We start from the raw sequence: 56,100 nt of genomic DNA, 5'->3' as shown, positions 1-56,100 counted from the left end.
CCAGATCGATCCAGGCCTGCGCCTGGTACTCCGCGGAGTGCTCCTTGGTATAGGTGTCCAGGATCGCGCGCTTGGACTCTCCGCGCTCGGGCAGCGGGACCTCGTAGGAGGCCTCCGGGCCGTCGAGCAGCCAGGCGATGACTCCGTCTTCGCCTTCGTAGATCGGTACCGGGGAGGTCTGCCCGCGCATCGCGCGGTCCACGGATTCCACGGCCATCTTCGCCGCAAAGGCCGGCGCGTGGGCCTTCCAGGTGGAGATCTCGCCCTTGCGGGACTGCCGGGTCGCGGTGGTGGTGTGCAGCGCCTGGCCCACGGCCTGGAAGATCGTCTCGGCGTCGAGATCGAGCAGGGTGCCGATGCCGGCCGCGGCGGAGGGTCCGAGGTGCGCCACATGGTCGATCTTGTGCTTGTGCAGCGAGATCGCCTTGACTAGGTCCACCTGGATCTCGTAGCCGGTGGCGATGCCGCGGATCAGCTCCGGACCGGAGGCTCCGGTGTGCTGGGCCGCGGCCAGCACGGCGGGGATGTTGTCCCCGGGGTGGGAGTACTCGGCGGCCAGGAAGGTGTCGTGATAATCCAGCTCGCGGACCGCGACACCGTTGGCCCAGGCGGCCCACTCGGGGCTGGTCTTCGTCTCGATGCCGAAGATGGAGGCACCGGAACCGTTGGCGGAGACCGAATGGTCCAGCGCCTGGGCGCGCGCGGCGATGATCGGGGCCCGGTTCAGCGAGGCCACCGCCACCGAGGCATTGTCGATGATCCGGTTGATCACCATCTCGGTGACCTCCGCATCCACCTCCACAGGGTCGACGGCGACCTGGGCGATCTTCCAGGCGAGCTGGTCGGCCCGGGGAAGGTTCTCGTCGCTGCGGTAGACCCGTACGTTATGCGTGATCATGCTGGTGGTTCCTCTCGATTCGGTGTCAGGCGTCGGTGCTGCTGTGTTGTGCGGTGGCGTGTTGGGCGGTCTGGTGCTGGGGTGTCTCGTGCTGAGCGGTCTCGTGCTGGGCGGTGATGTAGGCGAGGCTGCGGCGCAGATGGATCAGCATCGCGGCGCCAGCGGTCTCGGGGTCCCCGGAGGCGATGGCGGCGCACACCTCGCGGTGCTCCCGGGCCGAGGCCGCCAGCCGTTCCGGTGCGTGCTGAGACAGCCTGCGGGCCCGGACCAGGTGAGCGCGCATGCTGCGCAGGGCCAGACTCAGGTAGGGATTGGCCACCGCCTCGGAGACCGCCTCGTCCAGCTCTTCGGTGAGCGCGTAGTAGCGCTCGTCAGCCTGGGCCGGATCCCGCTCGCGCTGCCGCGCGCGAAGCGTCTGCTCCGCGGCGGTGAAGCGGTCCGCGAGCGCGGTGAACCGAGCCGGGTCTCCGCGTTCTGCCGCGAGCCGCGCCGACTGGACCTCCAGCGGAAGCCGGAGCTCGAAGAGCAGGTCCACGTCTGCCACCGAGATCGAGCTGACCACCGTGCCGCGCCCTCGGGTCTGGCTGGCGAGGCCGTCGGCGATCAGCCGGGACAGCGCCTCACGCAGCGGGGTGCGAGAGAGGCCGAGCCGCTCGGCCTGCTCGACCTCGCCGAGCAGGGACCCCGGGGTCAGCACCCCGTCGAGGATCTCCTGACGCAGGGTGTCGTAGGCACGATCACTGGCACGCATCCCTTCATTGTATACAGCGATGCGGACTCCAGACAGTGATCCGGGTGAAAATCCGGTGAACGCGAGAGAACTGTATACATAGGTCTTTACCTTCTGTGAGGCAGGTCATACCCTTGGAGGTGTCACGCCTCCCCGTCGATGAGCAGGAGCATTCCCATGACCGGTCCGTCCTATCGCGAGCTGCACGCCCGATCGCTGGCCGAGCGCGAGGAGTTCTGGCTCGACGCCGCCGACCAGATCCACTGGGACCGCGCCCCGGAGCGCGCGCTGGATGACTCCGCGGCGCCGATCTACCGCTGGTTCCCCGACGCGAGGCTGAATCTGAGCTACAACTGCCTGGACCGCCACGTGGAGGCCGGACGCGGGGACCAGACCGCGCTGATCTATGACTCCGCCGTGACCGGGACCGTGCACCGCTACAGCTACGCGGAGCTCACCGCCGAGGTGGCCCAGTGTGCCGGGATGCTCACCGAGCTCGGCGTGGGCGCCGGGGACCGAGTCATCATCTACCTGCCGATGATCCCGCAGGCCCCCATCGCGATGCTCGCCTGTGCCCGGATCGGCGCGGTGCACTCGGTGGTCTTCGGCGGGTTCGCCGCCAAGGAACTCGCCTCCCGCATCGACGACGCCTCGCCGGATGTGCTGCTCACCGCCACCGGAGGCATCGAGCCCACCCGGAAGGTCGAGTACCTGCCCACCGTGGCCGAGGCGCTGCGCCTGGCCACACACCGGGTCCGCCACGTGGTGGTCCAGGAGCGCGAGGGCTTCGTCCACGGCCTGCAGGAGTTCGCCTCGGGTTCCGCTGATGCCTCAGATGCCCCAGGTTCCGCAGCTCCCGCAGATTCAGCGGCAGACCAGGCGAGCGCGGCGAGCACGGAGAGTGCGGATCGTACCGCGGCATGGCACGACTGGGCCGCGCGCTCCGCCCAGGCGCAGCCCGCCGCCCCCGTCACGGTGCGCGCCACGGACCCGCTCTACATCCTCTACACCTCCGGGACCACCGGCCGACCCAAGGGTGTGGTCCGGGACCAGGGCGGCACCGCCGTCGCGCTGAGCTGGTCGATGCAGGCGATCTACGACGTCGGCCCGGGGGAGACCATGTTCACCGCCTCCGACGTCGGGTGGGTGGTCGGGCATTCCTTCATCGTCTACGGGCCGCTGCTGGTCGGGGCGACCACGGTGCTCTACGAGGGCAAACCGGTGGGCACCCCGGACGCCGGCGCGTTCTGGAGGATGATCCAGCAGCACCGGGTCACCGCGCTGTTCACCGCTCCCACGGCGCTGCGCGCGATCCGCAAGACCGACCCGGAGGCCGCGCTGGTCGCCGACTACGACATCTCCTCGCTGCGGCACCTCTACGCCGCCGGGGAACGGTTGGACCCGGTCACCCAGCGCTGGATCACCGAGGCCCTGCAGGTCCCGGTGATCGACAACTGGTGGCAGACCGAGACCGGCTGGCCGATCGCGGCCAACCCGGTGGGGATCGAGGCGCTCGCGGTCAAGGAGGGCTCGGCCACCCTGCCGATGGCCGGCTACGACGTGGTGATCCTCGACGCCACCGGCGAGGAGCTGCCACCGGGGGAGGAGGGCAACATCGCGCTGCGGCTGCCGATGCCCCCGGGCACCCTGCCCACGCTCTGGGGTGATGACCAGCGCTATATCGACTCCTACCTGGCGGCGTTCCCCGGGTTCTACGCCACCGGGGACTCCGGCTACCTGGATTCCGAGGGCTACCTCTTCGTGATGGGGCGCACCGATGACGTGATCAACGTGGCCGGGCATCGGCTCTCGGCCGGAGCGATAGAAGCCGTGGTCGCCTCCCACCCGGCGGTCGCCGAATGCGCCGTGATCGGGCTGCAGGATGAGCTCAAGGGCCAGCGCGCCTCTGGCTTCGTGGTGCTCAAGTCCGGACGCACCGATGATCCGAAGACGCTGCAGGCCGAGCTGACCGCCCTGGTGCGCCGGGACATCGGTCCGGTGGCCGATTTCAAGACGGTCGCGGTGGTCGCCGCGCTGCCGAAGACCCGCTCCGGCAAGATTCTGCGCAAGACCATGCGACAGATCGCCGACGGCGAGCAGGCCCGGGTGCCCTCCACCATCGAGGACGCCTCGGTGCTCGATGATCTGATCCCGGTGCTGCGGCCCCGGCGGTAGGCTTGTCGGCGGCGCGTGACCGCGCGCCGGGAGAGTCTCCGCAGCCTGGGCGCCGTGGAGGTGTCACGCGCAGCTGTTCACCGGCTGACGCAGAGGGAGAGCGATGGACCTGGCGCTGTTGGCGGTGGAGCTGCTGGGCACCTTCGCCTTCGCGGTCTCCGGGGCGCTGCTCGCCGCCCGCAAGGGCTTCGACGTCGTGGGTTCGCTGCTGCTGGCCTCCATGGCCGGACTCGGCGGCGGGGTCACCCGGGACATCATCATCGGCCAGGGACCCCCGGCCGCCTTCCTGCAGCCGATCTACCTGGCCCCGGTGCTCCTCGCGGTGATCCTGGTGCTCACCGGGCTGCTCCACGAGACCCGGCTGCGCCGGACGCTGCTGGTCTTCGACGCCGTCGGCCTCTCGCTGTTCTGCCTCACCGGAACGGTGATCGCGTTCAACGCCGGGCTCAACGAGATCGCCTGCGTGCTGCTGGGGGTGACCACCGCGGTCGGCGGCGGCGCGATGCGCGACGTGGTGGCCAATGAGACCCCGCAGATCTTCAACCCGCGCGGGGTCTACGCCGTGCCGGCCATGTTCGGAGCCGGGCTCATGGTGATCGTGCTCAGCTACGAGCTGCCGCTGATCTGGGCCGGACTGGTGGTCTCCAGCCTGGTCTTCACGCTGCGGATGATCTCGCTCAGGCGCGGCTGGCGGGTGCCGCTGGCCGGACGCCGCTCCGGAGGCGGCGCGGCCTGAGCGCCTGACCCGGCGTCTGCCCGAAGGCCTGTCCCGCGGCGTGTCCCGACGCCTGAGCCGGCCGTGCGGTGAACCTTCGAGTGCTACTTCGCCCGCGCATCTTGCCTGGCTCAGGACACGGGGTAACCTGGATAAGTTGTTGTCCGCAGGAGGAAGATGAGGGATCACGTGAGCGAGCCGGGTGCCCGGATGGGCGAAACGCCTGACCGGGAGGTCAACGCGTCGCAGGCCGACCAGCCGACCGAACTCTTCACCATCTACGGCGACGCGATCATGGGCCCCACCGGTCGGCCGAAGCATGACTTCGCCGAGCCCGCCCCGCTGAGCAGCCATGGGCCCGCGCGCGTCATCGCGATGGTCAACCAGAAGGGCGGAGTCGGCAAGACCACCTCCGCGATCAACCTGGGCGCCGCGCTGGCCGAATACGGCCGCCGCGTGCTGATGGTGGACTTCGACCCGCAGGGCGCACTCTCCGCCGGCTTCGGCACCAGCCCGCATGAGCTGGAGACGACGGTCTACAACGTGCTCATGGAGCGCGAGGTCAAGACCCGCGACGCGATCGTGTCCACCCACGTGGAGAACATCGACCTGCTCCCGGCCAACATTGACCTCTCCGCCGCCGAGGTGCAGCTGGTCAACGAGGTGGCCCGCGAACAGGTCCTGGATCGTGCGCTGCGCCAGGTCCGCAACGACTACGACGTCATCATCATCGACTGCCAGCCCTCGCTGGGTCTGCTCACCGTCAACGCGCTGACCGCCGCCCACGGCGTGGTCATCCCGCTGGAGGCCGAGTACTTCGCGCTGCGCGCCGTGGCGCTGCTGGTGGACACCATCGAGAAGGTCCAGGACCGGCTGAACCCGGACCTGGAGATCGACGGCGTGGTGGTCACCATGGTGGACCTGCGCACCCTGCATGCCCGGGAGGTCATCGCCAGGATCGTCGAGGCCTTCGGCGAGAAGGTCTTCGAGACCGTCATCAAACGCTCGGTGAAGTTCCCCGACGCCACCGTGGCCGCGGAGCCGATCACCGCCTACGCGCATAAGCACGAGGGCGCCAAGGCCTACCGGCAGCTGGCCCGCGAGCTGATCCTTCGAGGTGGATCGCCCTAGTGGCGCAGCCGGCAGCGGGCGCCGCGGCGCGTCCAGATGCCGACGCAGCCGGGGGCCTGGAGCAGCTCGGGACCGATTCCCGGCGCGATTCCCCCGGATTCACCGTCTCCCTGACGAACTTCGACGGCCCCTTCGATTTGCTGCTGGGCCTGATCGCCAAGCGCGAGATGGACGTCACCGCGGTGGCGCTCGCCGCGGTGACCGACGAGTTCATCGGCTATGTGCGCGGTCTCTCACACCATCAGGCGCTGGATGAGTCCTCGAACTTCATCCTGATCGCCGCCACGCTGCTGGACCTCAAGGCGGCCCAGCTGCTGCCCGGCGGGGAGGTCGAGTCCCAGGAGGACATCGCCGCCCTGGAGGCCCGCGACCTGCTCTTCGCCCGCCTGCTGCAGTACCGGGCGTTCAAACACATCGCCGGACACATCGCCGAGCAGATCCGGGCGCACTCGGACCGCTTCCCACGCCGGCCCGGGACCCACCCCGAGCTGGCCCAGCTGCTCCCGGAGCTGGTCTTCAAGACCACCCCGGAGGACCTGAAGACCATCGCCGAGCGCGCCTTCGCCCGTCCGGCCCTGGAGCCGGACCATATCCGGTTCGAGCACCTGCACTCCCAGACGGTGGACATCCGGGCCGAGATGGCGGTGATGACCGCGCTGCTGCGCGAGGCCGGGGCGGCCAGCTTCACCGAGCTGATCCGCGAGTCCGAGAGCCGGCTCGTCGTCGTCGTGCGGTTCCTGGGGCTGCTGGAGCTCTACCGCGACCGCGACGTCGAGTTCGAACAGGACGCGCCGCTGGGCGAGCTGCGCGTCCTGTGGTCCGGGCCCGCCAGCGGTGAGATCGCCGCGCTGGACCGGGCGGCCGCAGAATGGGCCGAGCCGGAGCCCGCGACGCCCCCGAGACCAGCCCCCGAGACGGAGGACGCCGATCATGGCTGAGCCGATCAGCGAGGACCTGCTCGCCGCCGCGGAGGCGGTGCTGATGATCACCGAGGACCCGGTCACCGCCGGGGAGCTGGCCCAGGTGCTCGAGATCCCCGAACACCAGGTCGTCGCGGTGCTCGACGCGCTCCGACTGGACCTCGACGGGATCAGCGAGGGCTCCCGGCGGCGCGGCTATGAGCTGCGCGAGATCGCCGGGGGATACCGGTACTACTCCCGCGCCGAGCACGCCGATCAGGTCTCCGCCTTCGTCCTCGGCGGAGCCACCACCCGGCTCTCCCAGGCCGCGCTCGAGACCCTGGCCGTGATCGCCTACCGGCAGCCGGTGGCCCGCTCCCAGGTCGCCGCGATCCGCGGGGTCAATGTCGACGGGGTGGTGCGCACTCTGGTCACCCGCGGCCTGGTGGACACCGCCGGGACCGATCCGCTCACCGGAGCGACCCTGTATATCACCACCGCTGACCTGCTGGAACGCCTCGGGATCAACTCCGTGCAGGAGCTTCCCCAGCTCTCCCCACACCTGCCCGGCATCGAAGCCGCCGAGGAGCTGGGCCCGCAGGGCTGAGTGGCCGAACCGATTGGACACTCCCCATAGAATGGAGACCATGAATTCTTCGGGCCCAGACCGCCGCGCGCGCGAGGCGCAGCGGCGGGAGCCACGCGCTGCCACGGCAGCCCGCACCCCGAAGGCCGGTCAGTCCGGGGGACCGTTCTCCTCCGAGGACCCGCAGCGGATGATCTCCACCGGTCCCAGCCGGGCCAAGCCCCGCCGCGACGAGGCCGAGGAGAACTTCACCGCGGTCCACGACCCCGAAGGCGTCCGGCTGCAGAAGGTCCTGGCCCAGGCCGGCGTCGCCTCCCGGCGGGTCTGCGAGGCCCTGATCTCCGAGGGTCGGGTCGCGGTGGACGGCAAGGTCATCATCGAACCGGGCATCCGCGTGCAGCCCGAGGACGTGACCATCCACGTCGACGGCGTGCGGATCCAGCTCAGCGTCGAACACCAGTACGTGATGTTCAACAAGCCCACCGGCGTGGTCACCACCATGTCCGACCCGCACGGCCGCCCCTGCATCAACGACTACCTCACCGAGGAGATGCAGGCCGCCCGGCTCTTCCACGTCGGACGGCTCGACGCCGAGACCGAGGGCCTGCTGCTGCTGACCAACGACGGCGAGCTGGCCAATAGGCTCACCCACCCCTCCTACGAGGTGCCCAAGACCTACGTAGTCGAGGTCGCCGGACCGGTGTACAAGGAGGTCGGCAAGAAGCTGCGCGCCGGGATCGAGCTGGAGGACGGGCCCATCGCGGTGGACGACTACCGGCAGCTGGGCAGCGACGGCCGACGCACCATGATCCAGGTGACCCTGCACTCCGGACGCAACCGGATCGTGCGCCGGATCTTCGATCACGTCGGGCACCCGGTGCTGCGCCTGGTGCGCACCGCGCTGGGCGAGATCACGATCGGCAACCAGCAGCAGGGCACCGTGCGCCCGCTGGGCCGGCTCGAGCTCGGCCACCTGCTCGAGCTGACCAGCCGCGACACCGGCGGCAGCGATGGCAGCAATGACTCCAGCAGCAGCGACACCGGGGACGGCCCGCGATGAACCTGCTCACCGCCACACCGGCCAGTGTGCGCCAGACTCCCACGGTGCTGATCCGTGGCACCGGTCTGCTCGGCACCAGCATCGGGCTCGGCCTGCGCGCGGACGGGCATCAGGTGCTGCTCTCGGACCCCTCGGCCACCGCCCAGGCCATCGCTGCCGACATCGGCGCCGGGATCATCCAGGAGCAGGCCCCTGAGGGGAGCGACCCGGAGATCGTCATCGTCGCCGCGCCCCCGGAGGCCACCGCTGCCGAGGTCGCCGCCGCCCTGATCCGGTTCCCCGAGGCCGTCGTGCTCGACATCGCCTCCACCAAGTCCGAGATCCTCAGCCTGCTGCTGGACCGCACCCGGGAGGATTCCGGCTCGCTGACCCGGGCCGATCTGAGCCGTTATGTCGGCACCCACCCGATGGCGGGCCGGGAGAAGTCCGGACCCGTGGCCGCCCGCGGCGAGCTCTTCACCTCCATGCCCTGGGTGATCTGCCCCGCGGTGGACCCGGATACCGGAGACCAGCTCTCCGCCCCCGAGGCCGTGGAATGGGCCGGTGAGGTCGGACGCCGGCTCGGCGCCACGGTGCACCAGATGGACCCTGCCCGGCATGACGAATCCGTGGCCCTGATCTCTCACCTGCCGCAGATCGCCGCCTCCCTGGTGGCCTCCCGGCTGCAGGATGCGCCGGTCTCGGCGCTCGCACTGGCCGGCAACGGGCTGCGCGACGTCACCCGGATCGCGGCCTCCGACCCAGGGCTGTGGGTGCAGATCCTCTCCTCCAACGCCCGGCCGGTGGTGGAGATCCTCTACGGACTCCGCGCCGACATGGAACGCCTGATCAACACCCTGGAAGCTCCGCGGGCCCCAGGCGGGCAGGCCGACATCGCCCAGCTGATCGCCGAGGGCAACTCCGGGGTCACCCGGGTGCCCGGCAAGCACGGCGCCCCGCCGCAGTCCTTCGCGGTGCTCACCGTGATCGTCGACGACAAGCCCGGACAGATCGCCGCGGTGCTCAATGATGTGGCCACCGTCGGGGTCAACGTCGAAGACCTGCGCATGGAGCACTCCGCCGGCCACCAGGTCGGCATGGTCGAGCTCTCCGTGCTGCCTGGCCGGCGCGATGAGCTCGCCGAGGCCATGACGGAATTTGGATGGAAGGTAGTGCTCTCGTGAATTCAAGACAGCGCCTGATCATTGCAGTGGACGGACCCTCGGGGTCCGGGAAGTCCAGCGTCTGCCGTGCGGTGGCCAGCCAGCTCGGTGCGGCCTACCTGGACACCGGGGCGATGTACCGCGCCGCCACCTGGTACGCCCTGTCCCAGGGGATCGACCTGGCCGACGAGCGAGCGGTGGCCGTGGCCGTGGGGGAGCTGCCGCTGACCATCTCCACCGACCCCGAGCACCAGACCATCACCGTCGGGCAGAGCGACGTCACCGCGGCGATCCGCGAGACCCGGATCTCCGAGCGGGTCTCCGAGATCGCGACCAACCGCGCGGCCCGTGCGCTGCTGATCGCGGCCCAGCGCCGGATCATCGACGACTCCGGCTTCATCGTGGCCGAGGGTCGTGACATCACCACCGTGGTGGCCCCCGACGCGCAGGTGCGCGTGCTGCTCACCGCCTCCGCCGAGGCCCGGCTGCGTCGCCGCGGCCTGCAGCTGGGCGGCACCGAGACCGCCGAGGCGCTGCACCGCCAGGTGATCGCCCGCGACGCCCGGGATTCCACCGCATCGAACTTCACCGAGGCGGCCGACGGCGTCGCCGTGCTGGACTCCTCGGACCTGACCTTTCAGGAGACCATCGACGCGCTGATCCAGCGCGTGGAACAGGCCTCCGCCGAACCACTCTCGATCCCATCTGCAGGAGCATCCCGTGGCGAATCACGCTGAGAACAACACCTCCGAGTCCCCGGAATACATTCCGGCCGTCGAGGACGACCGGTTGGCCGAACGGCTGGCCTCCATCACCGAGGAGGAGGCCGAGGCGCGCGCCGTCGCGCTGCGCGCCGGACTCTCCGACTATGAGCTGGCCGAGGAAGACGCCGCGGTCCTGGACTACGACGAGGACGACGAGGACTACGAGCCCTACGTCGCGGCCCCGCCGGCCCTGGCCGTGATCGGGCGCCCCAACGTGGGCAAGTCCACGCTGGTCAACCGGATCACCCGCTCCAAGGAGGCCGTGGTCGAAGACGTGCCCGGCGTGACCCGCGACCGGGTCTCCTATGACGCGGAGTGGAACGGCAAGGACTTCACCCTGGTCGACACCGGCGGCTGGGAGCAGGACGCCCGCGGAATGCACAAGCGAGTCGCCGAACAGGCCGAGATGGCCGTGGACGAGGCCGACGCCGTGATCTTCGTGGTCGACGGGCTCGTCGGGGCCACCGCCGTGGACGAAGCCGTGGTGCGGATGCTGCGGCGCAAGAAGAAGCCGGTGCTTCTGGTCGCCAATAAGGTCGACGCTCCCTCACACATGAGCGAGGTCTACGCGCTCTGGAACCTCGGACTCGGCGAGCCCTACCCGGTCTCGGCGCTGCACGGCACCGGCACCGGTGACCTGCTCGACGCCGCCGTGAAGGCCCTGCCGGAGTTCGCCGAGCATGGCGGGATGATCCCCACCGGCGGTCCGCGCCGCGTGGCGCTGGTGGGACGGCCCAATGTGGGCAAGTCCTCGCTGTTGAACAAGCTGGCAGGCTCCGAGCGCGTGGTCGTGGACTCCGTGGCCGGCACCACCATGGACCCGGTGGATGAGTTCATCGAACTCGGCGGAGAGACCTGGCGCTTCGTGGACACCGCCGGCATCCGGCGTCGTCAGCACATGGCCTCAGGCTCCGAGTACTACGCGATGCTGCGCACCCAGCGCGCGCTGGACAAGGCCGAGGTCGCGGTGGTGCTGCTCTCGGTGGAGGAGCCGGTCTCCGAGCAGGATGTGCGCATCATCCAGATGGCCGTGGACTCCGGCCGCGCCCTGGTGGTGGCCTACAACAAATGGGACCTGATGGACGAGGAGCGCCGCTACTACCTCGAACGTGAGGTCACCCGAGACCTGGCGCATATCGCCTGGGCCCCGCGGGTCAACGTGTCCGCGCTGACCGGATGGCATAAGGACAAGCTCGCCCCGGCGCTGGACACCGCGCTGACCAGCTGGGGCCGACGCATCTCCACCGGACGGCTCAACGCCTTCCTCGGTGAACTGGTCGCGGCCCATCCGCACCCGGTCCGCGGCGGCAAGCAGCCCCGGATCCTCTTCGCCACCCAGCCCTCCACGAAGCCCCCGCGCTTCGTGCTCTTCACCACCGGCTTCCTGGATCCGGGCTACCGGCGCTACATCACCCGTCGGCTGCGTGAGACCTTCGACTTCACCGGCTCACCGATCGAGGTGTCCATGCGCGTGCGCGAGAAGCGCAAGCGCAAGTAGGCCACAGGGTTTCGCAAGCCTAGCCTGCGGGACGCATCGGTCCTAGGACGAGGTCGCCCGCTGCTGGATCATTCAGTGTTGCTGGAGCAGTCAGTAGAGGGCGGCCTCGATGTCACGGGTGATGCTGGCGATCGCGTTCCAGTCCGATCCCTCGGACATGATGCTCATGACGTAGCGGCCCTGTGGGTGTCGCACGATCGCGGTGTCGTTGAAGTAGCCATCGATGAAGCCCACCTTGTTCAGCACCGCTCCGGTGCTGCCGGCGGCGATGCCCTCGCGGAAGATGTTGGACTCCAGCGCGCCCAGCAGGCGCGACCGGCTGGCTTCGCTGATGCCCAGCGCACCGGACTCCAGCCGGGTCATGAACGCGGTGAGGTCGTTGACGGAGGTGCGAGCATAGGCCGGGATGAAGTCCGTGGCCGGGCCGCCGGTCTCCGCGGCGATGTCACGCAGCGCTTCCCAGCCGAGCTCCTCGCGGAAGACATCCGCGCAGGGATTGTCGCTGACCGAGATCATATCGGCGAAGCAGGTGGCGCGATCGCGACCGCCGTCGATCGGGTCATCCCAGTCCATCTCGCCTGATTCGACCCGATCAAGGATCCCGTACGCGACGAAGACCTTATAGGTGCTGGCGCTGACCCGGGATTCTCCGCCTGCGGTGGAACCGGTGCGGCCCTCGCCGCCGAGCTCTGCCACGCTGATCGAGATGTCGCCAGGGTAGTGGGCGGCGAGCTGCTCCAGGTAGTCGTCGAGATCACCGGTGAAGCTGGGGGCATCGGTGGGAGCCTCGGGCCGGACCGGCTCGGACTCATCGGGGGAGGGTTCTTCGGCGGAGGGCGTGCTCGGGCTGGAACCCTCTTCGCCAGCATCCTCCTCGGCGGTGTCTGCTTCTTCGGTATCGTCAGGGGCGGGCTCGGCGGGCGTGCTCCCATCCGTCGGTGCCTCAGCCTCGGCGTCGTCCTCGGGCTCCTCGCTCGACCCGTCCTGATCCTGAGATTCCTCCTGAGCGGCCTGATCCTGCAGGCGCTGCCGCTCGATCTCCGCCTCGGCCTCGGCCTGTTCCGCTGCAAGCCGCGCCTCTTCGGCGGCAAGCTCCGCCTGGTGCTGCTGGTGCGCGGCCTCCAGGGCAGACGCGCCCTCGGCCGCCGCTTCGCGCTGGGACTCCCTGGCGCTCTGCACCTCTGCGGCGAGCGCCGGCAGCGGGGCCGCATCCTCCGTATCCTCCCCGTGCTGGTCTGCATGCTTGGTCGGCTCAGGCTGCTCGGTCTGCTGGGTCTGTTCGGCCTGCCCGGCGGTCTCATGAGCCGGCGCAGGGTGGAAGACGGCAGGGCTGCAGGCGGTCATCAGGAGCGTGGCAGTGACAAGCCCGAGGGCTCGGTGCCCGAGGCGGCGTCGAGTGGGACTGCCTCCCTGGGCACGGCGGGGAAGGTGTTCGCGGGGAAGCATGAGGCCGATCGTATCCACGCATCATCGTCTGATCTGGGATTTCCGTGGTGGTCCTCGGGTCACGGTTCGGCAACCGGCGCAGCGAGCCCGGGCCGTGACCGAGTCCGTGACCGAGTCCGTGACCCAGTTCAGGTCGCGCGGAACGGCGATGCTGCGCGGTGTGCCGAGGCTTGTTCTCGCTGGTGCGCCGTCAGTCGCAGCAGCCTCTTCGTGCCGGTGTCGAAGAAGGCCAGCTGGGTCTCTGCGATCACGCACCGGCTGCCGTCCACCCCGTCGCGGATCTCATAAGCCAGGGTCAGCCCGGCACCCTTGAGCTGGGTCACCCAGACATCGATCTGTGCGGGGACATCTCGATACTCCAGGCTGGCCAGGTAGCGCACCCGGTGTTCGACGACGAGCGCCTGGGCCTCGCGGGGGAGCTCGTTGAACAGCGGCGCCAGCGGTTCCCCCACGGGGCTGCCGGTATGCGCCGGTGCTCCGAAGGCGCGGATGCGCGCCTCTTCGAGGAGCCGCAGCACCTCGACATTGTTGATGTGGCCATAGGCGTCCATATCGCCCCAGCGCAGCGGCACCTGGGTGCGCAGCCGCGGGCCGGTGTCATCGAGAGCAGGCGCGGTCATGCCCGCCAGCCTAACCCGAGCGTGTCACCGGGGGAGCGGCGTGCGTCTCATCCGCGGGAGACTCGGCCGCGCAGCGCCCCGAATGCCATCGTGAAGCTCACCGAGCCCACGATGAGGATCGCCAGGAGCCCTGGCCATAGGTCCTCCCAGACCCAGCCCTCGGAGAGCAGCGAACGCAGCGTTGCCAGCAGATAGGTGATCGGGTTGTAGTCCGCGATGGTCGCGAGCCAGCCGGTCAGCGCCTCCTGGGGCAGGAAGGAGGTGGTCAGGAAGGCGAAGGGGAAGAACAGCAGGAAGGAGGAGTTTACCGCGGCCGGACTTCCGGTGCGCAGTGCGATGGCGTAGGGGAACCCGGTGAATGCCAGGCCCCAGAGACCTCCGATGAGCACGAAGGCCAGGACGCCGGAGACTCCCGTGGCGAACTCGACGCCGACGAAGAAGCCCAGGATCAGCACCGGCACACACAGGGCCATCACCAGCACCAGGTCCGCGACCATCAGGCCCAGCAGCAGGGCGGTGCGGCTCATCGGTGTCAGCAGCAGCCGGTCGAAGTAGCCGCTGCTGATATCGGTCACCAGGTCACTGGCCCGGGAGACGCCGGTGACGGCGAAGACGATGGCCACCGGGAGCTGGAACGCTCGGAAGTCGGCCACGCCGATGCCTTCCGCCACCGATTCCAGGGCGCCGATGTTCACCACGAAGAAGAACAGCGGGATGATCAGCGCCGGGATCACCGCGGCGGGGTCCCGGGGGATGGCGCGCAGCGCTCTGTAGGAGACGGAGCTGAGGTCTCGCAGGAACCCGGCACTCTTGGTTTCGATCCGGGTGGCTGGGGGCGTGATCGTGCTGGTGGACGAGTTCACTGGGGCTCCTGGGGATTCTGTGCTGCCGAGGCGCTGGCCATGAACGCGCTGGGGTCGGTGATGTGCTCCCCGGTCACGGAGAGGAAGACGTCATCGAGCGAGGGTCGACGCAGGGACAGCTCGATGACCTGCGTGTCGGGGACCTGGGCCAGCGCGACGGCGATCGGGCTGATCGCCGAGGGGCCGTCGGAGACGCTCAGTGTGAGCGTCGGCCCGTTGACCTCAACGCGTTCAACGAGTTCCAGCGTCTCCAGGGCCCGTGCGGCGTCGGTCGCGTCCCCGGTGACGGTGACGATCACGACATCGGTGCCGATGGTGCGTTTGAGCTGGGCCGGGGTGCCTTCGGCGACCAGCTTGCCCTTATTGATGATCCCCACCCGGTCCGCCAGCTCGTCGGCCTCTTCCAGGTACTGGGTGGTGAGGAAGACGGTCATGCCCAGCTCCTGGTTGAGTCTGCGCACCTCCTGCCACACCTTCGCCCGGCTCACCGGGTCCAGACCGGTGGTGGGTTCGTCCAGGAACAGGACCTCCGGGTCATGGACCAGGGCGAGCGCGAGATCCAGCCGTCGCTTCATGCCCCCGGAGTAGGTGCCGATTCGGCGGTCGAGTGCGGAGCCGATGTCGACGAGCTTGGTGAGCTGATCCACGCGAGCCTTGGTGGCCTTGGCAGTGAGGCCATAGAACCGGCCCTGCAGCGCGAGCATCTCGGAGCCGGTCTGCTTATCGTCCAGGGCGGCCTCCTGCAGGGCCACCCCGGCGCGGAGCCGCACCTCGCCGGGCTGGGCGGCGACGTCGTAGCCGGCCACGGTGGCGCGACCGGCCGAGGGGGTGAGCAGGGTGCACAGGATCCGGGTCAGCGTGGACTTGCCTGCCCCGTTCGGTCCGAGGAACCCGTAGATCTCGCCGGTCTTGACCTCGAGGCTGACGCCATCGACGGCACGCAGGTCTCCGAACCGGCGCTCCACACCCTCCGCGCTGATAGCGATCTGACTCTGCGACATGGCGGCTCCCTAGGAGGGTGTGAAGCAAATCGTGCCAGCGGTGGCTCACACCCGCGCCAGGCGCCCAGATCTCCGGGTGGACTCAGAATAGGAGCGTGAGCAGGGCACGGCAAGGCCCGTGGATCTGGAGGTCTGGCCGGCGTGGGGAACCGGTGAAAATCGCCGGTGTGAAGATGGCCCTTGAAATAGTTGCATGGTGTGACCCTATACTGAGTGTGATCTGTATCACGAAGATACAAAATCATGTGAGCTGTATGAGGGAAAAGGCGTGCAGACTATGACAGCTAAAAATCGAAACCGTAGGTCCCGGACCGGTGTGGTGGGGCTGATCGCGGCCGGCTCGCTGCTGGCCACCAGCTGCGGCGGGGGTGACGCCGGCGATGATGCGGGCGTAGATGCCGGCGAGCGTGACCTGGCGGCCATGGCCGACTTCGGGGCCGGAGACAGCTTTGTGGCCACCGAGCCCCTGGAGCTTTCGGTGCTCTACCGCAACAACCCCGACCATGGGTTGGACGACGAGTGGATGTTCTTCGAACACCTCGAAGAGAACCACAATGTGTCGCTTTCGATCGTGGATGCGCCGCTGAGCGACTTCGAGCAGCGGCGGTCCCTGGTGATCGGCGCAGGAGACATGCCCGATTTCGTTCCGGTGACCTATCCCGGTCAGGAGGTGCCCTATATCTCTGGCGGGGCGCTGCTGCCGGTCAGTGACTATCTGGAGCACATGCCGAACTTCACCGAGAAGCTCGACGCCTGGGATCTGCGTGAGGACTATGAGGCGCTCTACCAGGAGGACGGAAACGCCTACATCCTTCCCGGTCTGCTGGAGGATCCCTTCCAGCACTTCTCGCTGGTGGTCCGCGGCGACATCTGGGACGAGATGGGCTTCGAAGATCCCGAGACCTGGGAGGAGTTTGCGGATCAGCTGCGCGAGGTCAAGGAGGAGTACCCGGATTCGGTCCCGTATTCCGATCGCTGGGAGCTGCAGAGCACGCTGAACTTCGCCTCGGCCAACTTCAACACCGTTGCCGGCTGGGGCTACGGGGATGGCATTTACTTCGATCATGAGGCCGATGAGTTCATCTACGCCGGAGCCTCCGATGAGTACCGCGAACTCCTGGAGTTCTTCGCCGGCCTCCTCGAGGAGGGCCTGATGGACTCAGAGACACTGACTCAGGATGATCGCATGGCCGAGCAGAAGTTCTCCTCGGGCAGCTCGCTGGCCATTGCGGGCAATGACGAGTCCACCCAGATCTACACCCGTGGATTCGAGGAGCTCGGCACCGAGGGTGCCGAGGCGCGGCTCATCCCGATCCCCGGCGGCGAGGACGGGGACTTCGTACACAGCGGGGCACGCTTCGACAGCGGGCTCGCCATCTCTTCCTCCATCGCCGAGGATGACGACTTCCTCGCCAAGCTGCAGTTCATCGACTGGCTGTACTACTCGGACGAGGGCCTGGAGTACGCCACCTGGGGCGTGGAGGGAGAGACCTACACGCTCAACGCCGATGGCGAGCGCGAGCTGGACTCGAACATCGACCTCAACAGCCTGAACCCCGAGGCCGACGAGCACCTGGTGCGGGACTACGGCTTCTCCAACCAGCCGTTCCTCCACGCGGTGGGTTCCACCACCGAGCTGGTGCACTCAACCTTCCGCCCGCACGTGGTCGAGTGGCAGGAGAAGATGCATGACAAGGAGGAGCTCCCGGTGACCCCGCCGTATCCGTTCACCGATCTCGAGCTGGAGCAGGCTGGCCTGCTGCAGACGACGCTGACGGATCATGTGCAGACCGCCTCCTCGCAGTTCATCCTGGGTCAGCGGTCCTTCGATGACTGGGATGCGTATCTCGCCGAGCTGGAGAACCTGAACATGCAGCAGCTCGTGGACCTGGCCAATGAGGCCCATGAGCGGGCTCAGTGATAGCGGGGCGTAGCTAAGCAGGCGAAAAGGGAAAGCCTCAAACCATCAGAGGGTTTGAGGCTTTCCTTGTGTTCGGTCGGCTAGCGTGACTTGAACCCACGACCTTCCGTCCCCGGGCGGGGCGTTCAAGCAAACAGTCAAGGAGAAGCGCGCAGCCCCAGAGCGGATCGTCCAGGGGCCAAGGCCTATTCGGGGCCCAATCTCCCGGGGGAGGCGGTTCATCCCGCACCCGGCCACCTGGTTGAACAACGAGCTTTCAATTCATGATCCATCTCGCCGTTTCGACCCTGACGGGGGCCATCAACCACTTGACCGCTGCAACACCCGGGAGACTGTCGCACGTGCAAGAGGGCCGGTGGCATACTGTCTGAGTGCCTGAGACTTTTCGTGAGGACTCCATGCTCGATGACCTCGTAATTCGACAAGCCCTCGATTCCCGACTTCGCCGAAGCAATCGAGATGTTCCTGGAGCTGTTGTCCGTCACGAACTAGGCGTTGACAACGGGGCAAGACGGGTGGATGTCGCGGTACTCAACGGTCACTTCGCCGGGTGGGAGATCAAGAGTGACCGCGACACGCTAGCGCGCCTTGGCGACCAAGCGGAAGCATTCGGGAAGGTGATGGACTACCTCACTATCGTCACTACCGCAAAGTTCCTAGCTCGGGTGGAACAGCTGCTACCCAAAGAATGGGGAGTGGTCGAGGCGGCAATGGTCACGAGCTCGGATTCCGTCAAGCTAACCCAAAGACGACGCCCACGAGTCAACCGCAACACTGATCCACTCGCCATCGCTCAGCTGCTTTGGAGAGATGAGACATGGCAGGAGCTTAAGCTGCGCGGCCTGGAAGCCGGCCTGAGTTCCAAACCGCGCTATCGCTTGTGGGCCGAACTCTCGCGTGAGCTCCCGAAGAACGAGCTTCGCAGCGTCGTGCTCAACCGCCTCAAGCAGCGCCCGTCGTGGTCAGGCGGTTTGATACGAACTCCAGGTGATGACTAGTTCCGTAGGCGATCCACTGGACAGCAGTGCCCTGGCCGCCGCTCCCGCCGCGGCGGGCGTAAATCTGCTCGTCGCCCCAGGAGTAGTTTCGGCCTGAGAACTCCGGTAGGGCCACTACGTTGGCGCATACAGTGTAGAAGGATTCATTCGGCCCTTGCGTCTCGGAGCCGGTAATCTTGGCTTCGCGCCACACCATCCACTCATTTTCTGCGGTGTATCGAAGGTTCGGCAACGGTCCCCGTGTGAAGGGACTACTCACTGGCAGTTCTGGATGGCGAATTCCGTAGTCCCCAAATCTTAAGTCCAGAGAACCGTACGCGCCATGTACTTGATTCCACACTAGAGCGTCTGCTCTATCGATAGGGTTGACCTGCCCTTTCGGAACATCCGTTATCTGTTGAGGGAACGCGCCCAAAGCCAGCGTCGCGGACGCCCACGAACCGTGTTCCATTGCGCGAGTTAAGTGGGCTCGAGTTATAGCGCGCACGGGGGCCACGGGAGTGCCATGGATAGCTCCAAGGTCGATCAGTAGATGGACGTTCCGTGGGTCCAATTCCACACCCTCAAGAACGGCCTGGATCTCATCTTCATCAGATTCGGGGTCAGAGTCGTTGCCTCCGATCCGAAGAATTGGCTGTCCATCCTGCGATGACTCCGTCAGGGATCTGGCGAGGTCACGATCCTGACCGGGACGAATCACGAACCGAACCGATACGCCCGCAGCATTCAAAGACTCGGCTGCGCTGGAAATTTTGGGGTCGGAATACAAGCTGGTGTCCAACCCGACTATGTCGCCTGGTCGACTGGCGTCCATTAGATTGCGCACGAACTTGGTCAGGCTCTCTTCGGGTCCGGCGTCCGTCAGCGGCACCTCGAAGAGAGGCCCCGTAACTTCGCGGCAGGAAAGAGATGCGTTCTTCCAGGCCAAGAGTTCCCCGGATTTTCCGTTCATTATTGGGTGATACAGCAAGGGATTTATCCTTTCGATGAGAATGAATCCCTACGTTACGGGTGATATGGCGCAAGATAAATAGATTCGAAGGCTCTCCATAGATTTCAGGCCGACGTTTCGCTTGGATTCCACGTCGTCCATCATCGCGGATGCCCCGGGTGCGGCGGATCATTCGCACCGGATATGGGCCCCACTGGGTAGATCGAAGTGGTCCAAGAAGCGCAGGCCAATCCAGTCCGGTACCCCTAGAAGACCGCCATTGGTCTACACCGACAGGAAGGCGGAACTGTGGCGGACTGCCCGCCAGTACCACCCCACAGACAGTGAGCGCTTCACCTGTGCCACAGGCGGCGAATGTTACGAATGCTTCATGCTCAACGATGGACGGCTCGGTGAATCTGCTGAACCTTACTGACGACGAGACCGTTAACCAGCCGGACGGCTACACATCCGGGCCCGAGCTCGTCGGCTGACACCACCGCACCACACAGAACTGCCCCATCCTCAACTGAGGGTGGGGCGGTTCACGTGTGCTCTAAAGATTGGGGTGCTAGGCGTGCGAGCGACGGGCAGACATTCGTTGCAAGCGTGCGGCGTCTCTACGTTTCTGCTCCGCTTTTAGCTGCTCACGAATACGCTTCTGCTGCTCGCTGGCCTTCTTGAGCTCAGTGGTCGAGAGCTTCCTCGGAGGGGTCATCGAGTTCACCTATTTCTTTTTGAGATAGGACTTTTGGTGTTGGCAGGCAGTGCGTCAGGCCGCTGGATGGTGAACGCGGTTGCGAGTTCACCAGCGAATGCCTGTATGAGGTGCTTATCTTCCTCATCGATAGACGCCGGAGCTGCAGCGTCTACGCTCAGCATGCCATAGATGCCGAGGCTGTTGTAGATCAACGCGCTCACATAGGTCCTGTATCGACCACCCTGGTGCTTGTCCGGATGCCCACCGCTTAGTTCGGTATCGGACTCGAACCGCGGGCTCTTGTCGTTTCCTAGCGCCCACTCATAAAACGCTTCGCTTCGAGCGTCCGTGTTGTTCAGAAAAGGCCGCGGTTGGTCTGCGCGTCCTCTCGAGACGAGGGGTTCGGTTCTCCAGTGGTTCTCTTCCATCAGGAAAACCGTCACTCGAGCGCCGCTTAGGTCCTTGTAAGTGCCGAGGATCGTACCCACAACCAGGTTTGCTACCTCGACGCTGAACTCCGGCCTCTTGGCGGGAGTCTTCTGAGAGAGTTCGGCCACTTTCGACTGGACTTGTCTCAAGTTTTCGGAGAGCGACCGTGATGCAACACGCACTACGCGCTCATCCGCCTCAGTTTCAATCTCGTAGAAAGCTTCACAGGCTTCTCGGAGTGCGGCCCATATCTGGGCGATGAACGCCCCGACCGCGAACAACCACCAATAACTCCAGACGAACTGAGTCGCGGCCATGCCCGTTACGCATCCCGCGGTGACCACGAGCACGATGAGAGTGCCGGTGACTTTCCGGCGGGGATCCACTTGAAGGCTTTGTCCATAACGGATGGCAATGTCGTAGAGGAGGCGTCGATTGCGGAGCCAGCGCGCACCGAATGCGGCGAGAGACCATTGCGGCAAGAGGTTGACCCTTCATCTACTAATTGGAGATCAATACTACAGCGGTGTCGTTTGAATCACATGCTGATTCAAGATGCTTCTCAAGTAGTAGGCAGCCCTGCTCCGTGTGTGAGCGCTACTCCAGATCATGCGGATCCTGCCATCGCGACTCGCTCCGGTCGATCCGCTTGACCCAGTCGGCCGGCACCCATGCGGACTGATTGTCGTGGTCCGCATTCACCCACAGGATTAGCACGCGGGTCTCCGTTCAACGGGTGGCCTTCGCGTCGACCGCGCCCAGGTCCAGGAGCTCCCCACGGATATAGGTTTCGCGGCGGTGCGGGGTGGACTGCGCCTCGTCGGGGTGATGTAGTGCTCACCGTAGATCAGAAGTTCCGGGAGCGGGCGGTCATGGGACCAGGATGTCAGTTGCTTAGGATATGCCCCGGACTGTGTCTAAATTCCGCAGGTATGCGCGCCATAGGTAGCCGTATGTGGCCTCTGACACTTCGGACCTAAGTCGCTTGTAAAGTCACTAGTAAGTGTCTGCGAGTCGCCAAGATCGAGCTCATTGGACGATGAGAAAAGCCCCGGTCCCTTGTGGTTAGAAGGAAGCCGAGGCTCTTCGTGTTGGTCGGGCTAGCGGGATTTGAACCCACGACCTTCCGTCCCCCAGACGGACGCGCTACCAAGCTGCGCTATAGCCCGAAATGTTTCCTGCAAACTCGCCGGAAGCACCAGGAAAGTCTACCGCATGATCCGGCTCAAGCGCGCATCGGGCTCAGCAGCCGATGCTGCATCAGGTCCGAGAACAGGTGCGGGACCTGCGACGCCGGATTCTGGCGGGTGGGGCGCGGACGCATCTGCGCCCCACCTGCCAGGTTCACTCTTATGGAGCGATCAGCCCTTCGTGCTCTTCCGAGCCGAGCCCCAGATGTCGATGCCGCCGTCGACGGCGTGCTCATCGATCGCCTTCAGCTCTTCGGCGCTGAACGAGCGCTTCTCCAGCGCCGCCAGGTTGGACTTGAGCTGCTCGGGCCGGCTGGCGCCGATCACCAGGGAGCTCACCCGGTCATCGCGCAGCGCCCAGGCCAGCGCCATCTGCGCCAGGCTCTGGTCACGGTTCGAGGCGATCTCGTTGAGCGCCCGGATGTGTCCGAGGTTCTCTTCGGTGAGGAAGTCATCGCGGAACGAGCCCTTGGTCGCGGCGCGCGAGTCCGAGGGCACTCCGTCGAGGTACTTATCGGTCAGCATGCCCTGGGCCAGTGCACTGAAGCCGATGACGCCTGCCCCGACTTCTTCCACGGCGTCGAGCAGGCCCTCGGTCTCGATCCAGCGGTTGAGCATCGAGTAGGAGGGCTGGTGGATCAGCAGCGGGGTGCCCAGATCCTTCAGGATCGCGGCGGCCTTGATGGTGTCTTCCGCGGAGTAGGAGGAGATCCCGGCGTAGAGCGCCTTACCGGAACGCACCGCCGCATCCAGGGCGGACATCGTCTCCTCCAGCGGAGTGTCGGCGTCGGGACGGTGGGAGTAGAAGATGTCCACGTAGTCCAGGCCCATCCGGCTCAGCGACTGGTCCAGGCTGGTGAGCAGGTGCTTGCGGCTGCCGGTGGGGCCGCCGTAGGGGCCGGGCCACATGGTCCAGCCGGCCTTGGTGGAGATCACCAGTTCATCGCGCAGACCGGCGAAGTCCTCGCGCAGGATCCGTCCGAAGTTGATCTCCGCCGATCCTGGGGGAGGCCCGTAGTTGTTGGCCAGGTCGAAGTGGGTGATCCCATGGTCGAAGGCCAGGTGGATGATCTCGCGCTGGTTCTCCAGGGCGAAGTCATCGCCGAAGTTGTGCCAGAGCCCCAGTGAGAGCGGCGGCAGCACCAGGCCGGAGCGGCCCACGCGGCGGTACTCCGCGTTCTCGTAACGGTCTTCTGCGGGAACGTACATGGTGGCTCCTGGAGATCAAAGTGTCAGTGGCTAGAACATCTGGGGCTGAAACATCTGGCAGGCCCGCCGGTGAAGACAGCAGGTCGGCCCTTGATCACCTTACGCCTGCGCGGGGGCTCTTCAATTCGGCAGCGCCGCTGCGGCGTGGGCCAGGTCCTCGGAGGTCACAGAACCCCCGAAGCTGAACCGCACGGCGGTCTGGGCGATCTCCTTCGAGTACCCCATCGCCCTCAAGGCGGGGCTGGGCTCACTGGAGCCCGCGGCGCAGGCCGAGCCGGAGGAGCAGAAGATCCCCTGCCTCTCCAGGTCCAGCAGCACCGACTCTCCGCTGCGTCCGGGCAGCACGAAGGACGCGTGTCCGGCCAGGCGCTGGGTGCGGTGACCGGTCAGCTGCGCGCCGGGCACCCGGGTGAGGACCTCGTCGATGAACCCATCGCGACGTCGCGCGATCTCCGCCACGTCGGTCTCGGCGGCCAGCCGCAGCGCCGTGGCCATCCCGACGGCTCCGGCGACGTTCTCGGTGCCCGAGCGCAGGTCCCGCTGCTGGCCACCGCCGTGGATCAGTGGTTCGAACGGCGTCCGACGGCGCAGGTAGAGCACCCCGGTGCCCTTCGGTGTGCCGAGCTTGTGCCCGGCAAGGCTCATCGCACTGACACCGAGGGCCTGCACATCCAGTGGCAGGGTCCCGGCCGCCTGGACCGCGTCGGTGTGGAACGGCACGCGATGGTCGGCGCAGACCGCGGCGAGGGCGGCGATGTCTTGGACGGTGCCGACCTCATTATTCGCGTAATGGATGGACACCAGGGTCGTGTCGGGGCGCAGCCTCGCGGCCAGTGCGGCCGGGGTGACCACGCCGTCGGTGTCCACCGGAACCGTCTCCACCTCGTAGCCCAGCCGGCCCAGCCAGGCGGCCGATTCGCTCACCGCCGGGTGCTCCAGCGCGGAGATCAGCACGTGGCGTCCCCGGGGATCGGCGAGCGCGATGCCCTTGATCGCCGCATTGTCGGATTCGGTGCCGCCGGAGGTGAAGATGATCTCAGCCGGTCGCGCGTTCAGGTGCCGGGCGACCTCGGCGCGCGCGGCCTCCAGCGCCCTCGACGCCGCGGCCCCTGGCTCGTGGACGCTGGAGGGGTTCGCATAACCGGTCAGGTGTGGCCACATCGCTTCGAGCACCTCGCGCCGGACCGGCGCGGCCGCGGACTCGTCCAGGTAGAGCATCAGCCCGAGGTCTCCGGCCCATCCAGTGCCGTGTCGAGAGCCGTGTCCAGACCCTTGGTCAGATCCATGTCCAGTCCCAGGTCCAGAGCGCGAGCGCCATGCGTGAGCGCTCCGACGCTGATCAGGTCCACCCCGGTGGTCGCGATCGCCGCGATGCTCTCCAGGTTCACCCCGCCGGAGGCCTCCACCAGAGCGGCGCCGTCGATGAGCCCCACGCCGCGGCGCAGGTCCTCCAGGGTGAAGTTGTCCAACATGATCGTGTCGGCCCCACCCGCCAGCACCGGAGCGATCTGTTCGATCCGGTCCACCTCCACCTCGATATGGGTGGTGTGGGGCAGGCGCTCGCGGGCGCTCAGGATCGCCTGGCGCAGCGCCTCAGGGGAGTCGCCCAGCAGCGCCAGGTGGTTGTCCTTGGCCATCACTGCGTCGGAGAGCGAGAACCGGTGGTTGTGCCCACCTCCGCAGCGCACGGCATAGCGCTCCAGCGCGCGCAGCCCCGGGGTGGTCTTGCGGGTATCGGTGACCCGCACCCCGGTCCCCGCCACGGCAGCCACATACTGACTGGTCAGGGTGGCCACCCCGGAGAGCCGCTGGATCAGGTTCAGCGCCACCCGCTCGGCGCCGAGGATCCCCCGGGCAGGGCCCTGCACGCTGGCCAGGACATCCCCCGGGGCGAACCGTGCGCCGTCGTCGGCGTTGAGATGCACGAGGATGTCGGGATCCAGCGCGGCGAAGCTGCGGGCGAAGATCTCACCGCCCGCCAGCACGCCGGGCTCCCGCGCCACCAGCTGGGCCCGCGCGGTGGCCTCGGCCGGGACGAAGGCGGTGCTGGTGAGATCCCCGAACGGGAGGTCTTCAGCCAGGGCCAGGGTGATGACCGCGTCGATCTCACGGGTGGAGAGCTGGGTGTCCACAGGGTCCTTTCAAGCTTTCGGCTTCGCGGCGAGCATCCGGTCCAGCGCGATCTTCGCGGGCACGGCGACCTCGGGCTCGACGCTGATCTGGTTGTTCACCCGTCCGGCCACCAGTTCCTCCAGCACCCAGGCCAGGTAGCCCGGGTGGATCCGGTACATGGTGGAGCAGGGGCAGATCACCGGGTCCAGGCAGAAGATGGTCCGGTCCGGGAACTGTGCGGCGAGCCGGTTGACCATGTTGATCTCGGTGCCGATCCCGATCGTGTCCCCGGGAGCGGAGGCGGCGATGAACTTCTGGATCGCATCGGTGGAGCCTGCCGCGTCGGCGGCGTCGACCACCTCCATCGGGCACTCGGGGTGCACGATGATCTTCACCTTCGGGTCCGCGGCGCGGGCCGCGGTGATCTGGTCCACGGTGAATCGCCGGTGCACCGAGCAGAAGCCGTGCCAGAGCAGGACCTTGGCCTCGCGCAGCTGCTCTGCGGTGTTCCCGCCGAGGGCCTTGCGCGGGTTCCACAGCGGCATCTGCTCCAGCGGCACCCCCATGGCCTTGGCGGTGTTGCGGCCCAGGTGCTGGTCCGGGAAGAACAACACCCGGTGCGCGCGCTCGAACGCCCATTCCAGGACGGTCGCGGCGTTGGACGAGGTGCAGACGATCCCGCTGTGCCGGCCGCAGAAGGCCTTCAGTGCGGCGGAGGAGTTCATATAGGTCACCGGGATGATCGGGACCTTGCCCGCGGCGTCGGGGATGGTGCCCTCCGGGTCCACACCATAGGTCTCGCAGATCTCCTCCCAGGCGGTCTCCACCGAGGACTCATCAGCCATGTCGGCCATCGAACAGCCGGCGGCTAGGTTGGGCAGGATCACCGACTGCTCGGGGGCGGAGAGGATGTCCGCGGTCTCCGCCATGAAGTGGACCCCGCAGAAGACGATGGTCTTCGCCTCCGGCTTGCTCAGCGCGGCATTGGCCAGCTGGAAGGAGTCCCCGACGAAATCGGCATGCTGGATGACCTCGTCGCGCTGGTAGAAGTGCCCCAGGATGACCAGCTCCTCACCCAGCGTCGCCTTCGCGGCGAGGATCCGCTCATGCAGCTCGGGCTCCGGCATCAGCTGGTAGCGCTCGGGCAGCTGCCCGGGGCGCGAGACCGGGTCCGGCAGCCGGTCGGCCTGTGAGGAGCCGGGCCCGTAGCCCGGCACGTTGTCGAAGTCCCAGGGCCCGTCGGCCAGCTTCGTGTTGCAGCTGTCCTTCGGGGTCAGGCTGATCAGATCATGGACCGAGGCGGTCATGGTGTCTCCTGGATGGTGAGGGTGTAGCGGGTGCGGTGGGGGTTGGAGCGGTAGAGCCGCGGCGGGCGGTGCGCGGTGCCGGTCATGCGCTCGCCGGTGTCTTCCACGGTGTCCTGCGCGAGGATCTGGCGGCGGAAGTTCGAAGGGTCCAGCGCCCGGTTCAGGATCGCCTCGTAGACCCGGCGCAACTCGGCGAGCGGGAACTTCTCGGGCAGGAAGGCATGGGCGATGGGGGAGTAGGCGACCTTCGCGCGCAGCCGGTCCAGCGCGTAGGCCAGGATCACGCCGTGATCGAAGGCCAGCACCCCGGCCTCCTCGGCGATGTCATCGGCGGGGAACCATTCCAGGTTCTCGCCCTCCACGGCGTCGGTGTCCTCGTCCTGGCGCACCAGGGCCCAGTAGACGATGGAAACCACCCGGGTGCTGGCGGGGGAGCGGTCGACATTGCCGAAGGCGTAGAGCTGCTCCAGGTGCCGCGGTGCCAGCCCGGTGGTCTCCAGCAGGGTGGCCCGGGCCGAGCTGACCAGGTCCTGCTCGGGTTCCAGGGGGCCGCCGGGCAGCGCCCACTGGCCGAGGAAGGGTTCACGGATCCGGCGCACCAGCGGCAGCCAGAGCGTGAGCTCCCCGGTCTCCGGGTGCGGGCGCAGCGCGAAGACCACCGTGCTCACGGCGAGCTCGGTCTGCAGGTTCGACGGCGCGGCCATGGTACGGCCTCCTTAAGGTGACTCTGACACTATGGTGCAGGTCATATGGTCACGTCAACCTGAAGGGGCCTGGGTGTCCTGTGGCAGGGTCGCCACGGTTCTGTACAGGAGGTTGCTGGGCTGGAACGATGGCGTCTATGCGTCAGTATGTGGTGGTTGCCTGCAGTGCGGTCGTGGCCCTGGCCGTCAATATCGTCATCGACCTCTCTACCGATATGCCGATGCTTCTGCGCTGGGCGGTGGCCATCGGGGTCGCGATGGTCGTGACCGTGGTGCTCTCGCGCTGGACGGCGGCGCGCACACAAGGGGCCTCTGCCGCGCCTGGAGAGTCTCCGGAGTCGCTCAGATAGGTCCGTTTCTCGCACTGATCCTTCAGTCGGCGAGTCCGGCTTCCACCTCTTCGAGAAACCCTGGGGCCTCCGTGAGCTGGCGCGCGAACTTCATCGCCCCCTGAGGGGCCAGATGGATGGCGTCTCGGCTGTCGCCGTCTCCCCACCAGTCGCCGAACTCGTCGACGGGGAACAGCCGGACATCGTGCGGGGCGATCAGCGCCTGCGCCGCCTCCTGCCTACGAGCGTCGTAGTCTCGCCCTGCCTCTTCCAGGTTCGCCTGGTGGACCGGCGTGTATGGAATCTCGAAGGCCAGGACCGTCACGCCATGGCTGCGCAACAGATCAGCGGCCTCGCCGAAGTCGGCGACAGCCTCATCGTGCACGGTCGGGAAGCCCGGGAAGCCCCGCTCCATCCGGGTGTCGCTGATCTCTTCGGCCTCGGCCGCGCTGACCCCTGGATGGACCATGAATCCGTCGGAACGAAGCCGGCTGTCCTCGTCGATGCGAAGGCTGGTCTGCGCCGCCTGACCGTCCTGAGCCCGCGCGATCTGGCCGCCGCCGGTGCGGAATCGGAACAGTGGATCAGCCACGTCGCGCTCGCACCTCGCGGCGTCGGCGTCACCCCAGGAGTCGCTGCGGGGCCGGTCGCATCCCTCCACCATCGAGGAGAACGGCGACTTCGCGCCCTCTGTGGTGTAGAAGTCGTCTCGCTCGGCCGCGCGGGTCGAGATGCCCATCAGCGCCACCGAGGGTGGGTCCTCGAGGCCGACCACGTAGTGCGCGAACAGCAGGTTCATGCCCCAACGAGCCCTGCTGCTCGCCCCGTTGAACACCGAGACTTCATCGCCAGTCGCGTCAGAGAGCAGATGCCCCAGTTTGGTCGGATCGAGACCCTGTTGAGTCATGGAGTCCCCGAAGATGACCACGTCGGGCGCCGGGTCGGCGGCACGCAGGGCGCTGGTCATCGTTTCGAAGGCGCCGCCATGGGCCGGCGCCACGGGCAGTCGGCCCTGCGCCGTCCAGTCCTCCAGCTGCGCCGCCGTGACATCAGCGGTCAAGGGCTGGTGGAACCGGACGGTGGGGAAGGTGTCCTCCTGCGGTGCCTCGCTGGTGCAGGCTGAGAGCACCAACAACAGGGCAACGCCCACGAGGACGGCTCGACGACCGGGCATGGGCTCAGGCTAGCAAGCACCTGACACCGCCGTCGCGGCTCCGGCTCGTGATCCTGTCGGGAGGCAGCCTGTTCAACCCCCGGTGTGCCGTGCTTGACTGAGGGCATGGGTCCCTTTGAATTCGCCGTGGACGGCGAGGTCTTCCGCGTGAGCGAGAGGTTTCAGCCTGACGGGCGGATGAGCTACGACTTCGCCTGGCTCAACGGTCCCGCCGATGGCACCTACGGGTTCACCGTGGGATGTTCCCCTCTCGGTGCGCGAATGACGCGGGAGGAACTGGTGGAGGCAGGACGCGGGTTCGCCGCCTCGTTCTACGAGCCCGGAGGCATAGGCGAGGAGGACTTCCCGGAGCACCTCGCCAAGCGCGCACGCTGACCTGGGGTGGCGAGGTCTACCCGGTCGTATGCCTCCGGTGAGTCTCGGTCTAACGTTTGGTGACGAAGACGTTGTGCGAGACCTGGATGGCTCCTTCGGGAAGTTCGGCGCTGTCCGGGCGGACGCGGTAGTCCCATCCGTCGCCGTTGCTGAGACTGACCTCATTGCCCGAGGAGCAGCCGGTCACCCACCGCTCGTCATCCGGATAGACGACCAGGCACGTGCCCGCACCCTCGAGTTCCACGCCCAGCCATAACTCGGTGCCCTCGTGCTCTCCCACCCACCGGGTGGACTCGGGATCGAGGGTGTCGACGGCTTGGCCACGGATCGTGTCAGGAAGGGGTTTATTGCTGTCGCGATCTTCGGTCAGATCTGAATACTGATCCGCTGGGCTGGAACAGCCAGATATGCCGATGAGTGCGGTGATGGCAATGATCAGAACAGGCAACTGGTGACGGATATTCACCGTGCAACTATCGCATATAAGAAACGGTTTTCGTCAGGACCTGAGGCCTTGCGGCGTGCAGGGAGGTGCTTGAGGGTCCAGGGCCAATGACTTTGGAGCCGCTCGATTCAGACAGATGAGGGCGTCGCGCTGCGGGGGCCGGCGCGCACGTGCGCGCGCTCCCCCTGCTTGCCGACGAGGCTGAGGAACTCGACGGGTCCTGAGCTGGTGGCGCCGAACCAGTGTGGGGTGCGGGTGTCGAATTCGGCAGCTTCTCCAGGTTTCAGAATCAGATCGTGCTCACCGAGGACGAGTCTGAGCTTGCCGTTGAGGACGAAGGCCCAGTCGTACCCCTCGTGGACGCGCAGGTCGGGCTCGGCGTCGTCGCGTCCGGTCGGGAGGATGAACTTATAGGCCTGGATGCCCCCGGGTCTGCGGCTGAGCGGCAGGATGACTCGACCGTCGCTCGTGGGTATCGGGCGCAGGTTGATCCGTGGGTCCCCGGTCGGTGGGGCGTCAACAAGCTCATCGAGGGTGACGGCGTATGCCCGAGCAAGCGGCAGCAGCTGTTCCAGCGTGGGTCGCCGGAGTCCTGCCTCGAGCCTGGACAGTGTGCTGGTCGAGACCCCGGTCTCCTCTGCGAGCTCGCTCAGGGTGATATCACGCCGTTGTCGCAGCTGCTTCAGCCGGGGCCCGACGGCGTCGAGGGTTCGATCAACAGGGCTGTCCATGACTCGAGATTGCCATTCAGCAACGCCGCTTGCAACTCAGCGCGCTGGGAGTCACTGTCAAAGCACGTTGCTGCCGTCTCGGCGGCAGCCACGGGATCAAGCCCTGAAGGAGAAGCTTCAATGGAGCACACGTTCGACCACGAGTACTGGGACCAGATCTGGGGCGGCGACCGCGCGGCAGCCATGGGATCAAGTCCGCCCAATCCTCACCTGGTGCGCGAGACAAAAGGCCTGAAGCCTGGGACGGCACTCGACGCTGGGTGCGGCGCGGGAGCGGAGGCAATCTGGCTCGCGCTGCGCGGCTGGCAGGTCACCGGGGCCGACGTCGCCGTCGCGGCACTCGACCGCGCCGCTGAGCGCGCCATCGTCGCCGGCGTGGCCGAGCAGGTGCGGTGGGTGCCGGCCGATCTGTCGACCTGGGAGCCACAGATGCGCTACGACCTCGTCACCACCCACTACGCTCACCCCGCGATGCCGCAGCTGGAGTTCTACGACCGCCTCGCGGAATGGGTGGCCCCCAGGGGCACTCTCCTGATAGTCGGACACCTGCATCGCGAGGAATCCGCCGATGATCGGAAGCGGGGAGGCGCCCACGGACATGAGTCTGACCAGCCGCCCGCCTCCGCCAGCGCCACGGCAGCCACCATGACCGCACGCCTCGATCCGGCGCTTTGGGAGATCCTGACCGCCGAAGAGTCACGCCGCACCATGGAAGGCCTCGGAGGCGCCCAGATCACCATCCACGACGTCGTCCTCAGGGCCGCCCGCCGCAACTAGCCCCAGTCTTCGGGGACCGAGTGAGGGTGTCCGCGCCGCTCTGGGCCGCCCCCGTCAGAGAGACATGCTGTACACGGTGCGCACAGGGATGGGCCCGGCGAGGTCGTCCGCCACCCGGTGCATCCCGAGCTTCTGGGCGACCCGCTCCGAAGCGCGATTCTCCGGGTGCAGGATCGCCACCAGCTCGGTCTCCTCGGTGCGCTCGCGGGCGAAGTTCAGACAGGCGATCGCGGCCTCGGTGGCGTAGCCACGGTTCTGCTGCTGCGCCCGCACTCGGAAGCCGACCTCGAGCTTGGGGGTCCCGTTCACGGACTGCCAGGTCAGCCCACAATCTCCGAGGAACTCACCGTCGAGCGTCTCGATGATCCAGAGGCCGTAGCCGTGCTCGGCGCAGCGGAGTTTGTTCCGCTCGATCCACTGTGCAGCCTCCGCCCGCGATTTCGGCGCCGCGTAGTAGTGCATCACCACCGGGTCGCCGAGCAGCGCGGCCATCTCATCGAGGTCAGCGTCGGTCATGACCCGGAACCTGAGTCGGGCGGTGTGCGGAGGAACAGGCATAGGGGCAAGAATAGGCGGAGAACTGTCAAAGGAGAGACTGCAGATGGTGTTACCCGGATGGCTCGCCGACGGCGTCGCCAAGTTGCTTCAGCGAGCGCCCCGCGGTGCTCGTCTGCCCCCAGAGGTCGCGTTCGCCGAGCTTCCCTCCACCACCGAGGAGATCGACGTCCCGACCCGGCATGGAACGTTGCGCGCGATCCGATACTCCCCACCGTCCGGTGCAGCCGGGCGCGGGGTCTACCTGAACCTGCATGGCGGAGGGTTCGTGATCCGCCACCCCGAGCAGGATGACGCCCTCTGCCGGTTCATCGCCTTTCATGCAGGCGTCACGGTGATCAACCTCGACTACGTCCCCGCGCCGCAGTCGCGGTTCCCCGGCCCGGTGGAGCAGGTGTACGACGTCGCCACCTGGGTGGCCTCACCGGAGCGGCCCTGGGACGGAAGCAGGCTTGCTCTCGGAGGTCAGTCTGCGGGCGGCGCACTGGCCGCGGCGGCGGTCCGGCTGGCGTTCGAAGAGGGAGGACGCCCGGAGGTCTTGCTGCAGGTCTTGATGTACCCGGCTCTGGACCTGAGCATCCCCGCAGCGCGGAAATGGTCTCCGGGCCAGGAGAAGTTCCTGGTGCGGATGGGACCGGTGTTCAACTCTGCCTACTGCCCCGATGTCAGGCTGCGAGCCGACCGGCTCGCGTCTCCGGCCGGGGCCAAGGACACCGCGCCGCTGGCGGGCATTGCGCCCGCGCTCGTGATCTCAGCCGAGCACGACATCCTTCGCGACGAGGCCGCCAGATACGCGCAGCGCCTGCGCACGGAGGGCGCCTTGATCGACCATCTCGATCTCCACGGGGTGGGCCACGCGTTCAACATGGGCGGCGCCGGGCGCGACGTCGTCGAGCCGGTGTACGAAAAGATCGTTGAATCGGTCAGGACGGCGTTCGCCTAGCGGTCCCAGTTCGGGTCAGCTGCTTCGCTTCCTCTCGATGATCGGGCTCCCTGCGCGGTCCTAGAACACCACGATCGGCTTCAGCGTGGTCCCAGCGGCAGAGTCGGCGAAGGCCGTGTTGATCTCCGCAAAGGGGTAGCTCTTGGTGAGCTTGTCGAAGGGGAACGTGCCGTCTTGGTACAGCGCGATCAGGCGCGGGATGAACTCTTTGGGCACGGCGTCGCCCTCGATCACCATGCTGATGGTGATCCCTGAGACCAGCAGCGTGCCGATGTCGAAGGCAGCCTCGGTGCCCAGCTTCGCAGCACCGACGAGAGCGCCATGGCCCTGCACGCCGAGGGACTTGGTCATCTGAGAGAAGACCGGTGGCACTCCCGTGGTGTCCAGGGCGTACTCGGCGCCTCCGGCGGTGATCTCCTGGACCGCCTCCACGGGATCGGTCTCCTTGGAGTTCACCGTGTGGGTGGCGCCAAGCTCCTTGGCGAACTCGAGCCGCTCGGCGACGATGTCGACCATGATGATCGTCGTGGCACCGGCGGCCTTGGCGGCGAGCATCCCGGCCATGCCGACCGCGCCGGTCCCGAAGATCACGATCGAGGAGCCTGGCTTGGGGCGCAGCACGTTGAGCACCGCGCCGGCGCCGGTCATGATCCCGCAGCCCAGCGGACCGAGCAGCTCCAGCGGCGCATCGTCCTGGACCTTGACGACGCCTTGGGCCGGCACATTGGTGTGCTGAGCGAAGGAGGACTGGCCGAAGAAGTGCGAGCCGACGGCCTCGCCGGACTCGGTGTTGAAGGCCGTGGAACCGTCATTGCGCCGGGCCCCGAAGTTCCTGTCGTAGAAGACCTCGCAGTACATCGGATGCCCGGACAGGCACTGCTTGCACTCGCTGCAGAAGGACGGGCCCAGGACGACCTTGTCACCGACGGAGAATCCAGTCACCGCAGCGCCGACCTGCTCGACGATTCCGGCCCCCTCGTGACCCAGGACCACTGGCTGGGGCACCGGGTACCACTGGTCGCGGATGATTGCGTCGGTGTGGCACACGCCGGAGGCGACCACCTTGATCCGCAGCTCATCGGCTCGGGGCTCATCGAGGGCGAGCTCCTGGAACTCCAGGTCTGTCTCGGGGGCGACGGCGACTGCTGCGTGGGTCTTCACAGGGTTCTCCTTCTTCGAGGGACGTCATAACGACGACGTACTGGTCATCACGCTACTCCCACGCTGATCGGCACGTGGGCCTGTGACGGGGCCCTCATGGTCCGGGGAGAATTCAACTCTCTCCCCGCGGAAGCGTAGAGTCAGAGGTGTGAAGGAAGCAGATACCAAGCAGATCCTGGAGGAGGCCTTGTCTCGCCGCACCATCGCGGTGATCTCGCATCCCGATGCGGGCAAGTCCACATTGAGTGAGGCCCTGCTGCTTCACTCCAATGCCATCACCGAGGCAGGCGCGATCCACGGCAAGGCCGGACGCCGCGGCACCGTCTCGGACTGGATGGAGATGGAGAAGGCCCGCGGAATCTCGGTGAGCTCCGCGGTGCTGCAGTTCTCCGTCGGCGAGGCGATCGTGAACCTGGTGGACACCCCCGGGCACGCCGACTTCTCCGAGGACACCTTCCGTGTGCTGGCAGCCGTGGACGCGGTGATCATGCTCATCGACGCGGCCAAGGGCATGGAAGCCCAGACCATGAAGCTCTTCGAGGTCTGCAAGGCGCGCGGCCTGCCGGTGATCACCGTGATCAACAAATGGGACCGCCCGGGCCAGGACGCCCTGGAGCTGGTCGATGAGATCCTCACCCGCACCGGGATGCGCTCGATGCCGCGCAACTGGCCCGTCGGCGACTCCGGACACATGCTCGGGCTGCTGCACCCCGATGCCATGACCATGAACCGCTACACCCGCGCCCCCGGCGGCGCGAAGAAGGTCCTCGCCGAGAAGCTCTCCGCAGAGACCGCCGAGGCCGAGTACCCCGACGAGTTCCAGACCGCGGTGGAAGAGTCCTCGCTGCTGGAGCTCGACGACCAGTTCTACGACCGCGAGGCCTTCCTCGCCCAGGAGGCCACCCCGCTGTTCTTCGCCTCGGCCGTGCAGAACATCGGCGTCGAAGAGCTGCTGCAGTTCATCATGGAGCAGGGCCCGCCGCCGCAGGCCCGCCCGGACGCCGAAGGCACCCCCTACGAGCTGACCTCTGACTTCAGCGGCTACGTCTTCAAGGTCCAGACCGGCATGGACAAGGCCCACCGCGACCGGATCGCGTTCATGCGCATCTGCTCCGGGGTCTTCGAACGCGGCATGGTCGCCACCCACGCCCAGTCCGGGAAGCCCTTCCCGACCAAGTACTCCCAGCAGGTCTTCGGCCGAGACCGCACCACCGTGGACACCGCCTGGCCCGGCGACGTCGTCGGCCTGGTCAACGCCTCCACGCTGCGCCCCGGGGACACGCTCTTCGCCGGTCAGTCCGTGATGTTCCCGCCGTTCAAACCCTTCGCCCCGGAGCACTTCCGGGTCGGCAAGACCGGGGACGCCTCCAAGCACAAGCAGTTCCGCAAGGGCATCGAGCAGCTGGACCGCGAGGGCGTCATCCAGGTCTTCTACTCCGAGCGCCGCGGCCAGCAGCGCCCGGTCCTGGGCGCCGTGGGTCCGATGCAGTTCGAGGTCGTCTCGGCCCGGATGGAGTCAGACTTCGGCGCCTCGGTGTCCTTCGACGCGCTGGACTACTCGGTCGCCCGCGACATCGACGCCGCGGCCGCCGAGATCCTCAACGGTCGCCAGGACTGCGAAGTCCTCTACCGCAGCGACGGCGCCCCCGTGGCGCTGTTCAGAGACCCGTGGAGGTTGCGCACCGTCCAGCGCGACCATCCGAACCTGCTCCCGGATCCTCCGGGAAGCATCAACGCATCGGTCTCCGCACGGATGTGACCGATCGCCGAGGGCTGCGGGCAACCCATGCAGAACCCTCTTGGAAGGAACACCATGCACGCTGTCACCCGAGTAGAAGTCGTCGAAGCTGTCAAGACCGCATTCACGCTCACCGCTCAGCCCACCGTCCCCAGGGACCTCGTGCAAGCCGCCACCGCGTCCGGAGCGCGGCCCGCGGTGGTCACCGTGCTTGCAGGCCTCGATGAAGACCTGCAGTTCCGCAGACTCCGCGAGCTCTGGGAGTACTTCCCCCACATGCCGGTCAACGCGATCGACGCCAGCTGAGGACCCAGGCCGAGGTGCCTGAGCCGCCGGGGCAGGTTCGATGGCGGCCAGGGGCTGGCAGGCCGGCACCAGCGGCGTAGGCTCGATTCCATGGTCCGGAGTCACAGCACCGCAGCCATCGAACGCACCACCCGACGCGCCTGGGCGCAGTGGGTCACCGACCTCGACGACGCCGGAGCCGCGGCCCTGCCGCACCGCGAGATCGTCGGGATCGTCTATGACCATATGCCCGAGGACGTGGAGAATCGCGGCTGGTGGGCCCAGAGCGTGGCGGTCGCCTACGAACAGCACCATGCGCTGCGCCGGCCGGGGGAGTCCCGGGCCGGGGAGTTCCAGGCTTCGGTCTCCAAGACCTATCCAGGGGACATGGATGCCGCGCTCGAGGCCTGGGTCGCTCTGGTCGAGGGACGCGACTCCTTCGGCGGCGTCACGGTCCAGGGCGAGCCCGGCACCTCAGTCACGGAGCGCTGGCGATACTGGCGCGCCGGGCTGGCCGATGGCTCCCGGGTCGCGGTGACCATCTCGCAGAAGTCTGTGACGAAGTCCTCGGTGGGGGTCGGGCACACCAAACTGGGTTCGCCCGAGGAGGTCGAGCGCTGGAAGGCGGTCTGGCGGGAGCTGCTGGCGCAGCTCTAGATCTGGCGCTTCACCAGTCCCCGATCCTCGAACACCAGCGGCGGAGGACGCCGGCAGCCTCAGCGAGGCGACATGTTCTGTGTGGTGGAGCGTGCGGTCTGGGCGCCCCAGAGCTGGGTCCTCGTGTAGGTCGCTGTCGGCGACTCGGCGAGCAGTACCGCGCCGGCGAAGACCCCCAGGGTGACCAGGAAGAGCGCCAGTCCGATCAGGCCATAGGTGCTGAGCCATGCTGAGATGTTCACGGTGAACACGGCCGCGGCGGCCGTGGCCAGCAGCACCAGAACGCCGTTCCTGCGCCGCGCGCCATGGAGGGTCAGGCGCCAACCGCCCTGGGCGAGGGTGACCAGCACGATGCCGCCCAGGTTGGCGATCATTGCGACCCAGACCGGGTGGGTGCCGAGGAAGAAGTCTGTGGCGCTGAACCCTGATAGGGCGTACCAGCCGAGTCCCGCGCTGAAGCCGGCGAGCAGCGCGGTCAGGGCCGCAGATCGGGTGGCGAGCGGCCAGAAGAACGCCGCGAGCACCGGAGCGAAGGTGGCGCCGTTGCGCAGCGTCCAGGCCATCACGTTCCACCAAGCAGACTCCTCGGCACGCATGAGCGCGAAGAGCACCATGACGACGGTTAGCCCCACCAGCGCGATCCGGGTGTAGCGCACCAGCTCCACCTGGGTCGCTGCGGGACGCAGCGCGCTGCCGAGGTCCCGGCCCAGCGACGTCGCTCCGGAGAACTGGCAGGGCCCCGCCCAGCCCAGGGCGCAGGCCCACAGGCCCACGAAGAAGACGGCTGCTGCCCACGCGGGCAGCGCCCCGGAGATGTACTCCGCGATGGCGACCAGCGGCAGCGCAGCATCCGGGACCACGATCGAGGCGGCGACGCCGACGACGATTCCGAGCAGGATCAGGGGCAGACCGATGATCGCCGCGAGGAACAGGCCCTTCTGGCCATCCTCCGGGGTGCGGGCCGACATGGACATCTGGAAGGCGGCCTGGGCGAGCGGGACATTGACGATGAAGGTGCCGAACCAGGCGACGATCAGCGAGACTCCCGCGTTGGAGATGTCGAACATCTGGGGCCGTTCCTCTGCCAGGGTCTCGAGGCCGCTGGGACCTGGTGAGACCAAGAAGGCCCAGATTCCGACGAGGAACATCACGAAGATCATCGCGACGTTCATGGTCTGGCTGAACGCCACGGAGCGCATCCCGCCGAAGGTGAGGAACGCCAGCAGGATGATCGCGGTGAGCGCGATGCACTGCCACAGAGGGATCTCGGTGACCGCGAAGAGGGCGGAGGCGAAGGCGATGCTGGTCGCCACCGAATACATCGGGAAGGTCAATCCGGTGATCACCGAGCTGATGGCCTGGGCGCCCCGGCCGAAACGGTCCCCGATGATCCCGGTGACCGTCACCACGAGCTTCTCGCGCAGCGGCTTGACCAGCAGAAGGGCGATCAGCAACACCTGTACCGTCTCGGCCACGCCGTACCAGACCGCAGAAATTCCTGTCCGGTAGCTCAGTTCCACGATGGCGATGTAGGAGGAGCCGGAGAACAGTCCTGTGATGCAGAAGGCCACGGTCCACGGGGTGAAGCTGCGACCGCTGACGAAGAATCCTCCGCGCCCTGAGCGGCCCACCGCCATGCGGCTGCCCAGTATGAGCCATGCCGTGTAGGCGAGTGCCAGGCCGATGGTCCAGAGTCCGACCGTCGTCACGCGCTCACCCCGATCTGCGCCGCCGGGGCATCGGCGTTGATGACCTCAAGGACCAGGTCCCCGGGATCGAGGTGTCCGTGGACCTCGTATCCCCAGGCCCGGTTGGCCAGTGCTTCCGCCATGTCAGGGGAGTTTCTGCGGACGAACGCCCACGCCACGTCAAGGTCGATGTGAGCGTCGCGCAGCAGGTTGATCGCGGGGCAGATGTGTTCGGCGCGGCGGGCGAAATCCGTCAGGACGGCGGGATCCTTCTCGGCGGTCTCCACGACGACCTGGAGTCGGTACACGTAGAAGTAGGGCTGGACGTCCGCCTGGCCGGCCAGACCTCGGGTGTCCTGGCGTGCGAGGGTATAGGTGGAGATGTCGGTGAGGGGAAGGTCGAGCCTGCGGGCCAGCTGTTCCACCGCCACAGCGATGCAGCTGTTCACACCTGCGACGAGGTACTCCATCGGCGAGGGGCCCTGATCGCTGCCGCCTCGCACCTCGGGCTGGTCTGAGACGAAGCCGAAGCTGCGGACGGTCAGTTCGGTCTGCACCGGGCCTGACCATCTGCCGGCGACCCGCAGCGTCTTGGACGAGGTGCGCAACGGTGCCTCGGTGTACCGCGGATTCTGTCGGATCTGTGGTTCACGAGAGGACGCTTCGGGCATGGGACATCTCACCTTTCATCGATCCTGGCGGTAGCACCTGCTCATCCCGAAGGATGGGGTTGCTGCGACGTCATGGAGCCAGGTCTCTCAGTCGCTCTGGATGATGCGTTCTGTGCTGCAACTTAGGGGTTGGCCCAGGAAGATGCAAACCGAGGAGGCGGAGCAGAGATGCAGTCCGGCGGAGGACGACGAGGGTGTGCGCGACTCAGAACAGGTGTGGCATCTCCTGACGGAGCTTCTCCTCCAGCAGCGGCGCCATGGATTCCACGTAGTGGTTTGAAAGGTGACTCTTGTCGTAGTAGACCGCGATGTTGCCGATCACCGCGGGGCAGATCTGCTCGAAACACAGGTGCTCGGTCATGTCCACGGTGAACAAGTCCTCGGGCAGGTTGGTTTCGGTGAGCGGGTTGGTGTCCCGGTAGCTGATCGGGTCCATCCCGCAGGCCTCGGCGTCCGCCTCCTGGGCGAGACACTCCGCCACCGAGTCCTCACGCCGTGGGGTCCCGCGCATCACCAGCACCTCGGAGCCGCGGTCCATGATCTGTTGCCATTTCTGCGGGGCCCCCGGCGGGATGCTCTCCGGGCTGTCGTCGTTGGGCACCCGGGTGCCGGCGGTGAACACCAGGTCCGGTTCACGTTCGGAGACCACGTCGAGCAGGTTGAGGTTCCATTCGTGGCACTGGTCGTTCTCGGGGTCCGAGGCCTCCGTGAAGATGCAGGCCGACTTATCGGCGATCAGCAGCTCCCAGTTGTTCTGCGCCGCCAACATCCTCCAGGCGTGGTGCCACTGCCCCGCATGTGAGCCTCCGGTGACCATCACGGTCAGGTCCGGGTCAGCGGGTCTGTCGGGGTCTTCGCAGACCAGAACCTCACCGCGGCCGGGCCCGTCGCCGATTTCCTGTCGGCATCCCCAGCCGTAGTAGTCCGGCCGGCTCTGCGCCAGTGTCTGCGGATCGGGGACGAAGTCCACGTTCCTCGGGGCTTCGGTGCCGGCCAGCGTGGCCAGTGCTCCCGGATAGTCCCGATGATCAAGCTCGGCCAGGGAGGGGGCCTCGCTGCGCTGGAGGTCGATCTGGTGGATGGCGTAGCTGCTCGCGGAGCCGCCGATCAGCAGCACCGTCGCCGCCATCGCCAGGGGCACTCGCGGGGAGATGCGGGCGGAGACGCGGGTCACCGGGCGCTCGACCCACCGGTGGGTCAGCACCGCCAGCATCAGAGAGGCGGCCAGAACGATCAGAGCCCCACGGACCCCGAGTGCAGGCCGGTCCCTGATCTCGAGGTAGAAGATCAGCAGCGGCCAGTGCCAGAGGTAGAGGGCGTACGCGCGATCCCCGAGCCAGGTGAAGAGGGGCGCCGAGAGCGCTCGGGTCGCCGTCGTGGCGGAGTCCTTCGCTCCGCCCTCGGGACCTGCGGCGGCCAGGACCAGCGACAGGCCCAGCAGCGGCCATAGCGCCCACGGGCCGGGGAACAGCGCCGCGCCGTCGAGCACGAATCCGGTGGTGATGATGAGGGCGACGCCGCCCCAGCCGGCCGGTCGGCGCCAGCGGCGCGGCAGCGTCAGGGTGGAGCCCAGCAGCGCCAGCAGCCCGCCGAAGCCGAGTTCCCAGAAGCGGGTCCGCGTCATCAGATACGCGTCGTCCTGACTGGCCCCGCCCATGTAGACGGCGTAGCCGAACGAGGCCAGGACGATGAGACCGGTCATCACCCCCATGACCAGGATCGGACTGCGTCCAGCCCGTCTGGCCAGGAGCACTGCTGCCAGCGCGACCAGGGGCCAGAGGAGGTAGAACTGGCCCTGCACGGAGAGCGACCAGAAGTGCTGGAAGGGACTCGTCTCTGGACCGGCGGCCCCGTAGGTCAGCTGCGAGCGGATCAGCTCGAGGTTCTCGAAGTAGAGCAGGGAGGCTCGGGCCTCGGCCAGAAGCTGAGCATGCCGAGTCTCTGGGAAGAGGAGCAGCCCGGCCAGGGTGGTGACCAGGATGACCAGCGCCGCCGGCGGAAGCAGCCGTCTCGCGAGCCGTGCCAGGTACCGGCCCACGCGGATCGTGCCGCCGCTCTCGACTGCTTCGCGCAGCAGCATGGCGGTGAACAGGAACCCGGAGATCGCCAGGAAGATATCGATGCCGCCGGAGACTCTGCCCGCGCCGAAGAGGTGGAAGAGCACCACTCCGAGGATCGCGAGGCCGCGCAGACCGTGGATCTCGGGTCGGTAGCGGCGTTCCGGACCCGCCCAGGCGGAGTGGCGGTCAGCGGTCGGAGCGTGACCGCTCGCGGGTGGGGGTTGGCGCACAATGGTCCTGCCTGGATCGATCCTGAGGTGCTGAGGCATTGGCCGCAAGGGTCACCAGGCCCAAGAGCTGTGACTTAGTGCACCTCAAGTGGTTCGATTGTGCAACTTCAGGCCGATGGTCGCATGACGCGCTGAGCAGGAATGAGTGACTCCTCCTCAGCGCTCAGCCAGACCAGAGAACTGACCTGGCCCGCAGGGTGCCGAGTCTGTCTGTCGGCCCGCTGGTTACGGCGTGGCCCCCGCTTGATACCGACCCAGGGTGGCGTCGCGGAACTCGTAGAACCGGCCCTGTTCGATGCTGGCCCGGATGTCGTCGACCATCTTGATCGTGTAGTGCTCGTTGTGGATCGTGCACAGCGTGTTGTAGAGCATCTCCTTGGCCTTGAACAGGTGATGCAGGTAGGCCCGGGTGTAGTTCGCGCAGGTGTAGCAGCTGCATTCCGCATCGATGGGCGAGAAGTCCCGTTTGAAGCGGGCCTGCGGAATGTTGTAGCGCCCGTCGGGGTGATAGACCCGCCCGGTGCGCGCCACCCGGGAGGGCGAGACGCAGTCGAAGGTATCCGCGCCGTTCTCGATCGCGGTGAAGAAGTCCTCGGGCTCGGAGATGCCCAGCAGGTGGCGTGGCTTGTTCTCCGGGAGCTCCTCGGCCATCCAGCCCACGATGGTCCCGAGGTTCTCCTTGTCCAGGGCCCCGCCGATTCCGAAGCCGTCGAAGCTCTGCCCCTCGATCTCCATGGCGCCCAGATCCTTGGCGGCCTTGCGGCGCAGATCCTCATACTGGGCCCCCTGCAGCACCCCGAAGAGCGCCTGGTAGGGGCGGTGGCTGCGCTCGGAGGTGAGGCTGCGATGCGCCGAGAGGCAGCGCTCGGCCCACAGCCGGGTGCGCTCCAGGGAGGTCTCCTGGTACTCGCGGGTGTTGAACAGGGTGGTCAGCTCGTCGAAGGCGAAGATGATGTCCGCGCCGATCTCGTGCTGCAGACGCATCGAGATCTCGGGGGTGAATCGGTGGGTGGAGCCGTCGATATGGGACTTGAAGGTCACGCCGTCATCGTCCACCAGCGCCAGACGCACCTTCTTCGGGGCCACGGCCGCGTCGTCGGGGACCACTGAGGAGTCCATGGTGATGACCTTCTTGAATCCCGCGCCCAGGCTCATCACCTGGAACCCGCCGGAGTCGGTGAAGGTGGGCAGCGGCCAGTTCATGAATCGGCCGAGTCCGCCGGCGGCGTCGATCACGTCGGTGCCCGGCTGCAGGTTCAGGTGATACGCATTGGCCAGGGCCGCCTGGGCCCCGATCTCGAGCATCTCCTCGGGGCGCACGGTCTTGATCGTGGCCTTGGTCGCCACCGGGATAAACGCCGGGGTCTTGATCTCCCCGTGGGGCGTGCGGATGGTGCCGGTGCGGCCCAGTGCCCCCTCGATCCGGGACTCGACCTCGAAGCTGAAGGACTCGCGGTTCGCCTGCGGGTGGACGGCGTCCTGGTGTGGGGCCTTTTCCTGCGGAGCTTTCTCCTGTGGAGCTTTTTCCTGCGGAGCGGCGGAGGGGGTCTCGGTGTTCAGCTGATTCGGCACCCGCCCAGTCTAGGCCAGGGTCCTATGCTTATCCGGTGCCTGCTCTCTCCGCCCTGACCACCGCCCTGACCTCGAGGCTCGCGCGCGTCTGGCGCGAAGCCGCGCTGATCCTCCCCGGGATCGCGCTGGCGCTGATCATCGCGATCGCCGCCCATCGGCTGATCGCCGAGCTGATCCCAGTGGTCTCCGGACTGCTGATCGCCGTCCTGGCCGGGATCGCGCTGCGCAGCCTGGGCTGGGTGCCGGCCTGGGCGGAGCGGGGCCTCGGCTGGGGAGCCAAGAAGCTGCTCCGCGCGGGCATCGTGCTGCTCGGGCTCCAGCTCGCGCTGGGAGACCTGCTCGGCCTGGGCTGGCAGGTGCTCGCCGTCGTCGTGGTCACCGTCGGGGTGACCTTCTTCGGCATGCTCGGTCTGGGGCGGCTGCTGGGCGCCCCGCGGGGAATGACCACGCTGCTGGCCACCGGCACGGCGATCTGCGGCGCCTCGGCGGTGGCCGCCGCCGCAGCCGCGATCGACCGCGGCGACGGCAAGGACGACGACGGCGCCCCGGTGCAGTCCGCGGCCGCGGCCGCGGTCGCCGTGGTCACCCTCTACGGCACCCTGGCGCTGCTCGCCCTGCCCGCGCTGGGAGCTCTGCTGGGCCTCGGTGAGGAACAGCTCGGTGTCTGGATCGGCGCCAGCATCCACGAGGTGGGGCAGGTGGTCGCCGCCGGGGGAGTCGTCGGTGCCGCGGCCCTGGCCACCGCGACCCTGGTCAAGCTGGCCCGGGTGGTGCTGCTGGCGCCGGTGGTGGCCGGGATCAGCCTGGCCGGGCGTCGTCGTCGCATCACCGCCGACCATCAGGGCGCCGGGAACCGGCCACCGCTGATCCCGCTCTTCGTGCTCGGATTCCTGGCGATGATGCTGCTGCGCTCGGTGACCGAGCTGCCCGCACCCACCCTGGACTTCGCAGCGGACGTGACCACGATGCTGCTGACCACCGCAATGGTCGGCGTCGGGGCCTCGGTGGACCTGCGACGACTGCTGCGTGAGGGTGGTCCCGCGCTGCTGCTCGGCGCCGGCGGCACGGTCCTGGCGGTGGGGACCGGGCTGGGTTCGGTGCTGCTGCTGGTGAGCTGATCTCGACACTCATTCGAAACTATGTTCGAATAGCTTCATGAGGTGGCAGGGACAGGCAGTGCAAGAGGGTGAGGGCGCGGCTCTCATCCCGCTCAAGGGGCTGATGCGCTCGGTGCGCACCCCGGAGTTCGAAGGCGTGACCTTCCACGAGGTGGCAGCGAAGACCGCGCTCAACAAGGTGCCTGGTCAGTCGAACATGCCGTTCTCCTGGACCGTGAACCCCACCCGGGGATGCCTCCACCAGTGCGTCTACTGCCTGAGCCCAGAGACTCTGATTCTCATGGCGGACGGCCGTCAGAAGCTGCTGCGCAACGTCCTGGTGGGCGACACCGTCGTCGGCACCGAGTTTGACGGCAAGTACCGCCGGTTCGTCCGCTCTGAGGTGTCTGCGAAATGGGGGACGGAGAAGCCTGCGTTCCGCGTCACGCTCCGTGATGGGACGGAGATCGTGGCCAGCGGGGATCATCGGTTCCTGACAGAGCGTGGGTGGAAGTACGTGGCTCGGCCAGAGGATGGGTCGCAGCGCCCCACTCTGACTGTCAACAACCGACTTATGGGATTCGGCCTTGGCATGTCTCCCGAGCTGTATTCAGCGCCGGAGCCGACAGCGGTCGAGGCGAGGCTGTGGGGAAGTCTCGTGGAAACCAGTGAGGCCCTGGGCATCACTGGGATCGAAGCATTGGGCCGAAGTGAGCCTCTGATCGACATGACGACCAGCACCGGCGACTTCATCGCCAACGGGGTGATCAGTCACAACTGCTTCGCGCGGAAGACCCACGAGTATCTCGACCTCGACGCGGGCCGGGACTTCGACACGCAGATCATCGTGAAGACCAACGTCGCCGAGGTCCTCCGCGCCGAGGTGAATCGGCCCTCGTGGAAGCGCGAGCACGTGGCGCTGGGGACCAATACCGATCCATATCAGCGCGCCGAGGGCCGCTACCGGCTGATGCCCGGAATCATCCGGGCGCTCGCCGATTCCGGGACGCCGTTCTCCATTCTGACCAAGGGGCCGCTGCTCAAGCGCGACCTTCCGCTGCTCCAGGAGGCGGCCAAGCAGGTGCCGGTCTCTGTGGCAGTCTCCCTGGCAGTCATGGACCCGGAGCTTCAGCAGAAGGTGGAGCCGGGAACGCCTGACCCGCGGGCGCGATTGAACCTGATCCGCTCCATCACCGATGCCGGGCTGGACTGTTCCGTGCTGGCCATGCCGATCCTGCCCTGGCTCACCGACGGCGAGGAGCGCATCGACACCCTGCATGCGGCACTTGCCGAGGCCGGCGCCAGCTATGTCACCACCGGCGCGCTGCACCTGCGTCCCGGCGCCCGCGAGTGGTTCATGGCGTGGCTGGCCCGAGAGTATCCCGCCCTGGTGGCGAAGTACCGCCGGATCTACGGCGGAGGCTCCTACGCGTCGAAGGAATACCGGCACTGGCTGGCCGACTCCGCGCGCGCCGCCCGGGGTCGTCACGGCTTCGACAAGCCCGCAGACCTGATGTGGCGCGAGCGCAAGGACCCGGACTCCCCGGCGCCCAGTGGGGCGGCGACGAATCAGGCGGCGTCCAACCAGCGGGTGCCCCACCAGGGGGCGCTGACCACCGCCGCCGCGGCGCCGAGTCAGCCGGCGCTCTTCTGACGGCCCCTATCCCGTAGTCTGGTTTGCATAAGCAACTAAAGCGACGGATGGGTGTCTGCTCGATCCTCGCACCGACGCCTCAGGAGTGCCCATGACGTTCACCCACGCCGAGACCTTCACCACCCGGCCCACGCTGGAGGGCCACTTCGGGATGACGGCGTCCACGCACTGGCTCGCCACCGCCTCCTCGCAGGCGGTGTTGGAACGCGGCGGCAACGCCTTCGACGCGTCGGTAGCCGGGGCCTTCGTGCTGCACGTGGTGGAGCCGCACCTCAATGGCCCAGGCGGTGACATGGTCGGGATCTTCGCCACCGCGGGGGAGCCTTCGAGCCCGCAGGTGCTCATGGGTCAGGGGCCGGCGCCTGCCGGAGCCCTGATCCAGCACTACCGGGCGCTCGGACTCGAGAACGTCCCCGGCGCCGGTGCGCTCGCAGCCGCCGTCCCGGCCGCCGTCGACGCCTGGTTGGTGCTGCTGCGCGATCACGGGACCTGGGACCTCGCCGAGGTGCTCGACTTCGCCATCGGCTACGCGGAGCAGGGGCACCCGATCCTGCCCGGTGCGGCGCGAGCGATCCGCGCCGTCGCCGAGCTCTTCCAGGAGCACTGGCCCACCTCGGCGGCGCTGTGGATGCCTGAGGGCAAGGTCCCCGAGCCGGGGCAGATCGTGCGCAACCCCGAGTACGCGCTGGTGCTGCGCGAACTCGTCGCCGCCGGTGAGGGCGCCTCGGGGCGGGTCGCGCAGATCGAGGCGGCACGGCGGGAGTGGAAGACCGGACGGGTCGCCCAGGCGGCGGCGGAGTTCGTCAAGACCCCGCACCGGCACTCCGACGGCGGGGACTACTCCGGGGTGATCACCGCCGAGGACTTCGCCTCGCACAGCGCCGGCTACGAAGACCCGGTGTCCATCGAATTCCGCGGATACACCATCGCGAAGTCCGGCCCCTGGGGCCAGGGGCCCGCGCTGCTGCAGGCGCTGAAGATCCTCGAGGGCTACCCGGACGAGCAGCTGGATCCCGGCACCGAGGCCGGCGCCCACCTGATCCTGGAGGCGCAGAAGCTGGCCCTGGCCGACCGTGACACCTACTACGGAGATGTCCCGGTGGACCTGGAGCACCTGCTCTCCGAGGACTACGCCGCCCAGCGCCGCGGCTTGATCAGCGAGCGGGCCTCTGCTGAGTTCCGCCCGGGCGAGGTTCCCGGGGTGGAGCAGGTGCTGCCGGCCCTGGTGCACATCTCCGATGCGGCCACGGGCGCCGGAGTCGGAGAGCCGACGGTGTCCAGGTCAGGGGAGACCAAGGGTGATACCTGCCATCTGGACGTGGTGGACCGCTGGGGCAACATCGTCTCGGCGACCCCCTCCGGCGGATGGCTCCAGTCCTCGCCGGTGATCGAAGGGCTCGGCTTCTGCCTGGGCACCCGGCTGCAGATGACCTGGCTGGACGAGCGCTCCGCCTCACGGCTGGAACCGGGCAGGCGTCCGCGCACCACGCTCACGCCCACGCTGGTGATCAAGGACGGCGCCCCGCTGATCGCCCTGGGCACCCCCGGCGGAGACCAGCAGGATCAGTGGCAGCTGCCGATGCTGCTGCGCATGCTCATCGGCGGGCACACCGCCCAGCAGGCCATCGATGCTCCAACCCTGCATACGACGTCGATGCCCGGTTCCTTCTGGCCACGCGCCTGGGAACCCGGCGGGGCCGTGGTGGAGGACCGACTCGGAGCAGAGCTCATCGAGGGGCTGCGCCGACGCGGACACCAGGTGACCGCGGCCGGAGACTGGGCGCTGGGTCGGCTCTCCTGCGTCACGCGGGACCCTGAGACCGGGCAGCTGCGCGCCGCCGCCAACGCGCGCGGCGCCCAGGGCTACGCGGCGGGACGATGACGATGGCGGCGGACACGCGGGCCCCTGGTGCGGAGGCCGCGGACTTTGACAGGATGACCCCATGAGCATCATCAAGATCAACGCCATCACCGTCCCTGCCGACTCCGGCGACGAGCTTGGCAAGCGGTTCGCCGCCCGCCGCGACTCCATGGAGGGCACCGAAGGCTTCGAAGGGTTTGAACTGCTCGAGCCCACCGATGACCGCACCACCTGGCTGGTCATCACCCGATGGGCCAGCGAGGAGGCCTTCGAGAACTGGCGCACCTCGCAGGACTTCCAGAGGTCGCACAGCGGTGCCGAGGCGTCTGCAGGTGAGGCGCCGAAGAAGCCCGTGGGCATGTCCGCAGAGCTCTGGAGCTACACGACCTCGGTGACCGGCTAGGTGGAACCGGTGGGATGCTGGTAATCTAAATCGGTCAGTTGCTCGAGGAACTCGGTTCCTCGAATTGCACAGCTGGCGGGCCTCCGTAGCTCAGGGGATAGAGCGTTGGTTTCCGGTACCAAAAGTCGTGGGTTCGATTCCCGCCGGGGGCACAGAGAGAAATCAGGCCCGCATTCTTGTCACGACAAGGATGCGGGCCTTTTTCGTGCCTGTGGACAGCGGAGCTGGAATCGACTCGCTGCCACCACCTCGGCCACGTGGCCGGCATGTCAGAGGGTCATGAGAGTCTCAGGACTGTCAGGAAGAACGCGGGCGGGACGCCGCTGCTGCCACCCGCGGCCCCTGATCTGAGCCCCAGTCTCCCAACAGATCGGACACCGATTGCTATGAGCATCGAGAACTCCTCCGCACCGGGAACAGCGGAAGACGCCGCCGCAGACCTGATCGCCCAACTCGCTCACCGGGATCAGGTGGACAAGGCGGGCAATCCCTACATCGACCACCCTCGGCGCGTGGCCGGGATCGTGCGAGCCCATGGCTATGGACCCCCGTACAGCACCGTCGCGCTGCTGCACGACGTCGTCGAGGACACCGAGGTGACGCTGGCGGACCTGCGAGCCGTCTTCGGCCCCACCGTCAGCGAGCCCGTGGACAACCTGACCCGCCGAGAAGCGGAGGCCCCCGAGGACTACTACGCCCGGGTCCTGCTCAGCGAGGTGTCCCTGGTGGTCAAGCATGCCGACATCCAGGACAACACCTCTGCGGAGCGGCTCGCCGCGCTGTACTCGGCGACACAGCAGCGGCTCACCGCAAAGTACGCCAGCGCCGTGACGCACCTGGGCGGACCGAAGCTCCGCTCGGGGGATTCAGAACCCCTCTAGGCTGGAACCATGACTTCCGCATCCCCGTCCACCGAAGACGACGAGCGCGGATCCAGATCCAAGCGGCGGCGCACCTCGGCCGCCGCCGGCGAGCTCGCCGAGACGGCCAGCGGCAGAGCATCCGAGGAACGGGCCCGTGAGCTGGAGGAGCGCTGGGAAGACCGGCTGGCCTGGCCGGTGCTCATCGCCGCCGTGATCTCGGTGCCCGCCGTCTTCCTCACGCTGCTGGATGAGCCGTTCGAGATGATCGGGCACGTGGGGCTCTGGGTCACCAGCGTGGTCCTGATCTTCGAGACCATCGTGCTGTTCCTGGTCTCGCCGAAGAAGATCGACTGGCTGCTCCGCAACTGGTGGCTCGTGGGGCTGAGCCTGCTCGTCATCGTCGGGGTGGTCTTCAGCATCGGCCCGATGCAGCTGCTTCGTCTGCTGCGCAGCGTCGGTGCGCTGCGGGTGCTGCGCGCCAAGCAGGTGGCCAAGGCGGGCCACTCGCTGCAGAACGTGGGAGCATCGCGGTGGTGGCGGCGCCTGGGCACGATCCTGGCCACATTCGTGGTGACCGCCTTCGTCGTGGTGGCGCTCGTGGATCCTGAGTCCCCGGCACGGTCGTTCTTGGATGACCTGGTCGGCGAGGAGTGGGCCATCCCCGCCGCCATCGGCGCCGGCCTGCTGCTCTTCGGTGCGACCTACCTCCTGGTGCGTCGGCCCCGCGGCGAGGATGACGAGAACAATGATCATGGTCGCGCCGCCGTCACCACTGCGCAGCGCGGGGGCAGGACGTGAAGATTCTGCATCACGCAACGTCTAGGCTGGCAATATGGCCGAAGACGTGAGTTCGAACCACATCGCTTATGGCGTCGCCTTTGGCGTCCCGTTTGGCGCGATCATCGGGATGGTCGTCTTCGACAATATCGGCATCGGCGTTGCTTTCGGTCTGGCCATCGGTATCGCCCTCGCGGCGGGCTTCAGCGAGGACAGCAAGAAAAGGAATAAGGACGAGAATCCCGAGGGCACGTCCTAGAAGGCCAAATCATCCACATCAAGAGCAGTGGTGCTTTGATAAGACAGACCGTCGGGTATCCGAGTAGCGTGAAGCTATGGATGAGCCGCTTTGGATGCTTTGGGCCGCAGGTCTATTTCTGATTGTCGGTGGCATTGTGTTGTTCATCCACCGCGATCGCGCGGCAAAGCTCATCCGTCGCAGTACCCCCTTCGTGGGAGACAAAGAGATTCTGCCCCCGGAGGGCTCCTTCCTGATACTGCCCGCCATCATGGCTCCACCCATGGGTGTCTTCTTCCTCTTCTACGCGGCGCACCGGACCTTCGGTTGGTGGGCAGGGTAGACGGGCCCCGGCAGCCGGGCCCGCCAGCGTCTCCAGCGGCGCTGTTCGTCGGACGAGCTCAGCCCACGTAGAGCTGCCAGGCGTGACCATCCGGATCCGCCACGATCGATTCGAAGCCCCAGGGTTGGTGGGTGGGCGCGCTCAGCTGCGTGCCTCCGGCTGCCTGGAGGCGGTCGGTCATCGTGCTGACCTGATCGGCGTCGGTGAGTGCGATCCCCAAGAGGCATTCGCTGAGCCCGGCGGGGGAGAGTCCGCGGTCACCGAGGACCCAGTCGAGTCCCTCCGTGGGGACCAGGCAGAGGTAAGCCTCCCCGGACAGCCGAAACTGCAGCGGCTCGGGGAGGCCGTCCTGTGCCGCCTCGCCCACAGGGTCGAGACCAAGACCCTCCCGGTAGAACCGGTGGGAGCGGCCTCGGTCGGCGATCGGCAGGGTGATGGTGAACGGTGACGGCATGGGTAGGGATCCTTCCTGCTTGGCAGATGTGCTGTCGGGACTGCGGGGTCAGGCCCGAGCGGAGGCCGGCAGCACCTCCTCCAGCCGTGCATAGCTGCTCTCTATCCCGTCGGTCAGGCCGGTCCCGAGCACCATGTCCCGGACCTCCGCGCTGGGATAGGTGATGATCAGAGTGAGCAGCGTGCCGCCCTCGATCGGCGTCAGCGTCTGTTCATTGATGTTGGGTTCCCCGGGGACGCCTTCCATGGATTCGGTGGTGACCTCGCGGTAGGGCTCCTCCAGCTCGAGGAGCTCACCGTAGAGCGCGAATCCCCCGGAGCCGTCCTCCTCCTTCTCCCAGGCGAAGCGGTAGCTGTCTCCCACCGTGGTCGCGACCTGGCAGTCCGACATCCGCCAGCCGTCGGGTCCGAGCAGCCAGCGGCGCAGCAGATCGGGATCGAGGTGTGCATGCCGGACCTGCGCCGGGGTGCCGCGGATGACCCGGCTGATGCGCACCTTGGTGTCGGTGAGCACCTGGGTCTTGACGCCGCTGCCGGCGGCGAAGGAGGTCAGGTCCTGCAGGACCGCGTCCATCTGGCCCAGAGCGGAGGTCATGCCCTCCTCCATGCCCATCTCGAGCAGCTGCTGATAGTCCGCAGCGGAGTTGAACCAGGTCTTCGAGATGAGCCTGGACCCCTGGTGGGTCTCCTCGAAGACCAGGCGCAGGCGCATCGCCGGCATCGCAGGATCCGGAGTGCCGAACTCATCGGCGAAGCCGTCGGTGACCTCGAAGGAGCGCCCGGGATCCATCGCGAGGCACTCCCAGTAGCCGGCGGCTCGGGTGCCGTCGGGTCCGGTCATCCAATAATGCGAACGTCCCCCGGGGTGGAAGTCGTGGCGGGTGAAGGTGGCTGGCCAGTCGGTGGGCCCCCAGAACCGCTCGAGCTGGCGGGGGTCGGCGTGCGCGTCCCAGAGTCGTTGGACCGGCACGGGGAAGTCCGCGACCACGGTCATGGTCAATGCATCGGTGTCCTTGGTGATCGAGGTGATAGGCATGACGAGCCTTTCTGCTGTCAGTGCTTCTTGCTGCTCTCTTCGGTGGGTGTCTCCGCCAGCACGGTGTCGAGGCGGGAGATGCGGCCCTGCCAGATGAGCGCGTACTCATCGAGCAGTGCCTGGGCTTCACGGATGGTGTGGGGGTTGCCGCGGACCAGGCGTTCGCGCCCCTGCTGGCGCTTGGTCACCAGATCGGCGTTTTCCAGGACGCTGATGTGCTTCTGTACGGCAGCGAAGGACATCTCGTAGAGCGCGGCCAGCGCGGAGACGGAGGCCTCCTCGCCGAGGGTGCGACGGACGATGTCCCTGCGAGTGGCGTCTGCCAGGGCCCGGAAGACCCGGTCCACCTGGGCGTCACCGGGGGGCGTTGAAGACTCAGGACGTATAACCATTTGGTTGTAGATTAGGACTGGCCGATGCTCAGGTCAAGGGTTCTGCACCGTGTGATTTCTCCGATTCCTCCCGCAGCACCTGCAGTGCCGCGGCGACCAGCTCCTCACCTGCGCGGTCCTGTCTCACATGAGCCACGATCCGACGCTGCACGGTGGGATTGCGCAGGGCCCGCACCACGGTGCCGCGCGGAAGATCGCGCAGCGCGAGGTGGGGGAGCACCGTGATCCCCAGTCCGGCGGCCACCAGGGAGAGGGCGGCATTGTGATCATCCAGTCTGGCGGCGAACTGGGGCACGAACCCCGCAGCCTGAGCGGCGGTGCGGATCATCCGCCCATTGGGGCTGTCCTTGATGTCATGGTCCACCCACATCTGATCGCTGAGCTCGTGGACCTCCACGGTCTCCGAGTCCGCCAGCGGGTGGTCTTCAGGCAGGACGACGGCGAAATCCTCGTGCCGCAGCAGGTGACGCAGATAGCCCTTGAAATGCTCTTCGGGCTCCAGCGGGGATTCATTGCGGATGTCGATGTCCACCGGGTGCCCGGTCTTCTCCGCGTAGGGCTCATTGAGGCTGATCTGCACGGTGAGCTCCGGGTCCCTGGCACGCAGGGTGGCCACCACCTGAGGAAGCCATTCCTTCGCGGCGGAGGTGAAGCTGGCCAGCGTCAGATGGCTGGACCGCCCCCGGCGCAGAGCCTCCACCAGGCGGTCCAGCTCATCGAACTCCCGCAGCACGGTGGTGCTTCCCTGGGCCAGTGTCAGAGCGGAGGAGGTCGGCGTCAGTCCTCGACCGCTGCGCTCAAAGAGCTTCAGCCCGGTCTCTTGCGCGAGGATGCTCATATGTTGACTCACCGTGGCGGGGGAGTAGTGCAGACTGCGCGCGGCTCCCTGGATCGAGCCGGTGGCGATCACCGATTGCAGCACGCGCAGCCTGTGGGGATTCAACATGGCACCAGTATCTCCCGATTCGTCGATGCCGAACAGTTCTATGTTTTTATCTGCTTGTCCTGATTGATGCGGTGTCCCAGGATGGTGCTGTGACACTTTCCAGCTACCTCGGTCTCCTCGCCGTCTCTGCCGTCCTGGCCATCACCCCGGGACAGGACACGATGCTGTCGCTGCGCAACGCGCTGCTCTCGCGCCGGGCCGGCCTCGGTGCCGCGACGGGATCCTCCGTGGCGGCGCTGATCTGGGCGGCACTGGCCGCCACCGGCCTGGCGGCGCTGTTCCAGGCCTCCCCGGTGGCATATGAGCTGCTGAGCCTGATCGGTGGGCTCTACGTGATCTTCCTCGGCGTCCGCGCGGTGCGCAGCGCGCGGATCACCTTGCGGGCTCACCGGCTGGCCCGGTCTGAGATCGGGGTTCCCGCCCTGGTCGGTGGGCCCTATGATCCCAAGCCGCCTGCTGCGCCCGCTGCGCCACGGTCCGCGGGACGGCGGCCGCGCCGTGCCATCACCAGCTTTCGCGGCACCTTCCTGATCGGGCTGGCAAGCTGCATGACCAACCCGAAGGTCGGCCTGTTCTTCCTGGCACTGTTCCCGCAGTTCACGCCGGTCGGGGCATCCCCAGCCTTCGCGATCGGCGTGCTCGGCGGCACGGTGGCCGCCAGCATGTGGCTCTACCTGATCGGCGTCGTCCTGCTCGTGGACGCGGCGAACACCTGGCTCTCCAACCCGGTGGTCACCGGTCGCCTCGAGATGGGCAGCGGCCTGACCCTCGCCGGGCTCGGCGTCTACCTCAGCGTCACCGGCGTGCTCGGACTGCTGGGCTGAAGCGCCCAGCGATCGGCCTCAAGGCACATGCCGGGCGAGACCCGGCTCCCGGGGTCGACCCCGTAGACTGTTCCGGTGACTCCCGAAGAACTCTCCACCGTTGTCAAGAGCGTGCTCGCCGAGGCTGTCGAAGCCGGTGAGCTGAGCGTCGATCTCCCCGAGAACGTCGTCATCGAACGCCCCAAGAATCGCGAGCACGGCGACTGGGCCACCACCGTCGCCCTGCAGCTGGCCAAGAAGGCCGGAATGCCCCCGCGTGGGTTCGCCGAGATCCTCGGCGCCCGGCTGGAGCAGGCGCCTGGCATCGAGCGCATCGAGATCGCCGGCCCCGGATTCATCAACATCACCGTGGACTCCGCCGCGGCCGGCGAGCTGGCCCGCACCATCGTCGAAGCCGGCGACACCTTCGGGCACAACACCGCGCTGGCCGGGCGCAGCGTCAACGTCGAATTCGTCTCCGCGAACCCGACCGGGCCGCTGCACATCGGGCACACCCGATGGGCCGCCCTCGGCGACGCGATCGGCAGGCTGCTGCGGGCCTCCGGCGCCACGGTCACCAACGAGTACTACGTCAACGACGCCGGCAACCAGATGAACGTCTTCGGCCACTCGGTGCTCTCCCGGATCCACGGCGAAGCCGTCCCCGAGGGCGGCTACCCCGGTGACTACATCATCGAGCTCGCCCAGGAGATCCTGGCCGCCCGCCCCGACGTCAAGGACCTGCCCCGGGACGAGGCGCTGCCGATCGTGCGCGAACTGGGCTACCAGGCGCAGATGGGTCAGATCAAGGACACGCTGACCGCCTTCGGCGTGCACTTCGACGTGTTCTACTCCGAGCAGGCGCTGCACGCCGAGGGCAAGGTCGCCGCCGCCGTGGAGACGCTGCGCGAGCAGGGCCACATCGAGGACCGCGACGGCGCCGTCTGGCTGCGCACCACCGACTTCGGCGACGACAAGGACCGGGTGCTCTTCAAGGCCGACGGCGAGCCCACCTACTTCGCCGCCGACGCCGCCTACTACCTCTCCAAGCGCGAGCGCGGCTTCACCGAGAAGATCTACCTGCTCGGCGCGGACCACCACGGCTACGTCTCCCGGCTCAAGGCCATCGCCGCCTGCGCCGGAGACGATCCGCAGCGCAACATCGAGGTGCTCATCGGGCAGCTGATGTCGATCCGCGGAGCAAAGCTCTCCAAGCGAGCCGGCAACATCATCGCGCTCACCGACCTCATCGAATGGCTCGGCACCGATGCGCTGCGCTACACCCTGGCCCGGTTCCCCGCGAACTCCCCGATCGACGTGGACCCGGAGCTGCTGCAGTCCCGGACCAATGACAACCCGGTCTTCTACGTCCAGTACGCCCACGCCCGATCCCGCAACGCCGCGCGCAACGCCGAGGCCGCCGGGGTCCAGCGGGACGGCTTCGACGCCGGCCTGCTGACCCATGAGACCGAGGAGGAGCTGCTCTCCCAGCTGGGGCGCTTCACCTCCGTGGTCGCCTCGGCCGCCGAGCTGCGCGAACCTCACCGGGTGGCGCGCTACCTGGAATCCCTGGCCAGCGCCTACCACGGCTGGTACGCCGTGTGTCGGATGGCGCCCAGCGTCAGCCCCGACGGCGTCCAGGACCCGGTCACCGACCTCAACCGCACCCGGCTCTGGCTCAACGACGCCACCGCTCAGGTGCTGCGCAACGGACTGGCGCTGCTCGGCGTCACCGCACCCGAAAGGATGTGAACCCTCATCACGACTCCCGGCTCACCCACGTCCCACCCCACTTCGGGGAACTCCGCACTGGAGAACCCCACCCTGCACGCGCACCCGCTGGCCCCGGAGTGGCTGACCGCCCGCCGGGACACCGACGATCTCGAGGCCGCGCTGCTTCCGGCCGACGCGCACCGCGACGCCGAGGGTCGTCTGGTCATCGGCGGAGTCGACGTGGAGACCCTCGCCGCCCAGCATGGCACTCCGCTCTATGTGCTCTCCGAGGCGGACTTCCGGGCCCGAGCCCGCAGCTTCCGCGAGGCCTTCAGCGCCGCCTTCGCCCCAGAGGCCGAGGTGGACGTGTTCTATGCCGGCAAGGCCTTCCTGAGCACCCATGTCGCCGGTTGGGCCGTGCAGGAGGGCCTCTGCGTGGACACCGCTTCCGGCGGCGAGCTCGCCCTCGCCCTGGCCGGTGGGGTTCCGCCGGAGAAGATCGGGCTGCACGGGAACAACAAGTCCGACGGCGAGATCCAGCGCGCCCTGGACGCCGGGATCGGTCGGATCATCGCCGATTCCCTGGATGAGCTGGAACGGATCTCCAGGCTCGCCGTGGCGGCCGGCACCCGCGCTCCGGTCATGCTGCGGCTGACCCCCGGCGTGCACGCCTCCACCCACGAATACATCGCCACCGCGCACGAGGATCAGAAGTTCGGCCTCTCGCTGACCCCGAGCGCGCCCGGCCCAGACGGTGCGCCGAGCCCAGACGCTGCGCCCGGCCCAGACGCAGACGGCGCCCACTCGACGCCGGCCAACCCCTACCTCGGATCCCCAGCCTGGACCGCGGCATCGCGCGCCCTTGAGCTTCCCGGGGTCGAGCTGCGCGGCATCCACGCCCATATCGGCTCGCAGATCTTCGAACCCGCCGGTTTCGAGCTGGCGGCGCAGAAGCTCATCAGCTTCCTGGCCAGCCTGCATGCGGCCTACGGCGTGGAGCTGCCGGAGCTCGACCTCGGCGGCCAGCGGGACGCCCTCGATCGCCAGGAAGAACCAGATGCCGTAGACCAGCGCGGCCATCGCCCCGGCATAGCCCATCGG

The 56,100-nt window shown here is 67.4% G+C and carries 55 protein-coding genes, 2 tRNA genes and 1 riboswitch (1 of these 58 only partly in view); of the genes, 30 read left to right on the top strand and 27 right to left on the bottom strand.

Going from position 1 to position 56,100, the window contains the following annotated elements; genetic code table 11:
* Positions 1-898: the 5' portion of an MmgE/PrpD family protein gene (locus I2487_RS06140; protein ID WP_207171088.1), read on the bottom strand. 620 nt of this gene lie to the left of the window's left edge; only the first 898 of its 1,518 coding nucleotides appear in the window; it begins with the start codon at positions 896-898; its stop codon lies beyond the left edge, outside the window.
* A 25-nt stretch (positions 899-923) separates the two neighbouring features.
* Positions 924-1,649, bottom strand: coding sequence for a GntR family transcriptional regulator (locus I2487_RS06135; RefSeq protein ID WP_207171089.1), 726 nt, complete (start codon positions 1,647-1,649; stop codon positions 924-926).
* A 156-nt stretch (positions 1,650-1,805) separates the two neighbouring features.
* On the opposite strand from I2487_RS06135, the gene I2487_RS06130 reads away from it, so the two are divergent.
* From I2487_RS06130 to der, 9 genes are all read left to right on the top strand, one after another.
* The gene (locus I2487_RS06130; RefSeq protein ID WP_207171090.1) at positions 1,806-3,803 is read left to right on the top strand and encodes an AMP-binding protein; all 1,998 of its coding nucleotides are present in this window, start codon (positions 1,806-1,808) and stop codon (positions 3,801-3,803) included.
* A gap of 103 nt (positions 3,804-3,906) precedes the next feature.
* Positions 3,907-4,539 (top strand): trimeric intracellular cation channel family protein, encoded by a 633-nt coding sequence (locus I2487_RS06125; RefSeq protein WP_207171091.1) that lies wholly within the window; start codon positions 3,907-3,909, stop codon positions 4,537-4,539.
* Positions 4,540-4,812: 273 nt separating this feature from the next.
* Positions 4,813-5,649 (top strand): ParA family protein, encoded by an 837-nt coding sequence (locus I2487_RS06120; RefSeq protein WP_243832257.1) that lies wholly within the window; start codon positions 4,813-4,815, stop codon positions 5,647-5,649.
* A complete protein-coding gene (locus tag I2487_RS06115) occupies positions 5,649-6,587 on the top strand; it encodes a segregation and condensation protein A (protein ID WP_345941345.1) in 939 nt (312 codons plus the stop codon). The genes I2487_RS06120 and I2487_RS06115 overlap by 1 nt, the downstream gene beginning before the upstream one ends.
* Positions 6,580-7,155, top strand: coding sequence for an SMC-Scp complex subunit ScpB (gene scpB, locus I2487_RS06110; protein ID WP_207171092.1), 576 nt, complete (start codon positions 6,580-6,582; stop codon positions 7,153-7,155). Before I2487_RS06115 ends, scpB begins: the two co-directional genes overlap by 8 nt.
* 40 nt (positions 7,156-7,195) lie before the next feature.
* Entirely contained in the window at positions 7,196-8,194 is a 999-nt protein-coding gene (locus tag I2487_RS06105; RefSeq protein WP_255545991.1) for a pseudouridine synthase, read from the top strand.
* Positions 8,191-9,357: a prephenate dehydrogenase gene (locus tag I2487_RS06100; protein WP_207171094.1), complete on the top strand. Its 1,167-nt coding sequence runs from the start codon at positions 8,191-8,193 to the stop codon at positions 9,355-9,357. Before I2487_RS06105 ends, I2487_RS06100 begins: the two co-directional genes overlap by 4 nt.
* The gene (gene cmk, locus I2487_RS06095) at positions 9,336-10,073 is read left to right on the top strand and encodes a (d)CMP kinase (RefSeq protein ID WP_207171095.1); all 738 of its coding nucleotides are present in this window, start codon (positions 9,336-9,338) and stop codon (positions 10,071-10,073) included. The genes I2487_RS06100 and cmk overlap by 22 nt, the downstream gene beginning before the upstream one ends.
* A 28-nt stretch (positions 10,074-10,101) precedes the next feature.
* On the top strand, positions 10,102-11,598 hold the full coding sequence (gene der, locus I2487_RS06090) for a ribosome biogenesis GTPase Der (protein ID WP_345941346.1): 1,497 nt from the start codon (positions 10,102-10,104) through the stop codon (positions 11,596-11,598).
* A gap of 90 nt (positions 11,599-11,688) precedes the next feature.
* On the opposite strand, the gene I2487_RS06085 is transcribed toward der, so the two are convergent.
* The 4 genes from I2487_RS06085 to I2487_RS06070 form a co-directional block, all read right to left on the bottom strand.
* A complete protein-coding gene (locus I2487_RS06085) occupies positions 11,689-12,942 on the bottom strand; it encodes a serine hydrolase (protein ID WP_207173020.1) in 1,254 nt (417 codons plus the stop codon).
* Positions 12,943-13,172: 230 nt separating this feature from the next.
* Positions 13,173-13,664, bottom strand: a complete 492-nt coding sequence (locus I2487_RS06080) for an acyl-CoA thioesterase (RefSeq protein WP_207171098.1) — start codon at positions 13,662-13,664, stop codon at positions 13,173-13,175.
* Between the two features lie 47 nt (positions 13,665-13,711).
* On the bottom strand, positions 13,712-14,527 hold the full coding sequence (locus I2487_RS06075) for an ABC transporter permease (RefSeq protein ID WP_207171099.1): 816 nt from the start codon (positions 14,525-14,527) through the stop codon (positions 13,712-13,714).
* Positions 14,524-15,528, bottom strand: coding sequence for an efflux ABC transporter ATPase subunit, DrrA-related (locus I2487_RS06070; RefSeq protein WP_207171100.1), 1,005 nt, complete (start codon positions 15,526-15,528; stop codon positions 14,524-14,526). The genes I2487_RS06075 and I2487_RS06070 overlap by 4 nt, the downstream gene beginning before the upstream one ends.
* Positions 15,529-15,805: 277 nt before the next feature.
* On the opposite strand from I2487_RS06070, the gene I2487_RS06065 reads away from it, so the two are divergent.
* Together I2487_RS06065 and I2487_RS06060 are read left to right on the top strand one after the other, a co-directional pair.
* Positions 15,806-17,449 (top strand): ABC transporter substrate-binding protein, encoded by a 1,644-nt coding sequence (locus I2487_RS06065; RefSeq protein ID WP_207171101.1) that lies wholly within the window; start codon positions 15,806-15,808, stop codon positions 17,447-17,449.
* A 371-nt stretch (positions 17,450-17,820) separates the two neighbouring features.
* Entirely contained in the window at positions 17,821-18,447 is a 627-nt protein-coding gene (locus I2487_RS06060) for a sce7726 family protein (RefSeq protein WP_207171102.1), read from the top strand.
* On the opposite strand, the gene I2487_RS06055 is transcribed toward I2487_RS06060, so the two are convergent.
* From I2487_RS06055 to I2487_RS06020, 8 genes are all read right to left on the bottom strand, one after another.
* The gene (locus I2487_RS06055) at positions 18,392-19,399 is read right to left on the bottom strand and encodes a beta family protein (protein ID WP_207173019.1); all 1,008 of its coding nucleotides are present in this window, start codon (positions 19,397-19,399) and stop codon (positions 18,392-18,394) included. The two genes, I2487_RS06060 and I2487_RS06055, sit on opposite strands and share 56 nt — an antisense overlap.
* A gap of 702 nt (positions 19,400-20,101) precedes the next feature.
* Positions 20,102-20,893: a hypothetical protein gene (locus I2487_RS06050; protein ID WP_207173018.1), complete on the bottom strand. Its 792-nt coding sequence runs from the start codon at positions 20,891-20,893 to the stop codon at positions 20,102-20,104.
* 706 nt (positions 20,894-21,599) lie between these two features.
* Positions 21,600-21,676, bottom strand: a tRNA-Pro gene (locus tag I2487_RS06045).
* Positions 21,677-21,868: 192 nt separating this feature from the next.
* Positions 21,869-22,906 carry an L-glyceraldehyde 3-phosphate reductase gene (gene mgrA / locus I2487_RS06040; RefSeq protein WP_207171105.1) on the bottom strand — a complete coding sequence of 346 codons (1,038 nt, stop codon included), beginning with the start codon at positions 22,904-22,906 and terminating at the stop codon, positions 21,869-21,871.
* Between the two features lie 120 nt (positions 22,907-23,026).
* Complete coding sequence (locus I2487_RS06035) at positions 23,027-24,124, bottom strand: cysteine desulfurase family protein (RefSeq protein WP_207171106.1); 1,098 nt, start codon at positions 24,122-24,124, stop codon at positions 23,027-23,029.
* Positions 24,124-25,038: a carboxylating nicotinate-nucleotide diphosphorylase gene (gene nadC, locus I2487_RS06030; RefSeq protein WP_207171107.1), complete on the bottom strand. Its 915-nt coding sequence runs from the start codon at positions 25,036-25,038 to the stop codon at positions 24,124-24,126. The genes I2487_RS06035 and nadC overlap by 1 nt, the downstream gene beginning before the upstream one ends.
* A gap of 9 nt (positions 25,039-25,047) precedes the next feature.
* Entirely contained in the window at positions 25,048-26,325 is a 1,278-nt protein-coding gene (nadA, locus tag I2487_RS06025; protein WP_207171108.1) for a quinolinate synthase NadA, read from the bottom strand.
* Positions 26,322-27,029, bottom strand: a complete 708-nt coding sequence (locus tag I2487_RS06020; protein ID WP_207171109.1) for an NUDIX hydrolase — start codon at positions 27,027-27,029, stop codon at positions 26,322-26,324. The genes nadA and I2487_RS06020 overlap by 4 nt, the downstream gene beginning before the upstream one ends.
* 173 nt (positions 27,030-27,202) lie before the next feature.
* Between I2487_RS06020 and I2487_RS06015 the strand changes: the two genes are divergently transcribed.
* The gene (locus I2487_RS06015) at positions 27,203-27,379 is read left to right on the top strand and encodes a hypothetical protein (protein ID WP_207171110.1); all 177 of its coding nucleotides are present in this window, start codon (positions 27,203-27,205) and stop codon (positions 27,377-27,379) included.
* 22 nt (positions 27,380-27,401) lie between these two features.
* On the opposite strand, the gene I2487_RS06010 is transcribed toward I2487_RS06015, so the two are convergent.
* Complete coding sequence (locus I2487_RS06010) at positions 27,402-28,532, bottom strand: SGNH/GDSL hydrolase family protein (protein ID WP_207171111.1); 1,131 nt, start codon at positions 28,530-28,532, stop codon at positions 27,402-27,404.
* A gap of 105 nt (positions 28,533-28,637) precedes the next feature.
* Between I2487_RS06010 and I2487_RS06005 the strand changes: the two genes are divergently transcribed.
* Positions 28,638-28,907, top strand: coding sequence for a hypothetical protein (locus I2487_RS06005; RefSeq protein ID WP_207171112.1), 270 nt, complete (start codon positions 28,638-28,640; stop codon positions 28,905-28,907).
* 49 nt (positions 28,908-28,956) lie between these two features.
* Here I2487_RS06005 and I2487_RS06000 read toward each other — a convergent pair whose 3' ends face one another.
* Positions 28,957-29,373 (bottom strand): hypothetical protein, encoded by a 417-nt coding sequence (locus I2487_RS06000; RefSeq protein ID WP_207171113.1) that lies wholly within the window; start codon positions 29,371-29,373, stop codon positions 28,957-28,959.
* Between the two features lie 107 nt (positions 29,374-29,480).
* Positions 29,481-30,083, bottom strand: a complete 603-nt coding sequence (locus tag I2487_RS05995; RefSeq protein WP_207171114.1) for a helix-turn-helix domain-containing protein — start codon at positions 30,081-30,083, stop codon at positions 29,481-29,483.
* 120 nt (positions 30,084-30,203) lie between these two features.
* Between I2487_RS05995 and I2487_RS05990 the strand changes: the two genes are divergently transcribed.
* A complete protein-coding gene (locus tag I2487_RS05990) occupies positions 30,204-30,860 on the top strand; it encodes a class I SAM-dependent methyltransferase (RefSeq protein WP_207171115.1) in 657 nt (218 codons plus the stop codon).
* 54 nt (positions 30,861-30,914) lie between these two features.
* On the opposite strand, the gene I2487_RS05985 is transcribed toward I2487_RS05990, so the two are convergent.
* Positions 30,915-31,418, bottom strand: a complete 504-nt coding sequence (locus tag I2487_RS05985) for a GNAT family N-acetyltransferase (protein ID WP_207171116.1) — start codon at positions 31,416-31,418, stop codon at positions 30,915-30,917.
* Between the two features lie 43 nt (positions 31,419-31,461).
* On the opposite strand from I2487_RS05985, the gene I2487_RS05980 reads away from it, so the two are divergent.
* Entirely contained in the window at positions 31,462-32,358 is an 897-nt protein-coding gene (locus I2487_RS05980; protein WP_207171117.1) for an alpha/beta hydrolase fold domain-containing protein, read from the top strand.
* A 60-nt stretch (positions 32,359-32,418) separates the two neighbouring features.
* Here the strand turns inward: I2487_RS05980 and I2487_RS05975 are convergent, their stop codons facing one another.
* On the bottom strand, positions 32,419-33,519 hold the full coding sequence (locus I2487_RS05975; RefSeq protein WP_207171118.1) for a zinc-binding dehydrogenase: 1,101 nt from the start codon (positions 33,517-33,519) through the stop codon (positions 32,419-32,421).
* Between the two features lie 148 nt (positions 33,520-33,667).
* Between I2487_RS05975 and I2487_RS05970 the strand changes: the two genes are divergently transcribed.
* From I2487_RS05970 to I2487_RS05960, 3 genes are all read left to right on the top strand, one after another.
* Positions 33,668-35,278, top strand: coding sequence for a peptide chain release factor 3 (locus I2487_RS05970; RefSeq protein ID WP_207171119.1), 1,611 nt, complete (start codon positions 33,668-33,670; stop codon positions 35,276-35,278).
* Positions 35,279-35,332: 54 nt separating this feature from the next.
* Positions 35,333-35,563, top strand: coding sequence for a hypothetical protein (locus I2487_RS05965; protein WP_207171120.1), 231 nt, complete (start codon positions 35,333-35,335; stop codon positions 35,561-35,563).
* Positions 35,564-35,653: 90 nt separating this feature from the next.
* A complete protein-coding gene (locus I2487_RS05960; protein ID WP_207171121.1) occupies positions 35,654-36,199 on the top strand; it encodes a hypothetical protein in 546 nt (181 codons plus the stop codon).
* Between the two features lie 59 nt (positions 36,200-36,258).
* Here the strand turns inward: I2487_RS05960 and I2487_RS05955 are convergent, their stop codons facing one another.
* The 4 genes from I2487_RS05955 to tgt form a co-directional block, all read right to left on the bottom strand.
* Positions 36,259-37,908 (bottom strand): sodium:solute symporter family transporter, encoded by a 1,650-nt coding sequence (locus tag I2487_RS05955; protein ID WP_207171122.1) that lies wholly within the window; start codon positions 37,906-37,908, stop codon positions 36,259-36,261.
* On the bottom strand, positions 37,905-38,558 hold the full coding sequence (locus I2487_RS05950; protein ID WP_207171123.1) for an OsmC family protein: 654 nt from the start codon (positions 38,556-38,558) through the stop codon (positions 37,905-37,907). Before I2487_RS05950 ends, I2487_RS05955 begins: the two co-directional genes overlap by 4 nt.
* A gap of 12 nt (positions 38,559-38,570) precedes the next feature.
* A riboswitch (SAM riboswitch) is annotated at positions 38,571-38,665 on the bottom strand.
* Positions 38,666-38,763: 98 nt separating this feature from the next.
* Complete coding sequence (locus tag I2487_RS05945) at positions 38,764-40,848, bottom strand: acyltransferase family protein (protein ID WP_207171124.1); 2,085 nt, start codon at positions 40,846-40,848, stop codon at positions 38,764-38,766.
* A 225-nt stretch (positions 40,849-41,073) separates the two neighbouring features.
* On the bottom strand, positions 41,074-42,420 hold the full coding sequence (gene tgt, locus I2487_RS05940) for a tRNA guanosine(34) transglycosylase Tgt (RefSeq protein WP_345941344.1): 1,347 nt from the start codon (positions 42,418-42,420) through the stop codon (positions 41,074-41,076).
* A 35-nt stretch (positions 42,421-42,455) separates the two neighbouring features.
* Between tgt and I2487_RS05935 the strand changes: the two genes are divergently transcribed.
* The 9 genes from I2487_RS05935 (at position 42,456) to I2487_RS05895 (ending at position 49,656) form a co-directional block, all read left to right on the top strand.
* Positions 42,456-43,538 carry a putative sulfate exporter family transporter gene (locus I2487_RS05935; RefSeq protein ID WP_207171125.1) on the top strand — a complete coding sequence of 361 codons (1,083 nt, stop codon included), beginning with the start codon at positions 42,456-42,458 and terminating at the stop codon, positions 43,536-43,538.
* 37 nt (positions 43,539-43,575) lie between these two features.
* Positions 43,576-45,171, top strand: a complete 1,596-nt coding sequence (locus tag I2487_RS05930) for an Rv2578c family radical SAM protein (protein WP_207171126.1) — start codon at positions 43,576-43,578, stop codon at positions 45,169-45,171.
* Positions 45,172-45,262: 91 nt separating this feature from the next.
* Positions 45,263-47,053 (top strand): gamma-glutamyltransferase family protein, encoded by a 1,791-nt coding sequence (locus tag I2487_RS05925; protein WP_207171127.1) that lies wholly within the window; start codon positions 45,263-45,265, stop codon positions 47,051-47,053.
* 61 nt (positions 47,054-47,114) lie between these two features.
* On the top strand, positions 47,115-47,435 hold the full coding sequence (locus I2487_RS05920) for an antibiotic biosynthesis monooxygenase family protein (protein ID WP_207171128.1): 321 nt from the start codon (positions 47,115-47,117) through the stop codon (positions 47,433-47,435).
* 79 nt (positions 47,436-47,514) lie between these two features.
* Positions 47,515-47,587: transfer RNA gene (locus I2487_RS05915), tRNA-Arg, on the top strand.
* Between the two features lie 234 nt (positions 47,588-47,821).
* Complete coding sequence (locus I2487_RS05910) at positions 47,822-48,316, top strand: HD domain-containing protein (RefSeq protein ID WP_207171129.1); 495 nt, start codon at positions 47,822-47,824, stop codon at positions 48,314-48,316.
* A 9-nt stretch (positions 48,317-48,325) separates the two neighbouring features.
* Complete coding sequence (locus I2487_RS05905) at positions 48,326-49,096, top strand: hypothetical protein (protein WP_255545989.1); 771 nt, start codon at positions 48,326-48,328, stop codon at positions 49,094-49,096.
* A gap of 34 nt (positions 49,097-49,130) precedes the next feature.
* Positions 49,131-49,334, top strand: coding sequence for a glycine zipper domain-containing protein (locus tag I2487_RS05900; protein ID WP_207171130.1), 204 nt, complete (start codon positions 49,131-49,133; stop codon positions 49,332-49,334).
* Between the two features lie 76 nt (positions 49,335-49,410).
* On the top strand, positions 49,411-49,656 hold the full coding sequence (locus tag I2487_RS05895) for a hypothetical protein (protein ID WP_207171131.1): 246 nt from the start codon (positions 49,411-49,413) through the stop codon (positions 49,654-49,656).
* A gap of 58 nt (positions 49,657-49,714) precedes the next feature.
* Here the strand turns inward: I2487_RS05895 and I2487_RS05890 are convergent, their stop codons facing one another.
* The 4 genes from I2487_RS05890 to I2487_RS05875 are packed head-to-tail and all read right to left on the bottom strand — an operon-like array spanning position 49,715 to position 52,483.
* Positions 49,715-50,110: a VOC family protein gene (locus I2487_RS05890; protein ID WP_207171132.1), complete on the bottom strand. Its 396-nt coding sequence runs from the start codon at positions 50,108-50,110 to the stop codon at positions 49,715-49,717.
* Between the two features lie 48 nt (positions 50,111-50,158).
* Positions 50,159-51,145, bottom strand: a complete 987-nt coding sequence (locus I2487_RS05885; RefSeq protein ID WP_207171133.1) for an SRPBCC family protein — start codon at positions 51,143-51,145, stop codon at positions 50,159-50,161.
* Between the two features lie 17 nt (positions 51,146-51,162).
* A complete protein-coding gene (locus tag I2487_RS05880) occupies positions 51,163-51,537 on the bottom strand; it encodes an ArsR/SmtB family transcription factor (protein WP_207171134.1) in 375 nt (124 codons plus the stop codon).
* Between the two features lie 28 nt (positions 51,538-51,565).
* The gene (locus tag I2487_RS05875; protein ID WP_207171135.1) at positions 51,566-52,483 is read right to left on the bottom strand and encodes a LysR family transcriptional regulator; all 918 of its coding nucleotides are present in this window, start codon (positions 52,481-52,483) and stop codon (positions 51,566-51,568) included.
* Between the two features lie 89 nt (positions 52,484-52,572).
* Between I2487_RS05875 and I2487_RS05870 the strand changes: the two genes are divergently transcribed.
* From I2487_RS05870 to I2487_RS05860, 3 genes are all read left to right on the top strand, one after another.
* Complete coding sequence (locus I2487_RS05870) at positions 52,573-53,307, top strand: LysE family transporter (RefSeq protein ID WP_207171136.1); 735 nt, start codon at positions 52,573-52,575, stop codon at positions 53,305-53,307.
* A gap of 75 nt (positions 53,308-53,382) precedes the next feature.
* Positions 53,383-55,038: an arginine--tRNA ligase gene (gene argS, locus I2487_RS05865; RefSeq protein ID WP_207171137.1), complete on the top strand. Its 1,656-nt coding sequence runs from the start codon at positions 53,383-53,385 to the stop codon at positions 55,036-55,038.
* 201 nt (positions 55,039-55,239) lie between these two features.
* Positions 55,240-56,100 (top strand): diaminopimelate decarboxylase family protein (locus tag I2487_RS05860; RefSeq protein WP_518523702.1); only part of this gene is annotated, 861 nt, incomplete at its 3' end.

Origin of the sequence: Nesterenkonia sp. E16_10 (assembly GCF_017347085.1) — a bacterium.
Lineage (GTDB): Bacteria > Actinomycetota > Actinomycetes > Actinomycetales > Micrococcaceae > Nesterenkonia.
This window is presented reverse-complemented; position numbering and strand designations above follow the sequence as displayed.

What these genes read in the sequence shown, in the direction of transcription:
- I2487_RS06135 (WP_207171089.1), bottom strand. Translation starts at nt 1,649, where the DNA reads ATGCGTGCCAGTGATCGTGCCTACGACACCCTGCGTCAGGAGATCCTC.
- I2487_RS06130 (WP_207171090.1), top strand. Translation starts at nt 1,806, where the DNA reads ATGACCGGTCCGTCCTATCGCGAGCTGCACGCCCGATCGCTGGCCGAG.
- I2487_RS06125 (WP_207171091.1), top strand. Translation starts at nt 3,907, where the DNA reads ATGGACCTGGCGCTGTTGGCGGTGGAGCTGCTGGGCACCTTCGCCTTC.
- I2487_RS06120 (WP_243832257.1), top strand. Translation starts at nt 4,813, where the DNA reads ATGGGCCCCACCGGTCGGCCGAAGCATGACTTCGCCGAGCCCGCCCCG.
- scpB (WP_207171092.1), top strand. Translation starts at nt 6,580, where the DNA reads ATGGCTGAGCCGATCAGCGAGGACCTGCTCGCCGCCGCGGAGGCGGTG.
- I2487_RS06105 (WP_255545991.1), top strand. Translation starts at nt 7,196, where the DNA reads ATGAATTCTTCGGGCCCAGACCGCCGCGCGCGCGAGGCGCAGCGGCGG.
- I2487_RS06100 (WP_207171094.1), top strand. Translation starts at nt 8,191, where the DNA reads ATGAACCTGCTCACCGCCACACCGGCCAGTGTGCGCCAGACTCCCACG.
- cmk (WP_207171095.1), top strand. Translation starts at nt 9,336, where the DNA reads ATGGAAGGTAGTGCTCTCGTGAATTCAAGACAGCGCCTGATCATTGCA.
- I2487_RS06085 (WP_207173020.1), bottom strand. Translation starts at nt 12,942, where the DNA reads ATGACCGCCTGCAGCCCTGCCGTCTTCCACCCTGCGCCGGCTCATGAG.
- I2487_RS06080 (WP_207171098.1), bottom strand. Translation starts at nt 13,664, where the DNA reads ATGACCGCGCCTGCTCTCGATGACACCGGCCCGCGGCTGCGCACCCAG.
- I2487_RS06070 (WP_207171100.1), bottom strand. Translation starts at nt 15,528, where the DNA reads ATGTCGCAGAGTCAGATCGCTATCAGCGCGGAGGGTGTGGAGCGCCGG.
- I2487_RS06065 (WP_207171101.1), top strand. Translation starts at nt 15,806, where the DNA reads ATGACAGCTAAAAATCGAAACCGTAGGTCCCGGACCGGTGTGGTGGGG.
- I2487_RS06055 (WP_207173019.1), bottom strand. Translation starts at nt 19,399, where the DNA reads ATGAACGGAAAATCCGGGGAACTCTTGGCCTGGAAGAACGCATCTCTT.
- mgrA (WP_207171105.1), bottom strand. Translation starts at nt 22,906, where the DNA reads ATGTACGTTCCCGCAGAAGACCGTTACGAGAACGCGGAGTACCGCCGC.
- I2487_RS06035 (WP_207171106.1), bottom strand. Translation starts at nt 24,124, where the DNA reads ATGCTCTACCTGGACGAGTCCGCGGCCGCGCCGGTCCGGCGCGAGGTG.
- nadA (WP_207171108.1), bottom strand. Translation starts at nt 26,325, where the DNA reads ATGACCGCCTCGGTCCATGATCTGATCAGCCTGACCCCGAAGGACAGC.
- I2487_RS06020 (WP_207171109.1), bottom strand. Translation starts at nt 27,029, where the DNA reads ATGGCCGCGCCGTCGAACCTGCAGACCGAGCTCGCCGTGAGCACGGTG.
- I2487_RS06010 (WP_207171111.1), bottom strand. Translation starts at nt 28,532, where the DNA reads ATGCCCGGTCGTCGAGCCGTCCTCGTGGGCGTTGCCCTGTTGTTGGTG.
- I2487_RS06005 (WP_207171112.1), top strand. Translation starts at nt 28,638, where the DNA reads ATGGGTCCCTTTGAATTCGCCGTGGACGGCGAGGTCTTCCGCGTGAGC.
- I2487_RS05995 (WP_207171114.1), bottom strand. Translation starts at nt 30,083, where the DNA reads ATGGACAGCCCTGTTGATCGAACCCTCGACGCCGTCGGGCCCCGGCTG.
- I2487_RS05990 (WP_207171115.1), top strand. Translation starts at nt 30,204, where the DNA reads ATGGAGCACACGTTCGACCACGAGTACTGGGACCAGATCTGGGGCGGC.
- I2487_RS05985 (WP_207171116.1), bottom strand. Translation starts at nt 31,418, where the DNA reads ATGCCTGTTCCTCCGCACACCGCCCGACTCAGGTTCCGGGTCATGACC.
- I2487_RS05980 (WP_207171117.1), top strand. Translation starts at nt 31,462, where the DNA reads ATGGTGTTACCCGGATGGCTCGCCGACGGCGTCGCCAAGTTGCTTCAG.
- I2487_RS05965 (WP_207171120.1), top strand. Translation starts at nt 35,333, where the DNA reads ATGCACGCTGTCACCCGAGTAGAAGTCGTCGAAGCTGTCAAGACCGCA.
- I2487_RS05960 (WP_207171121.1), top strand. Translation starts at nt 35,654, where the DNA reads ATGGTCCGGAGTCACAGCACCGCAGCCATCGAACGCACCACCCGACGC.
- I2487_RS05950 (WP_207171123.1), bottom strand. Translation starts at nt 38,558, where the DNA reads ATGCCCGAAGCGTCCTCTCGTGAACCACAGATCCGACAGAATCCGCGG.
- I2487_RS05930 (WP_207171126.1), top strand. Translation starts at nt 43,576, where the DNA reads ATGAGGTGGCAGGGACAGGCAGTGCAAGAGGGTGAGGGCGCGGCTCTC.
- I2487_RS05925 (WP_207171127.1), top strand. Translation starts at nt 45,263, where the DNA reads ATGACGTTCACCCACGCCGAGACCTTCACCACCCGGCCCACGCTGGAG.
- I2487_RS05920 (WP_207171128.1), top strand. Translation starts at nt 47,115, where the DNA reads ATGAGCATCATCAAGATCAACGCCATCACCGTCCCTGCCGACTCCGGC.
- I2487_RS05910 (WP_207171129.1), top strand. Translation starts at nt 47,822, where the DNA reads ATGAGCATCGAGAACTCCTCCGCACCGGGAACAGCGGAAGACGCCGCC.
- I2487_RS05905 (WP_255545989.1), top strand. Translation starts at nt 48,326, where the DNA reads ATGACTTCCGCATCCCCGTCCACCGAAGACGACGAGCGCGGATCCAGA.
- I2487_RS05900 (WP_207171130.1), top strand. Translation starts at nt 49,131, where the DNA reads ATGGCCGAAGACGTGAGTTCGAACCACATCGCTTATGGCGTCGCCTTT.
- I2487_RS05895 (WP_207171131.1), top strand. Translation starts at nt 49,411, where the DNA reads ATGGATGAGCCGCTTTGGATGCTTTGGGCCGCAGGTCTATTTCTGATT.
- I2487_RS05890 (WP_207171132.1), bottom strand. Translation starts at nt 50,110, where the DNA reads ATGCCGTCACCGTTCACCATCACCCTGCCGATCGCCGACCGAGGCCGC.
- I2487_RS05885 (WP_207171133.1), bottom strand. Translation starts at nt 51,145, where the DNA reads ATGCCTATCACCTCGATCACCAAGGACACCGATGCATTGACCATGACC.
- I2487_RS05880 (WP_207171134.1), bottom strand. Translation starts at nt 51,537, where the DNA reads ATGGTTATACGTCCTGAGTCTTCAACGCCCCCCGGTGACGCCCAGGTG.
- I2487_RS05875 (WP_207171135.1), bottom strand. Translation starts at nt 52,483, where the DNA reads ATGTTGAATCCCCACAGGCTGCGCGTGCTGCAATCGGTGATCGCCACC.